This window comes from Pseudoxanthomonas beigongshangi, assembly GCF_016820515.1.
Taxonomy (GTDB): domain Bacteria; phylum Pseudomonadota; class Gammaproteobacteria; order Xanthomonadales; family Xanthomonadaceae; genus Pseudoxanthomonas_A; species Pseudoxanthomonas_A beigongshangi.
Map to the genome: position 1 here is coordinate 168844 of NZ_JADHDV010000004.1, position 54517 is coordinate 223360.

Genomic DNA, 54517 nt, shown 5'->3' on the forward strand with positions numbered 1-54517 from the left:
ACGCTGGATCTGGACATGCCGCGGGCGATGGATCTCAACCGCATCTTCGCCGCGCTCAACGAAGCCGGCATCCGGGTGCGCTCGATGCGCACCAAGAGCAACCGACTGGAGGAACTGTTCGTGCGCATGACCGGCAACGGCAAGGAGCAGGCGGCATGAGCAATCCCAACCTGATCGCCTTCGGCACCATCGTCCGCCGCGAAGTGGCGCGGATCCTGCGCATCTGGGGCCAGACCCTGGTGCCGCCGGCCATCACCATGACCCTGTACTTCCTGATCTTCGGCGGCCTGATCGGCTCGCAGATCCGGGACATGGGCGGATACAGCTACATGGAGTTCATCGTGCCGGGTCTGGTGATGATGAGCGTCATCCAGAACAGCTACGGCAACATCTCCTCCAGTTTCTTCGGCGCCAAGTTCGGACGCCACATCGAGGAGTTGCTGGTCAGCCCGATGCCGAACTGGGTGATCCTGTGGGGCTACGTGGCCGGCGCGGTGCTGCGTGGCCTGATGGTCGGCATCATCGTGCTGATCATCGCCACCTTCTTCACCCCCGTGCGCATGCCGCATCCGCTGGTCACCCTGAGCACGGTCCTGCTGGGCGCGACGATTTTCTCGCTGGCCGGTTTCATCAATGCGGTCTACGCCAAGAAGTTCGACGACGTGGCGATCGTGCCCACCTTCATCCTGACCCCGCTGACCTACCTGGGCGGCGTGTTCTATTCGGTGAAACTGCTACCGTCCTGGGCCGAGGCGCTGACCCACGCCAACCCGATCTTCTACATGGTCAACGCGTTCCGCTACGGCCTGCTGGGCAGCAGCGACGTGCCGCTGTGGGTGGCCTACGCGCTGATGCTGGGATTCGTGCTGGCGCTCAGTTCGCTGGCGCTGTGGTTGCTCAAGCGCGGCGTCGGCCTGCGCAGTTGAACTTGCGCCGGCACGGTCCGGCGCGATGCAGGGAGTGGTGCGGATGCGAATCCTGATCCTGGGCGCCGGTGGCACCGGCGGATATTTCGGCGGCCGCCTGGCGCAGTCCGGCGCCGACGTCACCTTCCTGGTCCGCGCGCCGCGCGCGGCGGATCTGGCGCGCGAGGGCCTGCGCATCCGCAGTCCGCTCGGCGACGCCGACCTGCCGGTGGCGACGGTGACCGCCGAAGCCCTGCCGGCACTGATTGCGTCGCGTCCCTTCGATCTGGTCCTGCTCAGCTGCAAGGCCTACGACCTGGACAGTTCGATCGAAGCGATCGCACCCGCGGTCGAGGCCGGCGCCGACGTACTGCCGGTGCTCAACGGCCTGCTGCACTACGCGCGGCTGGATGAGCGGTTCGGCCGCGATCACGTGGTCGGCGGCCTGTGCTTCATCAGCGCCACCAAGGGACCGCAGGGCGAAATCCTGCATCTGGGCAAGCCCGCTTCGGTCACCTTTGGAGAACGCGATGGCGCCGCGCCGCGCGCGCGCCTGTCGGCCTTCGCCGAGGCCTGCGCGCAGGCCGGCGTCGATCACCTGCTGTCGCCGGACATCGCCCGCGAACAGTGGATCAAGTACAGCTTCCTCACCGCGCTGGCCGCCGGTACCTGCCTGATGCGCGCGCCAATCGGGCGGATCGTGGCGGGCGAGGGCGGCGAGGCGTTCATGACCGCGCTGTACGCCGAATGCATCGCGGTGGCCGCGGCATCCGGACAACCGATTCCGCAGGCTGCGCAGGACACCGCGCTGGCGACGCTGCGGCAATCGGGGTCGGACATCAAGGCCTCGATGCTGCGCGACCTGGAAGCCGGCCAGCGCGTGGAGGGCCGGCAGATCGTCGGCGACATGGTGCATCGCGCGCAGGGCTTCGGACTGCCGGCGTCCCTGCTGTCCACCGCCTGGTGCCATCTGCAGGCCTACGAGGCGTCGCTGCCGGCACGTTGATCGCGCGGAGCGGAGAATCGGCGCCATTCGGAATGCTCCGATGGCCGCCGGCGATCGCCGTTCGTACGGTGGGGACACCGCCATGAACCCTCCCGGAGTCCTTCAACTGATGCATACACGCCATCTGCGACGCCTTTTGCCGCTGTCCGCGAGCCTGCTGCTGTTGACTGGCTGTTTCCCGCATGGGCAGCAGATCGTCCCGGCAATCGAAGGAATGCTGGTGCGAGGGCAGGTTCCCGTTGCGGGTGCGCGGATCCACGTGTTGCCGAGCATGTTCAAGGCCGACTGCGGACCCTCCCGGTATACGGCAGTCACCGACGCGACGGGCCGGTTCACGATCCGCGGCGCCAGCGAGATCGGGATGATGTTGCCGATGGGCGATCGCATCAACACGTGGGGCGTCTGCATCGAGGACGACGGACGCTGGGTCGAAGGATTCAAGGAAGGCGACATCGGATGGCCGCCCCGCCGTATCGACATGCACTGCGATCTGGCGCGGGTGCGGGACGTTTGCGAATGGAAGGCGCGGGATCGCTAGAGAAGAGTCGCCTCCGCATCCACGGATTCACTGGCACCGGTAACGGCGTGCGTCGCGCCGGCATTGCGCCGGCAGGCCATGCTTGTCCCAGTACGCGGCGATGCCGCTGCGGTGCAGGTAGTCCTGGAACGCCGGATCCTCGCGCAGATACGCCAGGTCGCGGGTCCACAGCAGCAGATCCCAGGATGAATACGAACGCCTTCGCACCTGATCCAGCCCGTCGATCACGGCGGCGGTGTCGCGTTGCGGATCCAGCACGCTGAGGAAGTTCATCAACCCGGTGCGCTGTTCGAACTCCTTCATCGCGATGCGCGTCCGCGGCCAGGCGGAAGGATCCACCACGGCCCGGCTGGCCAGCAGGTAGGACTGGCGAAGCAGCGGGCCATACTGCCGGCTGCTGGTGTCCTCGGGTCCGCCGATGCCGGCGGCGATCACCGGCAAGGCCGCGTGATCGCCGCGCCACACCGCGTTGAACCAGCGGCCATAGCGCCCGAAGCGGCCGGCGCGCTGCAATTCGACCAGGGCCTCGCGGTGCCGGCCCAGGGTGTCGAGGATGCGGCCATGACCGAAATGCCAGCCCTGGTTGAGCGGATCGCGGCGGGCGCCGCGCCGCATCACCTGCTCGGCCTGGTCCAGGTAGCCCAGCGACGCCAGCGCCATGGCGTACTGGAACTGCGCGCGCATCTCGCTGGGCGCCAGGTCGGTGGCATGGCGGTACAGCGAGAGGCATAGCTCCCATTGGTTGCCGCGACAGGCGGCGCTGGCCTGCACCAGGTAGGGCTCGGGCAAGGCGGGATCCAGACGCTGCGCCAATGCGGCGTGGTGCGCCGCATCCTGGCGCAGCTCGATGGCCAGTTCCGGCCGCAGGTAGGCGCGCCCGTCCAGCGCCGCGGCGAGGGCGGCGTGCGAAGGCGCGTGCCGGGGTTGTTCGGCGACCAGTTGGCGCAGGCGCGTTTCGGCCAGCTCGACCCGCTCGGGCGGTACCGGTGGCGGCGCACGCAGCAAGGCCTGCACCGCCAGGTAGCGACGGTAGAAATCCGCGTCGCCGCCGCGCGTTGCCGCGGCCGGATGTGCCAGCCCCAGGTTGAGCGCGAGTGCGCCGGCGACGGCCTGGGCGATGTCGCGTTCAAGCGCCAGCACGTCGGCCACGTCGCGATCGTAGTCCTGGGTCCACAAGGTGCGTCCGGTCGCCGCATCCACCAGCCGCAGGTGCACCCGCAGGCGCTCCCCGGCTTGGCGGGCGCTGCCTTCGAGCGCATGGCTGACGCCGAGCCGGCGGACCAGCCGCGACAGGTCGGCGCCGTCGGCCGTGGCCAGGCGGGTCGAATCGCGTGCGATCACACGCAGCCCCCGGATGCGCGAGAGCGTGCTGATCAGCTCCTCGCTGAGGCCGAAGGCGATGTCGCGATCTCCTTCGCCCACCGCGACCAGCGGCATCACGATCAGGGTGCGCGGCTCGGCCCGGGCCGATGCCGGCGCCGTGTCGTAAGCACGCGGGACGAATACCGCGGCGGCCAGCAACAGCAGGCCCAGCAAGGAGGCGATGGCCCAGGCCGGCGCACGCGGAGGGCCTGGGTGCGCCGTGGCGACCAAAGGATCGGTTGCGGGAGCGGAGGCCGCACCGGGCGGTGCCGGTTCCTCGTTGAAGCGGTAGCCGATGCCGTGCAGGGTGTGCAGCCGGCGCGGATGATGGGCGTCCTCGCCCAGCGCCTGTCGCAGCAGGGTGATCACCCGGTTGAGCACGCCCGGGGTGACGTGGCGGTGGCCCCACACCGCGTCGAGGATCTCGTCGCGGCTGAACGCGCGGCCCGGTTCCGACGCCAGCAGCGCCAGCACGTCGAACGCCTTGGGCTCCAGCGGACGCACTTCGCCGTCGCGCAGCAACTGGCGTCCGGCTAGGTCGATGACCACGCCGTCGAGCACGATGCGGGCGGAAGCGGATGACGGCATGGCGATCGGCGCAGGAAGGTTCCGGCGGAACACGTACATCCTAGGGATACGCGGAAGCGCGGCCGTGCCGGCCTAAGCATTTCCCAAGCTTCCCAAGCCGTCCATCGGGGTTTCCCGCCAGCCTCCTCAAGACCCGGACGCGGCGGCGGCGCGAGGCTGGCGACCCGGCCATCGAAGGAACAAACCCCATGAACGCCATTCCCGCCACCGTGCTGTCCGCCCTGCTGCTGGCAGCGGTCCCGTCGCCGCCCGCCCGTGCCGGCGCCGCGACGCCGCCGACCGACCTGCGGGTGGATTGCGCGCAACCACGCCTGCCGTCCCAGTACGAGACCGGTCGCTGGCTGGGCCAGCCCAACGCCGGCCAGGCCTATGCCTCGCGCCAGCGGCTGATGGCCGAGATCCAGCGCGCCTGCCGGAAGCCCGGCATCCGCACGGTCGTGTTGCAGTTTCCGCGTCCGGCCGATGCGCCGGAGCGTGGGTTGGCCGGACGACCCTAGGTACCTGCTAGGTACCCGGTTCGCGCGACGGCAGGCGGAAGAACGCGCGCGCGGTCGCGGTGGTCGCGGCGGCGGTGGCCTCCACCGATTCGCCGCGATCACGTGCCAGCTCGTCGACGATGTGGGCCAGGTACATCGGCTCGTTGCGGCGATGCGAGGGCTGCGGCCGGACGGTGCGGGGCAGCAGATAGGGCGAGTCGGTCTCGATCATCAGCCGTTCGGCGGGGATGTGCCGGACCAGTTCGCGCAGGTGCTGGCCGCGGCGTTCGTCGCACAACCAGCCGGTGATGCCGATGTGCCAGTCCTGGTCCAGGTAGTCGAACAATTCCTCGCGGTTGCCGGTGAAGCAGTGCACCACCGCCGGGCCCAGCCGGCCGTCGAAGTTCTTCATCATCGCCACGAAGTCCGCATGCGCGTCGCGCTGGTGCAGGAACAGCGGCTTGCCGTTCTCCGCCGCGATCTGCAGCTGGCGCTCGAAGGCGCGCCGCTGCGCCGGCCGTGGCGAGAAATCACGGAAGTAGTCCAGCCCGCATTCGCCCACCGCGACCACTTCCGGATGCGCGTGCAGCGCGCGCATCTCGGCGTCGCACTCGTCGGTGTACTCGACCGCGTGATGCGGATGCACGCCGGCGGTGGCGAACAGTTCACCCGGATGCGCCTGGGCCAGCGCGAGCGCCTGCGGCGAATGCTCGCGGCTGGCGCCGGTCACCACCATCTGCACCACGCCGTGCGCGCGGGCGCGTTGCATCACCGCGTCGAAATCGTGGCCGAAGCTTTCGTGGGTCAGGTTGGCGCCGATGTCGATCAGGTGCATGGAGCGGAAGTCGTGGAGCGGAGGGCGCGCCATTGTAGTCGGCCCGGCGCGCGGAGCCGGTATCCTAGCGGGCCATGCCGTCGCCCGTGCCGTCACCGGAATTCCCCATCACCCCGCTGCTGCCGGAGATCCGGCGGAGCCTGTCGGCGCATCCGCGGCTGGTGCTGGAAGCGCCGCCCGGCGCGGGCAAGACCACCCAGGTGCCGCTGGCGCTGCTCGACGAGCCGTGGGTGCAGGGGCGCCGCATCCTGATGCTGGAACCGCGCCGGGTGGCCGCGCGCGCGGCCGCCGGCTTCATGGCGAAGCAGCGCGGCGAGGCGGTCGGCGAAACCGTCGGCTACCGCATCCGCTTCGAGAACAAGGTGTCGGCGCGCACCCGCATCGAGGTCGTCACCGAGGGCATCCTGACCCGGATGATCCAGGACGATCCGATGCTTGAATCGGTCGCGGCGATCCTGTTCGACGAATTCCACGAACGCCATCTGTCGGCCGATCTCGGCCTGGCGCTGGCGCTCGATGTGCAGGCGCAGCTGCGCGAGGACCTGCGCATCGTGGCGATGTCGGCCACCCTGGATGGCGAACGCCTGGCGCGTTTCCTCGATGCCCCGCGCCTGGCCAGCGAAGGGCGGAGCTTCCCGGTGACGGTGGCGCATTTCCCCGCGCGCCGCGACGAACCCGCCGAGGTGCAGGCGCGCCGCGCGATCGAGCAGGCGCTGGCGTCGCATCCGGGCGACGTGCTGGTGTTCCTGCCCGGCCAGCGCGAAATCGCGCGGCTGCAATCGCTGCTCGATGGCTTGCCGCGCGATGTCGCGGTGCTGCCGCTGCACGGCGAGCTGCCCGTGGAGCGCCAGGCCGAAGTGCTGCAACCGGATCCGCACGGCCATCGCCGGGTGGTGCTGGCGACCAACGTGGCCGAATCCTCGGTGACCCTGCCGGGCGTGCGCGTGGTGATCGACGCCGGGCTGGCGCGCGAGCCGCGCTACGATCCCAACAGCGGTTTCGCGCGACTGGAAGTCGTTGCCATCTCGCAGGCTTCCGCCGACCAGCGCGCCGGTCGCGCCGGTCGCGTCGCCGAAGGATGGGCATACCGGTTGTGGCCGCAATCGCAGCGGCTGGAACCACAGCGCCGCCCGGAAATCGCCCAGGTCGAACTGGCCGCGCTGGCGCTGGAACTGGCGGCGTGGGGCAGCGACCAACTCCGCTTCGTGGATCCGCCGCCGGCCGGCGCCCTCGGCGCGGCGCGCGAGTTGTTGCAGCGGCTGGGCGCGCTCGGCGACAGCGGCGGCGTCACCGCGCTGGGCCAGCGGATGCTGGCGCTGGGCACGCATCCCAGGCTGGCGGCGATGCTGCTATCGGCGCCGGCGGGTGCGACCCGCGCATTGGCCTGCGATCTGGCGGCGCTGATCGAAGCGCGGGATCCGCTGCGTGGCGGCGGTGATGCCCTGGCCGCGCGTTGGCGCGCGCTGGCGGCATTCCGCCAGGGCAGGGCGCCGGCGGACGCGCATCGTTCCGCGCTCGCCGCCATCGACGCGGCGTCCAAGCAGTGGCGTCGGCGCCTGCGCGAAGACGCGCCGCCGCCATCGACCGTCGAGGCGCACCTGCTGGGTGATCGCCTGAGCCATGCCTATCCCGATCGCATCGGCTACCAGCATCCGCAGGACCCGCGCCGCTATGCGCTGGCGAACGGACGCATGGCGCGCCTGTTCGACGACAGCGCGCTGTTCGGCGAACCCTGGATTGTCGCCAGCGAACTGCGTTACGAAGCCAAGGACGCATTGATCCAGCGCGGTGCGCCGGTCGATGAAGGGTTTCTGCGCGCCGAGTTTCCGGACCGCTTCGTCACCGCGGACGCGCTGCGCTGGGATGCCGGCAAGCGCGCGCTGAGCGCGCAGCGCGAAACCCGCTTCGATCGCATCGTGCTGGAAGCGCGTTCAACCGGCCGTGTCGATCCCGCATTGGCGGCGCAAGCGCTCACCGACGCGGTGCGCGAACTGGGCATCGATGCCTTGCCATGGACCGAATCACTGGGCCAATGGCGCGAACGCGTGCGCTGCCTGCGCGAATGGATGCCCGAGCTTGGCCTGCCGGATTTGTCCGACGAGGCCCTGCTGGCGGATCTGGATCGCTGGCTGCGGCCCGCCTTCGCCGGCAAGAGCCGGCTGGATGCGCTCGGCGAATCCGAACTGGCCGAGGCGCTCAAGTCGCCGCTGGACTGGTCGCTGCGCCAGCGTGTCGATGCGCTCGCCCCGACCCGCATCATCGTGCCGTCGGGCATGGAACGGCGCATCGAATACGCGCACGGGCAACCGCCGGTGCTGGCGGTGAAGCTGCAGGAACTGTTCGGCCTGGCCGAAACGCCGCGTATCGCCGACGGTCGCGTCCCGCTGACCCTGCACCTGCTTTCGCCGGGCGGACGCCCCTTGCAGGTGACCCAGGACCTGCGCGGCTTCTGGGAACGCACCTACCCGGAAGTGAAGAAGGAAATGAAGGGCCGCTACCCCAAGCACCCCTGGCCCGACGATCCCTGGACCGCCCAGGCCACCCACCGCGCCAAGCCGCGCGGGACCTGAGATCAGGTTTCTTCCCTTGTGGGAGCGACGTCAGTCGCGATGGACGCCTGCGGGAAAGCCCCTTCGCGACTGACGTCGCTCCCACAGGGCCACAAGAACGGGGCCGCAGCCGTTCAGCCAACGGTCGGCGCGGGCGTGGTCCGCTAACGGGCCGTGAACATCCCCCGATGGACACTGGACCCGTCATCTCCCACAGGACAACGACGATGAGCAAGCTCACCATCATTACCGACCGCGCATTGGAGCTGGTCAGCCAGGCCGGCAGCAACCTCAAGCAGGCGATGCCGAAGAACGCCGACAAGCTGCTGCAGACCGGCGTGGTGCTGGGCGCGGCGAAGACCGGCGCCAAGACCGCGGGCAAGTTCATCCGCCGCAACCCGGTGGTGGCCGTCGCCGCGGCCGCCGGCATTGGCCTGCTGGCCTATGCGGCCTACCGCAAGCGCAAGCGCGACGCCGCCGACGCGCCGATCGAAGGCAAGTCGCGTCGCATCGAAGCGCGCAAGGTCAACGGCACCGGCCGCGCCGGCCGCCGCGCCGCGGCCTCCCGCTCCACCTCGCCCAACCCCTGACGTAGAGCGGAGCTTGCTCCGCTTCATATGGCATTTCCGTCCCGATGACCCAAGCCGGGCAAGCCCGGCTCTACACAAAGCTGTAGAGCGGAGCTTGCTCCGCTGCGCGCGGTGTTTCCTTCCCGATGACCCCCAAGCCGGGCAAGCTCGGCTCTACGTGCGGATTTCCCGCCATTGGCCGGGAGCGAGCTCGCCCAGGGAGACTTCACCCATCGCCACGCGCACCAGTCGCAGGGTCGGCAAGCCGACGGCGGCGGTCATCCGCCGCACCTGCCGGTTGCGGCCTTCGGTGATGCGCACTTCCAGCCAGGCGTCCGGTACGGTCTTGCGGAAGCGCACCGGCGGATCGCGCGGCCACAGCACCGGCGGCGGATCCAGCCGGCGCACCTCCGCCGGCCGGGTCGGTCCATCGCTCAACACCACCCCGCGCCGCAACGCGTCCAGCTGCGCCTCGTCCGGCGCGCCTTCCACCTGCACCCGGTAGGTCTTGGCCTGCTTGTGGCGGGGATCCGTCAGGCGATGCGCCAGTCCGCCGTCGTCGGTCAGCAACAGCAAGCCTTCGCTGTCGTGGTCCAGGCGGCCGGCCGCGTATACCCGCGGCGGCAGGCCGAATTCCGCCAGCGTCCGCCGGGGCGGAACGCTGCGGTCGGTGAACTGGCACAGCACGTTGAAGGGTTTGTTGAACGCGATCAGCACGGAACAACCGCTTGAATCAGGGCTTCACGAAGCGCAGCGTCATCCGGTCGCTTTCGCCGATGGCCTGGTACTTCGCCGCATCCTTGGCATCGTGGTTGTTGGTCGGCGGCAGCGTCCACACGCCATTGGGATGGTCCTTGGTGTCGCGCGGATTGGCATTGACCTCGCTCTTGCCGTCCAGGCGGAATCCCGCCGCCTCGGCCAGCGCGATCACCTGCGCCTCGCCGACATAGCCGCTGTTGTCGTCCGCCGGCACGTCGCGCTTGGCGCGATGCTCGACCACGCCCAGCACGCCGCCGGACTTGAGCACGTCGAAGAAGCCCTTGAACATGCCTTCGGCCTGGCCCGCCGAGCGCCAGTTGTGGACGTTGCGGAAGGTCAGCACCAGATCCGCCGAGCCCGGCGCGCCGAACACCGGCGCCGACGGCGAATAGGCCGTCACCCGGACCTTGTCGTACTGGGCGGGGGAGGCGGCGAGCTTCTTTTCCAGTCCGTCCTTGCTGCGCTGCTGGTAATCGCGCCCGCGGCCTTCGGCCACCGCCATCGGATCCACCACCGCCGCCACGTACTGGCCGCGTTCGCGCAGGTACGGCGCCAGGATCTCGGAGTACCAGCCGCCACCGGGCGTGATCTCGACCACGGTCTGGTCCGGTTTCAGCCCGAAGAACGTCAGGGTTTCCAGCGGATGGCGGGCATCGTCGCGGGCCACGTTGGCTGGCGCGCGCCAGTTGCCCTTGAGCATCGTGTCGATGCCGGAAGCGGCGTCGGCGGCGGTTGCCGCGGCATCCTGCGCCTGCGCGATCACGGGTGCGCCCAGGGCCAGCAGCACGGCGAGGCAAATCGAATGCGACTTCATCGGGTGTCCTCCGGGGGAAAAGTGCCGCGAGCCTACCATGCGGTCGCGCTGCGGCATGGCTGAATCCATGCCATCGGCGTCGGCGCGCTTATGTGGAATTTACGCAGGACGCCCGTGTCCGGAATGGCCCGTTTACGCCACCGCCGCCTAGGCTGACCGGACTGCGCGCAAGCGCGTCCGGAAGCCAGGCATGAACCTGCTGATCATCGAAGGCCCGCACGCATCATCGGCTGGCCACGCGCCGATGCTGGCGCCGCGGGCCGTGCGCGGCCTGCAATCCCAGGCGCGCGCCCGCGGCCACACCGTGTTCCATTGCCATTGCCCCAGCGTGGACGCGCTGCTGACCGGACTGCGTGCCGGCACCAGCCTGGACGCGCGCATGCTGTTGCTGGATTCCGGTGACATCGCCGCCAACGACCCCGGCCTGCCGGCGTTGCGCGAAACCCTGGATCACCTGTCGATGCCCTACATCGAGGTGCACGACGACAGCGCGCAGGTGCTGGAGACCTATCTGGATCTGCGACACGCACCGCTGGCGACGGTCGTGTTCAACCGGGATCGTCCCGGCGGTCACGCACTGGCGCTGTCCATCGCCCTGCGCCGGCTGGCCATGCCGGCGAGCGGCGTCTGACCACTTTCCATTCCTCCCTCCCGACGGAGTTCTCCCATGTCGTTACTGCTCATCCGCGGCCCGGAGCGCCGCGCCCATCACAGCGAACCTCCGCCCCCGTTGCCGCCGCAGATCCTGCGCGGACTGGCCGAGCGCGCGGCCGTCGCCGGCAAGACCCTGGCGGTGCGCGTGTGCGCCAACGAAGCCGAGTACCTGCATGCACTGGACAGCGCGCGACGGGCGCACACCGAGCTGTTGCTGCTGGATCCCGGCAGCGCCGCCGGCAGCGCGCGCCTGCATGAGGCGGTGGACCACACCGGGATTCCCTACATCGAAGTGCACGACGACGCCTGCGACGCGCCCGAACCGCGCTTGCCACCCTCGCCGGCCTGCCTCGCGGTCGCCCAGGGCTATCGCGCGCAGAGTTATACGCTGGCGCTGGAAATGGCGCTGGAGCACCTGGGCTGCGCCGAATGCGAGTCCGAACGCCATGTCGGTACCTGAGCGGGCAGCGGCCGGAAGCGGCTACTTCGCCGACTACGAGGTCTACGTGATGGGCGAAGCGGTCGCCTGGGGCCAGATCACCCTGGGCTGCGCCACCGAAGCCGCCAACCGCGACCCCGCGGGGTTGATCCGGCGGCTGCGCCAGGCGGCCGCCGACCAGCATGGCGTGGATCCGGGCGAGGTGCGCCTGCGCCAGGTCTTCCGGCTCTAGCCGGCGCCGTCCTCGGTGCGTCCGTCGATGGGCAGTTCCACGTCCATCAGGGTCGGCTCGTCGGGATCGGCGCGGATGCGGAAGCCCAGCTGCTCGCACATCGCCAGCATGGTGCGGTTGTCGCGCAGCACCTGGCCTTCCACCAGCGCCAGCCCCAGCCAGCGCGCGTATTCGATCATGATCCGCATCAGCCGCCAGCCGATGCCGTGGCCCTTGAGATCCGAGCGCACCAGGATGCCGTACTCGCCACGTTCGTAATTGGCGTCGGCGTGCAGGCGCACCGCGCCCAGCATCTGTCCGCTGGCCGGATCCAGCGCCACCAGCGCCATCGAGCGCGCGTAGTCGATCTGGGTCAGGCGGGCGATGAACTCGTGGCTGAAATGGCGTACCGACTGGAAGAAGCGCAGGCGCAGGTCCTCGTCGGTGACGTGGGTGAAGAACTCGCGGAACATCGCGTCGTCCTCCGGCCGCACCGGCCGCACGAAGGCGTCGCTGCCGTCGGCCAGGGTGATCGTGCGCTCCCATTCCTTCGGATAGGGGAAGATCGCGAAGCGCGGATGGCCGCGGCCCTTGTGCAGCTTGCGGCCCGGCGCCACCGCGATGCGCGCATCCACCGCGATCACGCCGTCGCGATCGGCCAGCAGCGGATTGATGTCCAGCTGGCGGATTTCCGGGATGTCGGCGGCCAGCTGGGCGAGCTTGACCAGCACCAGCGCGATCGCGCGCTCGTCGGCGGCCGGCACGTCGCGATACGCCTTGAGCACCCGCGAGACCCGGGTGCGGCCGATCAGCTCGTGCGCCAGGCGCAGATCCAGCGGCGGCAGCGCCAGCGCCTTGTCGTCGATCACGTCCACCGCGGTGCCGCCGCGACCGAATACGATCACCGGGCCGAACACCTCGTCGTCGGCGATGCCGGCGATCAGCTCGCGTGCCTTCGGCCGCAACAGGGTCGGCTGCACCAGCACACCGCCGATGCGCGCGTCCGGGCGCGCCGCGCGCGCGCGCTGGAGGATGCCGGCGGCCGCCTCGCGCACCGCGTCGGCGCTGACCAGGTTCAGGCGCACGCCGTCGACATCGGATTTGTGCGGGATGTCCGGCGAAAGAATCTTCACCGCCACCGCCAGGCCCTGCGCGAGCAGCGGCTCGGCCACCCGCGCCGCGTCGTCCGGATCGCGCGCGCGCTGCAACGGCGCGACCGGAATGCCGTAGGCCGCCAGCACGTGCGCGGTCGCCAGCGGATCCAGCCAGTGCTGGCCATCCCTCAATGCCTGCTCCACCAGCGCGCGCGCCGCATCGGTGTCGACCACGAAATCCTCGGGCAGGCTGGGCGGCGTCTCCATCAGCGCCGCCTGCGCTTCGCGGTAGCGGACCAGGTGCATGAAGCCGCCGACCGCGTCGGACTCGGTCGGGTAGTTGGGAATGCGCGCCGCATCGAGCACTTCGGCGGCGGCCGGATCGTGGCCCAGCCAGACCGCGAACACCGGCTTGTGCGGGCCGTGCGCGGGGCGCGCCCGCAGCAGGCGGGTCATCGCTTCGGCGGTCTCCACCGCCGAGGACAACACGGTGGGTACGTTGACCGCCAGCAGGGCGTCGTTCTCCGGATCGTCCAGCAGTGCGGCGATGGTGGCGGCGTAGCGTTCGGCGTCGATGTCGGTCAGCAGATCCACCGGATTGCTGCGCGACCAGCCCGCCGGCAGCATCGCGTCCAGGCGGTCGCGGGTGCCGTCGGACAGCGCGGCCAGGGTGCCGCCCAGTTCGTGCAGGCGGTCCACCGACAGCGCGCCCACGCCGCCACCGTTGGTCAGGATCGCCAACCGCCGACCCGGAAACGCGCGCAGGCGTCCCAGGGTTTCGGCGGCGGAAAACAGTTCGTCCAGCGAACGCACCTGCAACAGGCCGGCGCGTCGGAACGCGGCGTCATACACCGCGCGCGGATGCGCCAGGTGCTGCACGTGGGTGCTGTCGGCGGCCGCGCGGCCGCCCGCTGCGGAGGGCAGGCCCGATTTCACCACCACCACCGGCTTGGTGCGCGCCGCCGCGCGCGCGGCCGACATGAACTTGCGCGCGTCTTTGATCGCCTCGACGTAGAGCAGGATGGCACGGGTGCGGTGATCGGTGGCGAAGTAGTCGAGCAGATCGGCGAAATCCACGTCCAGCGCATCGCCCAGCGACACCACCGCGGAGAATCCGACCGAGCGGCCGACGCTCCATTCCACCAGCCCGCCGGAAATCGCGCCCGATTGCGAAATCAGCGCCAGATCGCCCGCGCTCGGCAGGCGCCCGGCGAGGCTGGCATTGAGGCGCACGTGCGGGGCGATCACGCCCAGGCAGTTCGGTCCCAGCACGCGCAGGCCCTTCTCGCGCGCGATGGCATCCAGTTGCGCCGCCGGTGAGTCCGGACCCGAACCCATCGCCGCGGTCAGCACCGCGACCGCGCCGGCGCCGCACTCGGCCGCCTCGCGGGCGATGCCCGGCACCGTGGCCGGCGGGGTGGCGATCACCACCAGATCCGGCTTCCACGGCAGGTCCCGCAGGCGCCGGGCGGTGGTCACGCCGTCGATGGTGGCCGGATGCAGGTTGACCAGGCCGATCGGTCCGCCGAAACCGGCTTCCAGCAGGTTGTTGATCACCGCGCGTCCGACCGAACGCGGCCGCGACCGGCTGCCGACCACCGCCACCGAGGTGGGCCGGAAGATGGATTGCAGGCGGTAGGTGCTCATCGCGGACCGGAAAGACGGGAGGCGCGACAAAGGTAACGCGCTGGCTGTCAGCGGGCCATGATCAGGTCGCTGGCGATCTTCGGAACTGGCGGGGACAATTGTCGCTTCGGGAAGCCCCGCCTCCCCGTGTCGATACCGTAACAAGGGGTCAGGGAGTGGCGAAGCACTCCGGTCCCCACTGGGTTTGGAGCAGCAGATGAAGCGTCTTGCAATGGCGGGTCATGTCCCGGGCATCCCGGAATGCCGACATCTGCTCGAGTTCGTCCGCCATCTCCTCCACCACCGGCAGCGCGTCGGGGGCGCGCCGGGTCATGCAGGCGCGATGCCGCGCGATCAGCACGTCGCAGATCGGGACGCCGGTGAGCGGTGGAACCTTCGCGACCTCGGTTTCCTCGTGCAGATCCGCGAACGGGACCATCGCCATCTGCAGCGCGTACAGGACGCTGATGAAATCGCGGTCAGGGTCGTACCAGGGACCATCGGCGGTCGCGGCGGATAGCGTGAAGGTGCCCTCGACCCGGCTGTTGCGAGGACCCTTCAGTGCGGCGATGTACGTATTGGCGAAGGCCTCCATCCGCTCCGGCGAGGGCTCGTTCATGGCGGCCTGGAAAGCTTCGTGCGTGCGGGAGACATCCGGAACAAGACAGGTGTAGGCGAAGGTCGCGACCTTTCCCTCGGCAGGCTCGCCGGGACTGGTGATGGTGACGTCCCCGACCGTGCAGGCCACGCTGGTGAAAGTATCGTACAGAGGGGCGGATATCAGCTGCATGGACTGCATGATCTTCTTTTCCACCGGATCCTCGCCGCTTCCCGCGACCTCGGCCTGGGTCGGGAATCCGGGTACGCCGCCGGAGCGAACCAGTGCCGCCATCGCGGCGACGTCTTCCGGTTTGGGGACGATACCGGCGCCATACCGGGGTTCGATTGCGTCCTGGAGCGTTCTGGCGGCTTCCGTGTCGAAACGGAGGAAGGTGCGGATATAGAGCTGGAAGGTTTCCGCTGGCGATGGCGGTACCGCGTCCTCGGCCGCAAGCGGCCATGCGGCGACCATCAGAATGGAAAGCAGGATTCGGGGAATGAGTCGCACGATGCCGTTACCGGTGAAGGAACCGGAGACGTTAGGCGGCCCGGGCGGGATCTCCCATAGGACGTGTCCGAATGTCGAGCCGCACCGCCGCAGGGAAATGGACGCGATCGTGGAAGCCCGCGCGTAGCGGCTCAGGCGAAGCTCAGGCCAGTTTCAACGCGTCCGGATACGGCGGCGTGTCCGGATAGTCGCCGGCGGCCAGCCGCGCCTGCAGATCGCGCCACCAGCCGGCGCGGAACAGATCGCCATGCGCCGCGCGCAATGCGCTCGCCTGCGGCGCGGGCAGGCCGAGGAACTGCGGGAAGCGTTCCGGAAACACGTCGCCAGGACCAACGTAGAACCACGGCCCGTCGGCCATTTCCTCCTCATAACAGGTGGGTTGCGGCCAGTCGCGGAAGTGGCAGTCGGTGACCAGGCACAGCTCGTCGTAGTCGTAGAACACCGCGCGGCCGTGCCGCGACACGCCGAAATTCTTCAGCAGCATGTCGCCGGGGAAGATGTTGTTGCGCGCCATGTCCTTGACCGCCTGGCCGTAGTCGATGGCGGCGGCGAGCGCGGCCTCGGGCTTCTGCTCGCGCAGGTACAGGTTGAGCGGGCGCAACCGCCGTTGCACGTAGCACAGGTGGATGATCAGGTCGTCGCCGTCCTCGGTGATGCCGTGACCGCAGGTGGACCGCAGTTCCTCCAGCAGGGCAGGCGCGAAACGCGCGCGCGGGAAGCGCAGGAAACGGTAGGGCTGGGTGTCCAGCAGGCGACCGACGCGATCCAGGTGGAACACCAGGTTGTAGCGGTCCTCCACGTCCTTGCGGCTGACTTCCTTGGGATAGGCGAAACGGTCGCGGATGATCTTGAACACCAGCGGATAGCTGGGCAGGGTGAACACCGCCATCACCATGCCCGGGGTGCCCTCGGCCTGCACCAGCTGCTCGCCGGCCTGGGTGTCGAAGTGATGGAAGAAGGTGCGGAAGCGTTCGGTCTTGCCCTGCTTGGCCCGGCCCAGCACCGTGTAGATCTCGTCGATCGGCTTGCCCGGCAGCAGCGAGCGCAGGAACACCACCGCGTCGCCGACGGTGGACAGGTCCGCATGGAAATAGCTGCGCGAGGTGCCGAACAGGTGCGCGACGTCGCCACGCCGGGTCAGCACCGCCTCGGCCTTCAGCTTGCCGCCGTCGTTGACCAGCGCGATCACGCAGGGCGAGAAGCGGTGCTCGCCGAACACCCGGCCGATCAGGTAGGCGCGGCGCTCGCGGTAGAACACCGTGTCCAGCAGTTCGATCCCGCGCACCGGGTTCTCGCCCCAGTGCGCCAGATCGTCCTGCAGGCGGATGGCAATCGAGGCCGCGCAGCGGGTGCGGTGTGCGTAGGGAATATCGAAGCGATAATCGCCCAGCACCCGCACGAAGGTGTCGGTGGGGCGCTGCTCGGACACCGCGTAGCTGTGCCGCGCGACCGGATGGGTGATGGCGTCGGTCGGTTCGACGTCCATCGCGATGAACTCGATCGACGGATCCACGCCGCGGGTCTTGAAGAAGCGCCGGGTCAGGGTGTTGTAGAAGGTCTTGTACAGCTCGCGGTCGATCAGATCCGCGATCAGCCGGTCGTAGCCGTCGCGCACCGCCGACCACAGGGTACGGTCATGCGCGTGATCCAGCAGCGCCGCCTGCAGGCGCAGCGCGCATTCGGCGATGCATTCGTCGTACAGCTCGATGCGCTCGACCGCATCGGCGCGCGCGCCGGCCCAGTCCATGGTCTCGAACCGATGCCGCGCGCGCTGGGTGATCTCGGCGAAGCGCGCGTGATAGTCGGCGAACGCATCGTGGATGAGCGTGGCGATGACGGTCGGCTGGATCATGCGTCCACCCGCGCCTGGTCCAGCACCCATTTGCGCACGGTCTGGAAATCCGGATGCGCCAGGCTGCGCTCCGGATAGACCAGGTAGTGGGCGAAATCGGCCTGCAGGCATTTGCCGGTCAGCGGTACCAGCCGGCCCGCCTTGATCAGCGGTTCGGCGAGGGTGAGCCGCGCCAATGCCACCCCCATGCCCTGCGCGGCGGCCTGGTGCAGGGTCTCGGTGTCGTCGAACTGGGCCACGAACCGGCGCGGCACCTCGCCGCCGAACTCGGCGAACCATTCCTTCCAGCGATCGGAGGGATCGCCCAGCAGCGGCAGGCTGCCGATGCGCGTGAGCGCGGGCTTGCCGTGGCGCTTGAGGAAGGCCGGGCTGGCGACCGGTTGGATCCATTCGTGGAACAGCAGTTCCGAGCGGACGCCGGGCCAGCGCCCGCCGCCCAGCCGCAGCGCCACGTCCACCGGTTCGCGATCGAAATCCACCACGTGGGTGCTCGATTGCAGGTTCAGGCCGAGCTCCGGATTGGCGGCCAGGAAATCGGGCAGGCGCGGCACCAGCCAGGCGGTGGCCATCGACGGGATCAGGCTCAGGGTGATGACGTGGTCGTTGCGCGCCGACATCCGTTGCAGCGCGTGGCCGATCGCATCCAGCGGCGTGGCCACCGCGTCGAACAGGCGCTGGCCCTCCGGAGTCAGTTCGACCCCGCGCGGTCCGCGCGCCAGCAGCTTGTGGCCGACCCGCTCTTCCAGCAATCGCATACGGTGGCTGAGCGCGCTCACCGTCAGGTGCATGGCCTCGGCCGCGCGGGTCAGGTTCTTCAACCGCGCGGCGGTGACGAAGGCGTCGATCTGGTCCAGCGGCAAACGGCTCATGCGGATTGGTCCATGTTGAACCCGGCTCAAGGCTGGCTTGCGGAGGTTTCGCTTTTTCTGCAATCAGGATGAGCCTAGCTTGGCTCCTGTTCAAGCCGGACGTCCCGGCGGCAGGAGAATCCCATGCGTACCGAAACGAAGCATTCGTGGTGGCGTGAACTGGGCGCCGTCAGCCAGGGCATGCTGTTCCTCGATGGTCACATCGCCAGTACCGAAGCGCTCCGCGCGGGCGACGGCGAGCAGCGCCCGGCGCGGCGGCCGGTCCCGCCCGAACGCCACGAGCGTGCCCTGCGGGTACTGCACGCACGTCGGCGACGCGAGATGACCGCGCTGTCGCTGTTCCGGTGAGCCCGCGGCGTCGGCTCGGGAGCGCACTTCTCCACCTCCTGTTTGATCAGCCATTTGGCTGTTGAAAGCCAAAGGGGAACCAGGGCCGATTTGCCTTTGGCGCGAAGAGCCAATCCCCCGTCGCCTTCGGCGCCCGCCCCCTTTTTCAAAGGGGGCATACGAGCAACCCCGACGCTCGGAAACCGGCTTTGCCTCCCCCTTTGAAAAAGGGGGACCGAGGGGAATTTGCTTTTGGCGCGAAGAGCCAATCCCCCGTCGCCTTCGGCGCCCGCCCCCTTTTTCAAAGGGGGCATACGAGCAACCCCGACGCTCGGAAACCGGCTTTGCCTCCCCCTTTGAAAAAGGGGGACCGAGGGGAATTTGCTTTTGGCGCGAAGAGCCAATCCCCCGTCGCCTTCGGCGCCCGCCCCCTTTTTCAAAGGGGGCATACGAGCAACCCCGACGCTCGGAAACCGGCTTTGCCTCCCCCTTTGAAAAAGGGGGACCGAGGGGAATTTGCTTTTGGCGCGAAGAGCCAATCCCCCGTCGCCTTCGGCGCCCGCCCCCTTTTTCAAAGGGGGCATACGAGCAACCCCGACGCTCGGAAACCGGCTTTGCCTCCCCCTTTGAAAAAGGGGGACCGAGGGGAATTTGCTTTTGGCGCGAAGAGCCAATCCCCCGTCGCCTTCGGCGCCCGCCCCCTTTTTCAAAGGGGGCATACGAGCAACCCCGACGCTCGGAAACCGGCTTTGCCTCCCCCTTTGAAAAAGGGGGACCGAGGGGGATTTGCTTTTGGCGCGGAGTTGCGGGAATCGCCCCCCAAAAAGAAGACGCCCGGCGCAAGGCCGGGCGTCTGCGACATCAACCGCGGATCACCACCCTCACAGGTGCTTGATGATCTCGTCGGCGAACTCGCTGCACTTCACTTCGGTGGCGCCGTCCATCAGGCGGGCGAAGTCGTAGGTCACGCGCTTGCTGGCGATGGCCTTGTTGACGCCGTCGATGATCTTGTCGGCGGCTTCGGTCCAGCCCATGTAGCGCAGCATCATCTCGCCGGACAGGATCACCGAACCCGGGTTCACCTTGTCCAGATCGGCGTACTTGGGCGCGGTGCCGTGGGTCGCCTCGAACACCGCGTGGCCGGTCACGTAGTTGATGTTGGCGCCCGGCGCGATGCCGATGCCGCCGACCTGCGCGGCCAGCGCGTCGGACAGGTAGTCACCGTTGAGGTTGAGCGTGGCGGACACGTCGTACTCGCGCGGACGCAGCAGGATCTGCTGCAGGAACGCGTCGGCGATGGCGTCCTTGATGACGATGCCCGCGCCCGGCTTGCCTTCCGGAATCACGTGCCACGGACCGCCGTCCAGCTCCACCGCGCCGAAGTAGTCGCGCGCCACCTGGTAGCCCCAGTCACGGAAGCCACCTTCGGTGAACTTCATGATGTTGCCCTTGTGCACCAGCGTGACCGACTTGCGGCCGTTGTCGATGGCGTACTGGATGGCGCTGTGGACCAGGCGCTCGGTGCCCAGGCGGCTGACCGGCTTGATGCCCAGGCCGACGTCCACGCCCACCTCGCGGTGCGGGGCGCCGATGCCTTCCAGCGCCTGCTGCCACTCGTTGGCCTTTTCCTGGGTGCCGAAGCGGATCTTGCCGAACGCCTGCGGGAATTCCTTGGCCAGGAAGTCCAGCACCTTCTGCGACTCGGCGCTGCCGCCGGCCCATTCGATGCCGGCGTAGATGTCCTCGGTGTTCTCGCGGAAGATCACCATGTCGACGTCGCCCGGCTTCTTGACCGGCGAGGGCACGCCCTCGAACCAGCGCACCGGGCGCAGGCAGACGTACAGGTCCAGCATCTGGCGCAGCGCCACGTTGAGCGAGCGGATGCCGCCGCCGACCGGCGTGGTCAGCGGGCCCTTGATCGAGACCAGGTAGTCGCGGCAGGCCTGCACGGTCGAATCCGGCAGCCAGGTGCCGAACTGGTTGTTAGATTTCTCGCCGGCGAACACTTCCAGCCAATGGATCTTCTTGGCGCCGCCGTAGGCTTTTTCCACCGCCGCGTCGAGCACGCGGACGCTGGCGCGCCAGATGTCCGGACCGGTGCCGTCACCCTCGATGAAGGGAATGATCGGATGGTTGGGGACATTGAGCTTGCCGCCGGAGATGGTGATCTTCTCACCGCCGGGGGGCGGGGTGAGGACAGGTTCTGCCATGGAACTGCTCCCGGTTGAGATGGCACGCGGCGGACCGCGCGCGGGGGTGAACAAAAAGGGTCCAGCAAAGGTGTGGGGTACGACGGGGTGAAGCGGACCCCCATTGTCGCGGTTTATGCAGCCATGGGCAAAACCCGGATCACCGTGGCCCGGCGTATGGCCCGCGGCATGGTGGGAGGCTGCAAAAAAAAGCGGGCGCGATTCGCATCGCGCCCGAGCTTGCCCACCAGGGTGGGAGAGAGGGTGGGATTACTTGACTTCGATTTCCTGGGTCATGCCGACGGCCTGCCCGTCCAAGGTCACGTCGACCTTGTACTTGCCGGCGGGCCAGGGATTGGCATTGGTGAATTCGATGTTCGTGGTGCCAGCATCCTCGGCCTTGATGGCTTGAGTCTTCTGGCCGGCAACCTGCCCGTCCTGGTAGGTCAACTTGGCATCGATATTGGCATTGGCCGGCGTGTTCGCATCGGTCTTCACCGAAACGATGATCTTGTCCTTCGGGGTGAAGGTGGAAACGGCGGCCACCGACTTGTCGGCGGCTGCGGTGTTGCCCACGGTCACGCTGGTGGCGCTCACCGGAGCGGGAGCGGGTTCGGCCGGAGCGGGCGCGGGTGCCGGAGCCGGTTCGGTCGCGGCCGGCGGCGGGGCTACCGGTTCTTCCTTCTTCTTGCAGGCGGCCAAGGCCACGGTGCCGGCCAGCGCGATCATCAGGGCATAGGAAATGCGGTTCTGCTTCATGGTGTCAGTCCTTGTGTCAGCCGTTGAATGGTCGGTAGGGTGAGCGCGCGGTCAGGCGATGCTGTCCTTGGGAGGCAGCTTGATCACCTGGCCCGGGAAGATCCGATCCGGATCCTCGATGACGTCGCGATTGGCCTCGAAGATATGCTTCCAGGCGTTGGCATTGCCGTAGTGTTCCTTGGCGATCTTGGAGAGCGTGTCGCCCTTCTCGATCGTGTAGCTCTGTTCGCCGACCAGTTCCTCGGTGCTGTCCACGCGTGCGGTGACACCGGAGAAGTCAGCCTTCTCCACGAGTTGCTCGGTGGAATCCACCTTCGCGGTGACGCCCGAAAAATCCGCTTTCTTCTCGTTGCTCATACACAACCGTCCTTCCGTGCAGGATGTTGGGACGAGCTAGCCTTGCATGCGCCCTGTTAAGAAATCATGGCATTGGCGTGAAGACCGGCGTGGCCTTCAGCCAGCGGCTATTGACGCGGTTCACGTTGCGCCGGAAGCGCGGTTACGCCGGGGGTGGCGCGCCAGGGATTGATATCCAGGCCCCCGCGGCGGGTATAGCGCGCTTCCACCGACAGCCATTGCGGCGAGCAATGCGTCATCAAATCGCAATGAATGCGTTCGACGCATTGCTCGTGGAACTCGGCGTGATCACGGAAGCCGACCAGATAGCGCAGCAGCTCGGCGCGATCGATGCGCGGCCCCGCGTAGCGGATGACCACGGTGGCCCAGTCGGGCTGGCCGGTGACCGGGCAGTTGGACTTGAGCAGCGCCGACACCAGGGTTTCCTCCACCAGCACGGTGCCGTCGATCAGCAGTCCCTCCGGACGCGGCGGACCGTAGTGATCAATCTCCACGTCCAGGTCGTCCAGCGACTCGCCCTCGATCGTTTCGATCATCGGCGGCAACCCGAACGCCACCGTCACGTCGGCGCCGGCGCGCGCCGACAGATCCGTGCGGATGCACTCGAGCACCGCGGCATCGCTGTTGAAGCGGGTGGCGTTGAGCGAATTGAGGAACAGCTTGAGCGACTTGGATTCGATCAGGTTCGGCGAATCGCACGGCACGGTGAAGGTCGCGGTGGCGACCCGCGGCTTGCCGCGCGCGTCCAGCCAGCTCAGCTCGTAGGCGTGCCAGCGGTCGTGTCCGGCGAAGGGCAGGGTGTCGTCGGCGATGCCAATCTCGGCGCGCGCCTGGCGGCGTGGAATCGGGAACAGCAGGCTGGGATCGTAGTGATCCGGATAGGCGACCTCGCGCCCCAGCAGGGAATCTTCGGGCTTGCTCATGGTGTTAGTTTAGTCCCGTCCGCCTGTACGCCAGGCTGTCCTGGAGAACGCCATGGAAAGCAACGGAGCGCATCGCGGCATCGTCGTCGCCACGTTGGCCGGCCTGCTGGCCGCCTGCGCACAGCCACCGGCGACTTCTCCGTCGCCTTCCGCGGGGGCCACACCGGCCACGCCGGCCGGCGAGACCAGCACCGAGGCGCGGGAACTGGCGGTGGGCGGCTTCCTCGACCTCGCCTTGCCGGCCAACGCCAGCACCGGCTATGGCTGGGAACTCATCGAGACCGGCGCGCCGGTATTGCGCCGGGTCGACCCGCCTCCCGTTGCCGAGGCCGCGCCCGCGTCGCCGCCGATGCCCGGCGCCGGCGGCGTGTCGCGCTGGCGCTTCGTCGCCGAACGCGCGGGCACCGCGCAGCTGCGGCTGGTCTATCGGCGTTCGTGGGAAAAGGAGGTGCCGCCGGCGCGCGAGGCGCGCTACCGGGTGACGGTCACGGCGGCCGTGGATGGAGCCGACGGGGACTGAACCCCGCCGGGAAAGGCAGGCCTAGCCGGCAGTGGCCGGGGCGGGTGCCGGCGCACCGTTCAGATAATCCAGGGTGACCTGCAGCAGCGCGCGGAAACCCACGTCCAGCGCGCCTTCGTCGAGCAGGAACTTCGGCGAATGGTTGCTCGGCGCGGTGGCCGGATCCACGTCCTTGCCGGTCGCGCCGACGAAGAAGAACATCGCTGGCGCCTTCTGCCCGTACAGCGAGAAGTCCTCCGAACCCATCTGCAGCGGCGGCTCGAACACGTTGTCCACGCCGGCCACCGCGCGCAGGCTCGGCAGCATGCGCGCGGTCAGGGCGGGATCGTTGATGGTCGCGGGATTGCCGTCGTGGCTTTCGATGTTCACTTCCGCGCGTGCGCCGTGCGCGGCGCCGACATGCTCGGACACGTTGGTCAGGTCGGCGAAGATCTTCTGCCGCATGCCCTCGTCGAAGGTGCGGATGGTGCCCAGCACCTCGACGTCGTCGGGAATGATGTTGTAGCGGATGCCGCCCTTGATCGCGCCGAAGGTCACCACCGCCGGCAACCGCGAGATGTCGGTGCGGCGGCTGACGATCGTCTGCGCGCTGCCGATCAGATCCGCCATCGCCACGATCGGATCGACACCGCCCCATGGCCGCGAGCCATGGGTCTGGCGGCCGATCATGCGGATGCTGAAGCGATCCGAGGCCGCCATCATCGGACCCTGGCGCACCGCGATGCGTCCCACCGGGATATTGGCGAACACGTGCAGGCCGAACACCGCGTCCGGCTTGAAGCCATCGAACAGGCCCTGCTTGAGCATCAGCGAGGCACCGCCTTCCTCGCCGCTGGGCGGGCCTTCCTCGGCCGGCTGGAACACCAGCAGCACCTCGCCCGGCAGATCCTTGCGCATCGCCACCAAGGCCTCGGCCACGCCCATCAGGATGCTGGTGTGCGCGTCGTGGCCGCAGGCGTGCATCACGCCCACGGTCTCGCCGCGGTAGGTCGATGTGGCCTTGGAGGCGAACGGCAGGCCGGTCTGTTCGGTCACCGGCAACGCGTCCATGTCCGCCCGCAGCGCCACGCGCGGGCCCGGCTTGCCGCCCTTGATCACCGCGGTGACGCCATGGAACGCGACGCCGGTCTTCGGTTGCAGGCCCAGCTTGCGCAGGTGCGCGGCCACCTGCGCGGCGGTGCGTTCCTCGCGGTTGGACAGTTCCGGATGCTGGTGGAAGTCGCGCCGCCAGGCGAGCACCTTGTCCTGCAAATCGCGCGCGGCCGCGGCTACCTCGGGACGTTGCGCGGTGTCGGAAGCCCACGCCTGGGCGGGGCACAGCAGGAATGCGGACAGCAGCGGAAGGATGGGCAGGGCGACGCGCATCATCGAACTCCGTATCGGGGACGGTCCGATGCTAGCCGTTTCCCGTCGCGCAGTGCGCATCGCGATTATCATTGTCACACGCGTCCCACAAGGTCCGAGCGGCCGGAGGAGCCGCCGCCGTCCTTTCCCCAGAAACACCCATGCCCGAGATCGCCCTGCAGGTCCTGCTGCTGCTGTTCCTTGCCGGCCTGCTGGCCGGATTCATCGATTCCATCGCCGGTGGCGGCGGCATGATCACCATACCGGCGATGCTGCTGGCCGGCATTCCGCCGTTGCAGACGCTGGGCACCAACAAGCTGCAATCGCTGTTCGGATCCGCGTCGGCCAGCTGGAGCTACGCGCGCCATGGCCACGTGGACCTGCGCATGCAATGGCCGATGGCGCTGATGGCGGCGTTGGGCGCGGTGGGCGGCGCGTTGCTGGCGACGGTGGTGCCGGGGGACTGGCTGAAGATGGCGCTGCCGTTCCTGCTGATCGCCATCGCGGTGTATTTCGGCCTCAAGCCCAACATCGGCGACGTGGACAAGCATCGCCGCATGGGCGTGACCGCGTTCGGTTTCGGCTTCGTTCCGGTGGTGGGTTTCTATGACGGCGTGTTCGGTCCGGGCACCGGCTCGTTCCTGATGCTGGGCTTCGTCAGCCTGGCCGGCTACGGCATCCTCAAGGCCACCGCGCACACCAAGTTCCTCAACTTCGGCTCCAACGTCGGTGGCTTCGCGGTGTTCCTCGCCACCGGCGCGGTGCTGTGGAAGGTCGGCCTGGCGATGGGCGCCGGGCAGTTCATCGGCGCGCAATTGGGCTCGCGTTTCGCGATGAAGCAGGGCGCGAAAATCATCAAGCCGCTGCTGGTGACCGTGTCCATCGCGCTGGCGATCCGCCTGCTGGCGGATCCGGCGCATCCGCTGCGCCAGTGGCTGGGCCTGTGACGGAAACCTGCCACCACGCGCCCGGCGATGGCCGGACGCGTGGCGGGATCCGCCGATCCTCAGCGGCTGCTCCTCAGCGGCTGACCATCGCCATGCCGGCGGCGGTGTAGCGATCGCCGGCCACCGCTTCCAGCGGGAACGCGGCTTCGATGCCGGCCAGTTCATCCGGTGCCAGCACCACGTCCAGCGCGTCCAGGTTCTCCTCCAGATAGCGCAGGCGCTTGGTGCCGGGAATCGGCACCAGGTCATCGCCCTGCGCCAGCACCCAGGCCAGCGCGAGCTGGCCGGCGGTCACGCCCTTGTCCGCGGCCAGCGCGTGCACCCGGTCCACCAGCGCCAGGTTGCGGGCGAAGTTCTCGCCCTGGAAGCGCGGCGAATGACGGCGGTAGTCGTCGGCGTCGAAATCCTCCAGCGAACGGATCGCGCCGGTCAGGAAGCCGCGTCCCAGCGGCGAATAGGGCACGAAGCCGATGCCCAACTCGCGCACCGTATCCAGCACGTGGTTGCTCTCGGGCTCGCGCGACCACAGTGAGTACTCGGTCTGCACCGCGGTGATCGGATGCACCGCGTGGGCGCGGCGGATGGTGTCCGGCGCGGCCTCGGACAGGCCGAGGAAACGCACCTTGCCCTGTTCGACCAGGCGCGACATCGCGCCCACGGTGTCCTCGATCGGCACCTGCGGATCGACCCGGTGCTGGTAGTACAGATCGATGTGATCCACGCCGAGCCGCTCGAGGCTGCCCTCGCAGGCGGCCTGCACGTATTCGGGTCGGCCGTCGACGCCACGCGCGTGCGGGTCGGCCGGGTCCATGCGGATGCCGAACTTGGTGGCCAGGAACACCTGATCGCGACGATCGGCGATGGCCTTGCCGACCAGCACTTCGTTGGTGTGCGGGCCGTACATGTCGGCGGTGTCCAGCAGGGTCAGGCCACGCTCCAGCGCGCGGTGGATCACGGCGATGGATTCGCCTTCTTCGCCACGGCCGCCGTAGAAGGCGCTCATGCCCATGCAGCCCAGGCCCAGGGCGGAGACGGTCGGGCCATTGCGGCCCAGCGTGCGGGTTTTCATCGGGAACTCCTTGCGGATGGGGGAGGCACGCCGGCACGGCGATGCCGGGCCGACGCGACCCGGGCACGATAGAACTGGCGATTGCGTCGATAAAGGCGCAATATCAGAATCCTGTTTGAAGCAAGACTTCACAATGGCGTCCCATCCGTTGCCGGCCGTACTCGCCTTCGCGCGGGTGGCCCACCACGCCAGCTTCACCCGCGCCGCGCTGGAGCTGGAGGTCAGTCCCTCGGCGCTGTCGCAGACGGTGCGCGCGCTGGAACGCCAGCTCGGCGTGCGCCTGTTCAACCGCACCACCCGCCGGGTCGCGCTGACCGAACACGGCCAGCGCTTCCTGCAGCAGGTCGCGCCGGGCCTGCGCCAGATCGACGAGGCCTTCCGCGACATGGACTTCCTGCGTGACCGGCCCGCCGGTCATCTGCGCATCAACCTGCCCGGGGTGGTGGCCGAGCGCATGATCGCGCCGCACCTGCCCGGCTTCATGGCGCGCTGGCCCGAGGTGGAGGTGGAACTGTTCGTCGATCCGGCGCTGGCGGATCTGGTCGGTGGCGGTTTCGACGCCGGCATCCGCCTGGGCGAATCGCTGGCCCGGGAAATGATCGCGCTGCCGATCGGGCCGATGCAGCGGCAGGCGATCGTCGCCACCCCCGACTACTTCCGCCGCCATCCCGCGCCCGCCGAACCGGCGGACCTGGTGCACCACGCCTGCGTGCGCTACCGGCGCAGCAACGGCCGCATCATGGCATGGGAGTTCACCCGCGAGGGTTGCGATTTCGAGGTGGAGGTGGGTGGCCGGTTGATCGTCAACGACAGTGATCTCGGCCTGGTGCTGGTGCGGCAGGGCCTGGGCATGGCGCAGGTGTTCGAGTCCCAGGTCGAAGCGGAACTGCGCAGCGGGGCGCTGGTACGGGTGCTGGAAGCCTGGCAGGCGCCGTTCGCCGGTTTCCACATCTACTACCCGGCGCGCGAACACCTGCCGCCCAAGTTGCGGGTGTTCATCGACTACCTGCGCGAAGTGCTGCCGCCGCCCTGAGCGCCGTTCCGGTTTCCGCGCGCGTCAGCGGAACACCACCGTGCGATGCCCGTTGAGCAGGATGCGGTGCTCCACGTGCCGGCGCACCGCGCGCGCCAGCACCAGCGATTCGGTGTCGCTGCCCAGCCGGACCAGATCGCGCGGCGTCATCGCGTGATCCACCCGTGCGATGTCCTGCTCGATGATCGGTCCTTCATCGAGATCGCGGGTCACGTAGTGCGCGGTGGCGCCGATGATCTTGACCCCGCGCCGGTGCGCCTGGTGGTACGGATGCGCGCCCTTGAAGCTGGGCAGGAAGCTGTGGTGGATGTTGATCGCGCGCCCGGACAGCGCGTCGCACAGCTCCGGCGACAGGATCTGCATGTAGCGCGCCAGCACCACCAGATCCACCTGCCCGGATTCGACCAGATCCAGGATCCGCCGCTCCTGCGCGGGACGATTGCCCGCATCCACCGGCAGATGGTGGAACGGCACGCCATAGGAGGCGGCGAGCGGGCCGAAGTCCGCGTGGTTGGACGCCACCGCCGCGATCTCCACCGGCAACTGCCGGCTGTGCGCGCGGAACAGCAGATCGTTGAGGCAATGTCCCTGCTTGCTGACCAGTACCAGCAGGCGCGCCTTGCGGCGCGCATCGTGGATTCGCCATTCCATGCCGAACGCTTCGGCCAGCGTCTCGAAGCGCGCTTCCAGTGCCGGCAGGGTCGCCGCGGACGGCACGTCGAAATGCACGCGCAGGAAGAAGCGCCCGGATTCCTCGTCGCCGAACTGCTGCGCGTCGATGATGTTGCAGTCCGACTCGAACAGCAGCCCGGTGACCCGGTAGACGATGCCGGTGCGATCGGGACAGGACAGGGTCAGGATGTGATCGTGGCGCATGGAGCCGGGCACGGGTGGGCGGGCCAGTGTAGGCCGCGCGCGGTGTCGCCGCACCGCGCGGACCCGGCGCGGTCCGCCTCAGTCCGCCGCCATGCCCTGGCCCAGCTTGCGCAGCAGTCCCGCCAGTGTCGCCTGTTCGCCGGCGTCCAGTCCGGCCACGGCCAGGCGCGCCTGTTCGAAACGCAGCGCGATGGCGCGCTCCGCCAGCTTGACGCCCTTGGCGGTCAGCACCGCGAACAGGGAACGGCCGTCGCGCGGATCCGCCTCGCGCCGAAGCAGGCCGCGCCGCTGCAGTCGGTTGAGGCAGGCGGTCATCGCGCCGGAGGTCAGCAGCACCGAACGGCGAAGGTCGGTCGGCGACAGCCGGTAGGGCGCGCCGGAGCGGCGCAGCGTCGCCAGCAGGTCCAGCTCCGTGTAGCTCAGTTCCAGCGCCTTCAGGCATTCGTCGGCCTGTGCCTCCAGCAGGCGGCCCAGATGCAGGACGCGGCCCGCCACCGCCATCGCGGACGCATCCAGATCGGGCCGTTCGCGGCGCCAGTCCGCCAGCAGCTGGTCGATCAGGTCGGGAGCGGGGGAGGGCGGGGAATCGGTCGGTGGGGTCGTCATGAAAAATATCTTGACATAAAGATATCTGTGGAGCGAGGCTACGCCCACCCCATCGTCGGGAATCCGCCCATGAAGCGCAGGCTCTGGTTGTCGGCTGTCGTGATGATGTTTGGTTCCATCGCTTCCGGCGCCTTCGCGCAGGCGCGCCGCGCCGGCGACATCGTGGTCACCGCGGCGACGGTCCGCGCCGCGGATGGTACGACGGTGCCCTACGAAATCGGCACGCTGTACGTGCCGGAAAACCGCCGTGCCACCGGCAGCCGCCTGATCGGGGTGGGCTTCGCCCGCATCCGCGCACGCGTGCCCACCGGTGCGCCGCCCGTCTTCTGGCTGCCCGGTGGCCCGGGCCTGGCGGTGCTGGAGGCATTCGACGGCGATACCGAGACCGCGCGCAATCGGCTCGGATCCTGGCTGACCTACCGGGACACCGCGGACCTGGTCATCATCGAACAGCGCGGTTACAGCGAGCGCGGTGAGAAACTGACCGCGATGTCGCCGGCGTGGCCGCGCGACCGCGAATACACCGCGCGGGATGACATCGACGACGCGCTTCGTCGCGCCGCCTCGGCCATCGCCGCGCATCCGGACAAGGATCTGGCGGGCTACACCATCGACGCCTGCGCCGACGACGTCGACGATCTGCGTCGCGCGCTGGGCTACCCGCGCATCAGCCTGTTCGGCGGCAGCTTTGGATCGCAATGGAGCTTCGCGGTGATGCGCTCGCATCCGGACATCGTCGCGCGCGCCGTGCTGTCGTCGGTGGAGCCGCTGGATTTCGGCTACGACATGCCATCGCCGCTGCTGGCGACGATGCAGCGCATCGCCTTCGATGCCGATCGGGATCCCGGCCTGGCGCCGTATCTGCCGACGGGCGGACTGATGGCCGCCATCGACGCGCTGCGCGAACGCTTCGCGCTGCAGCCGATCACGGTCGATCCGCAGGATGGCGGTGGACCGGTGGTGATCGGGTTGGTCGACCTGCAGGCTTCGCTGCTGGCCGAGGCCAGCGTGCCGCACACCTGGCCCGCGTTCGTGCTGTCGCTGTACCACGGCCGCTACACGGACTGGGCCCGCGAAGTGGCCAGGGGCCGGCAGGCGCAGGAATACAAGCTGATTGGACCGCTGATCGACACCAGCCTGGGCATCACGCCGTCTCACGAGTTCCGTCTGCGCCACGATCCGGCCAGCGCCTATCTCGGCGAGGGCGGCTTCGCGCCCTATCTGGCGGCCGCGTCGACATGGCCGACACCGGATCTGGGCGACGACTACCGCCAGCTGCGGCCGATCGATACGCCGGTGCTGCTGGTGCACGGCGACTGGGATACCTCCACGCCCATCGACAACGCGCTGGCGCAACTGCCCTACCTGCGCAATGGCCACGCCATCGTGATCCATCGCGGTGGTCACGACGGCACGTTCTATCAGTTGCGCAACGAGCCGGCGGCCCGGGAAGCGGTCCACCGTTTCCTGCGCACGGGAGAGCTTCGCGATCTGCCGACGGAAGTGACCCTGTCTTCCCCGACCTTCACCGTGCCGGCTTTTGCCGCGCCCGCCACGGTGGCGGGCCGTATCCCGCGAGGAAGGCCGCTTGACGCTGCGGTTGCATCGCCGTAACGTGCCCGGGCCAGGGTTTCCATCTCTTCATGCGAATGAAGAGATGGAATTAATAGGGAAGCCGGTGCGGGCCGAAAAGCCCCATTCCGGCGCTGCCCCGCAGCGGTATTTGGAAACGACCCCCGTCATCGGCACTGGCCCCCAAGGGCCGGGAAGCGGCGGACAGTAGGCCGGCCCCGATCCCCGGATCGGGCCGACGTCCATGAGCCCGAAGACCTGCCTTGGCCGGAAGACCCGAAGTCTTCCGCATGACCTGGAACTTCCGAGGGGAGGTGCCCGGAACTGCCGCGGACGCGTCGCGTCCGCGCGCAAGTCCGTGCGCCTCCCTTCGCCGTTCCGGTTCGCCCGAGGGGGCGAAGGTCGCTGGCGTTGTCCGCCATCGCCATCGGCGATGAAGGCGGCGCGGTCCTTCGTTCCTCATCCGACCACGAATGAGGACATGCATCATGACGACTGTTGGCAATCTCGGTTTCCCGCGCATCGGCGTGCGCCGGGAACTCAAGCGGGCACTGGAAGCCCATTGGCGCGGCGACGCCACCGGCGAAGAACTGCACGCCGCCGCGCGCGCGCTTCGTCTCCGCCATTGGCACCTGCAGGTAGACGCGGGCGTCGATGTCGTGCCGTGCAACGACTTTTCGCTGTACGACCACGTGCTCGACACTGCCTTCCTGTTCGACGCCATCCCCGAACCCTATCGCGTGCTGGCGGACGTGGATCCGCTGGCGGCCTATTTCGCCCTCGCGCGGGGGCGGCAACAGGACGGCGTGGACCTGCGCGCGCTGGAAATGACCAAGTGGTTCGACACCAACTACCACTACCTGGTGCCGGAACTGCATCGCGAGCAAACGTTCCGCCTGCGTGGCGACAAGCCGTTGAGCGAGTTCAACGAGGCCCATGCGGCCGGTTTCAATGCGCGGCCGGTGCTGCTGGGACCGGTGAGCTTCCTGCGCCTGTCCAAGGCAAGCGATGGCGGCGATCCGCTGGCGCTGCTCGAACGCCTGCTGCCACCCTATGCGGAACTGCTGTCGCGGCTGGCCGCCGCCGGCGCCGAATGGGTGCAGATCGATGAGCCTTGCCTGGTGCTGGACGCCGACCCGGCGTTGCAACAGGCCTACCGGCACGCCTACACCGCCCTCGCGCAAGCGACGCGCCCGAAGCTGCTGCTGACCACCTATTTCGGCGACCTGGGGGGGAACCTGCCGCTGGTGGCGGCCCTGCCGGTCGATGGCCTGCATGTGGATCTGGTGCGCGGGCTGGATCAACTCGACGCCGTGCTGAAAGCCATGCCGGAGGGACGGACGCTGTCGCTCGGGCTGATCGACGGCCGCAACATCTGGCGCGCCAACCTCGACAACGCGTTGGTGCTCGCGCGTTACGCGCAGGGCCATGTCGGTGCCGACCGGCTGTGGCTGGCGCCTTCCTGCTCCCTGCTGCACGTGCCGGTGGACGCGGAAGGCGAAACCGGGCTGGATGCCGAACTGCGTGGCTGGCTGGCGTTCGCGCGGCAGAAGCTGGAGGAACTGCGCCTGCTGGCGACCGCCCTGGACGATGCGCCCGTGGCCGGGCCGGCGCTGGCCATCGCCCGCGAGCGCCACGAAAGCCGTCGCCGTTCCGCGCGCGTGCATCGGAAAGAGGTGGCCGAGCGCCTGGCCGCGCTGACGCCCGCGGCCGCCCATCGTTCCTCGCCCTATCCCACGCGCCGCGCGCGCCAGCAGGCCGGCCTGCGCCTGCCACCCTATCCGACCACGACCATCGGTTCCTTTCCGCAGACGCCGGAAGTACGCCAGGCCCGTGCGCTCAACCGCGCCGGGAAACTGCCCGATGCGGAATACGACGCCTTCCTGGCGACCGAGATCGCGCGCTGCGTGCGCGTGCAGGAGGAACTCGGCATCGACGTGCTGGTGCACGGCGAGTTCGAGCGCAACGACATGGTCGAGTACTTCGGCGAGCAGCTCGACGGTTTCGCCTTCACCCGCAACGGCTGGGTCCAGAGCTACGGCTCCCGCTGCGTGAAGCCGCCGATCATCTTCGGCGATGTGGTGCGGCCGGCGCCGATGACGGTGCGCTGGTCGCGGCACGCGCAATCACTCACATCCCGGCCGATGAAGGGCATGCTGACCGGACCGGTGACGGTGCTGCAGTGGTCCTTTGTCCGCGACGATCAGCCGCGCGCGCGGACCTGCCGGCAGATCGCGCTGGCATTGCGCGACGAGGTCCGCGACCTGGAAGCCGCCGGCATCGGCGTGATCCAGATCGACGAACCGGCGCTGCGCGAGGGGCTGCCGCTGCGCAGGGTCGATTGGCCACGCTACCTCGATTGGGCGGTGGAGTGTTTCCGCATCACCGCCGCGGTGGCGGCCGACGAAACCCAGATCCACACCCACATGTGCTACTCCGAGTTCAACGACATCATCGAAGCCGTGGCGGCGATGGACGCCGACGTGATCTCCATCGAAACCTCGCGCTCGCGGATGGAACTGCTGGACGCATTCGTGAAGTTCCGCTATCCGAACCAGATCGGGCCGGGCGTTTACGACATCCATTCGCCGCGGGTTCCGGACAGCGGCGAGATGCACGCCCTGCTGGACAAGGCGCGGGAGGTACTGGCACCGGAGCAGATCTGGGTCAATCCGGACTGCGGGCTGAAGACGCGTGGCTGGCCGGAGACCCGCGCGGCGCTGGAGGCGATGGTGGAGGCGGCGAAGAGGATGCGGGCCGCGGCGTGATGCGGCCGGGCCGTGGCGCGCGCAGCTTCGTGCGCGCCACGGCATCCGCGGTCAGCGGAGGGGGACGGACCTCAGCCTTGCACGACCGGTGGCGGCAGCGGCGGAGCCTGGGTGGGCCGGCCCAGCGGATCCAGCGCGATCATCACGAAGTGGCCGCGCGTGCATAGCTTGCGCTCGCCGCTCAGCAGATCCTCGGTGATGACTTCGACATCGACGTTCATCGAACTGCGCCCGACCTTGACGATGCGGGCGATGACCTCGACCAGATCGCCCTTGTGGATCGGCTGGTTGAAATCGACCTGTTCCGACCTTGCGGTGACCACGGTGGTGCGCGCGTAGCGCGAGGCGGCGATGAAGGCGGACATGTCCATCCACGCCAGCGCCTGGCCGCCGAACAGCGTGCCCAGGTGGTTGGTGTGGTCCGGGAAGACCATGTGCAGCAGGCGCGCCTCGGTCGGGCGCAGGTCGGACAGGGGATGTTCGGGCATGGGGTTGCTCCGTGGTGCCAGTGCCTCCCGGCTGCATCCTAGCGCAGGAAACGGATTCCGGAATGAATCCCTGTGGGAGCGACGTCAGTCGCGAAAGCTCCTGATCCGGCCGAAGAGCATCGCGACTGACGTCGCTCCCACAAGGTGGTTTACAGGAAACGGTCAGAACGCGTGGTCGAAGCCGACTTCGCCCTGCACGCCGACCTGGTAGGCCGAGACGCGGCGTTCGAAGAAGTTGGTCAGCTCCTGCACGTCCTGCAGTTCCATGAACGGCAGTGGGTTGCGCACGTTGTACTTCTTCTCCATGCCCAGCTTGACGAAGTGCTGGTCGGCGCAATGCTGCAGGTACTGGCGCATGTCGCGGGTGGAGATGCCGGCCACGCCGCCGGACAGCACGTCCTCGGCGAACTGCACCTCGCACTCGATGGCCTCGGCCAGCATGTCGTAGACCTGCTGGCGCATGGTGTCGTCGAACAGGTCCGGCTCCTCCTCGCGCACCGTGCGCACCGACTCGAACGCGAACTCCATGTGGCAGCTCTCGTCGCGGAACACCCAGTTGGTGCCCGAGGCCAGCCCCGGCAGCAGGCCGCGCGAGCGGAAGTAGTACACGTAGGCGAACGCGGCGAAGAAGAACAGGCCCTCGATGCAGGCGGCGAAGCAGATCTGGTTGAGCAGGAACTGCCGCCGCTGTTCGCGGGTTTCGATCCGGCGCAGGCCCTGGATCGAGTCGATCCACTTGAAGCAGAACTCGGCCTTCTTGCGGATGGAGGGGATGTTCTCCACCGCCGCGAACGCCTTCACCCGTTCGGCCGGATCCGGCAGGTAGTTGTCCAGCAGGGTCAGGTAGAACTGCACATGCAGCGCTTCCTCGTACAGCTGGCGCGACAGGTACATGCGCGCTTCCGGCGCGTTGAGGTGCTGGTAGAGGTTGAGCACCAGGTTGTTGGACACGATCGAATCGCCGGTGGCGAAGAACGCGACCAGCCGGTGGATCAGGTGACGATCGGCCGGGGTCATCTTGTCGTGCAGATCGCTGATGTCGATCTGGAAATTGATCTCCTCCACCGTCCAGGTGTTCTTGATCGCGTCGCGGTACATCTCGTAGAACTGCGGATAGCGCATCGGGCGCAGGGTCAGTTCAAAGCCGGGGTCCAGCAGCATCTGGCGGGGTTGGGAGGACATGTCGCATTTTTCCTGTTTCAGCGCCTTCCCCCGCAAGCGGGGGAAGGCCGGGATGGAGGCAAACGGAGCGGGATGCATCCGTTCGCGAATTTCCGCCCCTTCCCCCGCTGGCGGGGGAAGGTTGGGATGGGGGCGAACGAAGTGGAGGCGTATCCGTCTGCGAAAAAAACGTGATGAAGCGGGGTGACTCTTCGATGGGCGTTCCGGCCGTTTGTGTTCAATGGCTTCGGCCTTGCCCCCACCCTGACCCTCCCCGCGAGCGGGGGAGGGGACTGTCCAGCGGGTATTGGCGCATCCCTTCGCCCGGAACGTCCTGTTCCTTTCTTCCCTATGTGCATCCTGCGTGGGGATTTCGGAGGGTGATCTTTCGACCACGCATGAATTCGCTACTGGCACGCCTCACACGCTTCCGGGTTCTCCAGCGAGCACGACACCGCTTCCACCGCCGTATAGGCCGGCTTCGGCGCCTCGCTGCCCACGCTGCTGACCGTGGTCTTGGCGATGCGGGTGGCCGGGCGCGAGCGCAGGTAGTACGTGGTCTTGATGCCCTGCTTCCACGCGTACATGTACATGGACGACAGCGCGCCGATGTTCGGGCTTTCCATGAACAGGTTGAGCGAGGCCGACTGATCGATGTAGGCGCCGCGCTCGGCGGCCATGTCGATCAGCGAGCGCATCGGCAGTTCCCAGGCGGTGCGGTAGATCTGGCGCAGCGGCTCGGGAATCTGCGCGATGCCCTGGATCGAACCCTCGGCCAGTTTGATCGCGTCGCGCATCTCCGGCGTCCACAGGCCCAGCTGCTTCAGTTCGGCCACCAGATAGCGGTTGACCTGCAGGAAGTCGCCGGACAGGGTCTCGCGCTTGAACAGGTTGGAGATCTGCGGCTCCACGCATTCGTAGCAGCCGGCGATCGAGGCGATCGTCGCGGTCGGGGCGATGGCGATCAGCAGCGAGTTGCGCAGGCCGTGCTCGCGGATGCGCGCGCGCAGCGCGTCCCAGCGCGCGCCGTCCTGCGGCGCCACGTTCCAGGCGTCGAACTGCAGTTCACCGGAGGCCGCGCGGGTGTCGGCGAAGGACGGATGGCGGCCGCGTTCCTCGGCCAGCTCGCACGAGGTTTCCAGCGCGTGGAAATAGATGGTCTCGGCGATCTTCTGCGACAGCGCGCGCGCCTCGGTGCTGTCGAACGCCAGCCGCTTGCGGAAGAAAACGTCCTGCAGGCCCATGCAGCCCAGGCCGACCGGACGCCAGCGCAGGTTGCCGCGGCGCGCCGATTCGATCGGGTAGAAGTTCAGATCAATCACCCGATCCAGCTGGCGCACCGCCAGCCGGACGGTTTCGGCCAGGCGTTCGAAATCGAAGTCGCCGTACTCGTCGAAATGGCGGGCGAGGTTGATCGAGCCCAGGTTGCAGACCGCGGTCTCCTCGGCCGAGGTGATCTCCAGGATCTCGGTGCACAGGTTGGACAGGTGGATGACGTTGTTCGCGCGCAGGGTCTGGTTGCTGGCGCGGTTGCACTTGTCCTTGAAGGTCATCCAGCCGTTGCCGGTCTCGGCCAGCGTGCGCATCATCCGCGCGTACAGCTTGCGCGCCGGCACCGCCTTGGCGGCCTTGCCCTGGGTCTCGGCCTGCAGGTAGGCCTGCTCGAACGCCTCGCCGTACAGATCCGTCAGCTCCGGCACCACGCGCGGATCGAACAGCGACCATTGCTGATCGGCCTCCACCCGCTTCATGAACAGATCCGGCACCCAGTTGGCCAGGTTGAGGTTGTGGGTGCGGCGCGATTCGTCGCCGGTGTTGTCGCGCAGTTCCAGGAAATCCTCGACGTCGGCGTGCCAGGTTTCCAGGTACACGCAGGCCGCGCCCTTGCGCTTGCCGCCCTGGTTGACCGCAGCGACCGAGGAGTCCAGCGTCTTCAGCCACGGCACGATGCCGTTGGAATGGCCGTTGGTCGACTTGATCAGCGAGCCGCGCGAACGCACCCGCGTGTAGCTGACGCCGATGCCGCCGCTGAACTTGGACAGCTGGGCGATATCGCCGTACTTCTGGTAGATCGATTCCAGCGAATCCTGCGGCGAGTCCAGCAGGAAGCACGAGGACAGCTGTTCGTGGGTGGTGCCGGAGTTGAACAGGGTCGGCGAACTGGGCAGGTAGTCCAGGTTGCCCATCCGGCGGTACAGCGCCAGCGCTTCGGACACGTCCTCGCTGAGCGCGCAGGCGATGCGCAGGAAGAACTGCTGCGGGGTCTCGATGACCTTGCGGGTGTGCGGATGGCGCAGCAGGTAGCGGTCGTACAGGGTGCGCAGGCCGAAGTAATCGAAATGCAGATCCAGCGAGGCGTCCAGCGCGTCGTTGAGCTTGCGCGCGTTGGTCTGCACGAAGTTCAGCAGGCGATCGTTGATGAGTCCCACCTCGTGGCCGCGCGTCACCGACTGCGAGAACGCGTGGATTTCCTGCCCGGTCACTTCCTTGGCGATGTAGCTGGCCAGCAGGCGCGCGGCCAGCCGGCTGTATTCGGGTTCCTCGGCGGTCAGCAGCGCGGCGGTGCGGATGGACAGTTCGTCCAGTTCGCGCGTGCTGGCGCCGTCGTACAGGCCGGAGATGGTGCGGGTGGCCACGCGCATCGGATCGATGGCGTGCAGGCCCTCGCAGCTGCGCTGCACCGCGCGGACGATCTTGTTCAGATCCACCGGCTCGCGGCTGCCGTTGCGCTTGGTCACGCTCATCGCGGTGGCGGTGGGCGGCGAGGTCAACAGGAATGCGTCCTTCTGGGACGGGGAGACGTCGGTTTCGGCGACGGCGGTATCGGTCGGGGTCACGGGGCTTCCTCCATGCGTGATGCACGCGGCGACCTGTCCCTCGCAGGCAGCGGAAGGCCGGATGGAGCATCAGGGTGGGGAAGCGGCGTCGCAGGGACCGCGACCGTGGAACGGATGGCCGGCCTGCTTCACCAGCCATCTCCCCCCGGAGATTCCGCGGCCGGCACCGCGCGGTGTGCAACGCGCGGCTGTCGGCAGGTCTTCGGACTCGTGGACACGGAAGCCTTGCTTCCTCCTAGCCCGTCGCTTCCCAAGGCGAGGCGCCTCAGTGCCAATGACGGGTTCGTTTCCACCTACCGCTGCGGGGCAGCGCCGGCATTCGACCGGCTTCCCTTTTCATCCCCCGGCTTGCGGCCGGAGGAACCGACGGCCACAAGATAGTGGGGGCATATGGGAGCGTCAACACCAAATATGGTGCCGACGCTGTTGTGAAACCCGACACCTTGCAGTGGCGGGCGTTCCACGCGATGACTACTTCACGAAGCGGATCGCCGCCAGCGCTTCGTGCAGGCGCGCCTGCGCGACGGCCCCGTCGAACGGCGGCGTGCGCGGCGGGTCGTAGACCTCCGGACGGGTGCCGACCACCAGCAGGTCGATGGCGTAGCAGCGTTGCTGGCGCACCGCGCGGTAGGCGTCCACGGTCAGGTAGTGGCTCATCGCCGCGTCGCTGGCGCGGAAATGCCGGAACGGCTGGCCATCGATGCGGACTTCGTCGCGCGGCGTGGGCAGCGCCGAATCGGAAACCTCCAGGCAGCGGGCCACGCTGTCCGCGTCATCGCTGACGCCCACGCGAAGCTCCGCCGCCGTCACCTCGTTGGAGCCGTCCAGCACCAGCGCGGCCACCGCTTTGCCGCGGCTGTCGGTCTGGGCGAAGGCCTTCCAGTCATCGGTGGCCAGATAGCTGCGGCGGAAGTCGCGGCGCAGGGTGAAACCCGGCCACGGCAGGATCGCCACGCCCAGCGCTTCGTCCACGAATTGCGCCTGCAAGGCGATGCGCGAGGCCTGCGCATCGGGCACCGGCGGCGGAGCCGGTGCGGTCGCGACCGCGCGCGTGGCGGACGTGGCGTTGGCGGTATCGACGGGATGTTCCGATTGGCAGGCCGACAACAGGCTCAGCAGACAGACCGCACCCAGGCGTTGATTCATCGATCTTCCTTTCTCGTTCGCTTCAGCGCGGGCGAGTCTGGCAAAGCGAGGATGAACGTACCCAAGGCACCGCCGCGAACGGTTCAGGCTCGCGACTTCAGCAATGTGGAGAGCAGTTAACGCCGGCCAATCACCCGGCGCGATCAGCGCGAATGCGGATCACGCATCGCGCGGCGTACGCGAATCGTCGCTGTCGGGTTTCGGCGCAACCCATTGCGCGGCCAGGATGCCGGCTTCGTACAGCAGGCACATCGGAATCGCCAGCATCAGCTGGGAGACCACGTCCGGCGGCGTGATCACCGCGGCCAGGATGAAGATGCCGACCACCGCGTAGCCACGCCCCTGGCGCAACTGCTGCGGCGTCACCCAGCCCATCACCGCCATGATCACCAGCGCCACCGGCAGCTCGAAGCTGACCCCGAAGGCCAGGAAGATCACCAGCACGAAATCGAGATACTTGCCCGGATCCGGCGCGATGGTGACGATGTCCGGAGTGAACATCATCAATGCGTGGAAGACGCCCGGCAGCACCAGGAAGTAGGCGAACGCGCAGCCGGCGTAGAACAGCGTGATCGCCGAGACCAGCAGTGGCAGCGCCAGCCGCTTCTCGTGTTTGTAGAGACCCGGCGCGACGAAACCCCAGGCCTGGTACAGCAGCCACGGCGCGGTCGCGAACAGGGCGGCGAAGAACGCCAGCTTGATCGGCGCGAAGAAGCCGGAGGTCGGATCGTTGGCGATCATCTGCGCGGCCTGGCTTTTCGGCAACTGGCTCAGCATGGGCAGGGCCAGCTGGCTGTACAGCGTCTTCACGAACGGCAGCAGCGCCACCAGCACGATCACCACGCCCAGCAGCGCCCGCATCAACCGCGTGCGCAGCTCCAGCAGGTGGCCCATCAGGCTGCTTTCGGCCTGATCCTCAGGTGCGTCGTGGTTCATCGCTGGCGTCGTGGGGCGTGGTCGCGGCGTCGTCGGCCGGCGGGGCGGGTTCCGGTTCGGCGCCCGGGGCGGGGGCCGGCGTGCTTTCCACCGAGGCGCGCAGGTCCTCGAATTCGCGTTCGGTCTGCGCCGCGCCCTCGCGCACCTTGCGTTCGGTCTCGCGCAGTGCTTCTTCGGTGTCGCGCAGGCTGCGCTTGAGTTCCTCGGCCGCCAGTTCGCGTTCGAACTCGTCCTTCACCGAATGCCATTGCGCGCGCGCGCGGCGTACCCACAGGCCGGCGAAACGCGCCGCCTTGGGCAGCCGTTCCGGGCCCAGGACGACCAGCGCGACGATGGCAATGATCAGCAGTTCGCTGAAGCCGATATCGAACATGGCGGCAGGCCGGCCGCGCGGTCAGTTGGCGTCGCGGTCGCGCTCTTTCGACGCGCTGGATTCGGCGTTGCGGGACTGCGACTGATCGTCAAGCCGTTCGACCGGCTTGTCCTCGTCCTGCTGCATGCCCTTCTTGAAGCCCTTGACCGCTTCGCCCAGATCCTGGCCGACGTTGCGCAAGCGCTTGGTGCCGAAGATCAGCAGAACGACCACCAGAACGATGATCCAATGCCAGATGCTGAAACCGCCCATGGTCTTCTCGTGCGTTGAGTAATGAAATTCAGGCGATCAGCATAGCGCAGGCACGCCCGGAGATCCCGGGCGCGGTGCGATGTTTTCGCTTTTCCTAGGGCGTACTGTTGAGCGGTTCAGTGCGGACTTCACCCTCGGCCACCGGCTGGAAACCGGACTGGGCGGGTGGGGTGGCGGGCGCCTGACCCAGCGGGGCGGTTTCGGCCGCCGGCGCGGTCGAAGCGGCCGCTGCCGGGGCCGCTGCGGTCACGGTCGCGGCCGGTGCGGGCGTCGACTTGCCGGCACGTGCGGCGCGCGCGGCCGCGGTCACTTCCTCCAGTTGATCCCGGAAGCCGACCACGGCGCCGGACGGATGGCCGGCGCGGCCTTCGAAAATGGCGCGCGGCGTGCTGCCGCCACCGTAGACCGCGGTGTTGGCGTCGTCATCGATCTGCAACACGGCGCCATCCAGTGCCACGCCCGCGAACAGGCCGCGGGCGCGCGACCACGACCAGATCTCGGCCTTGAGCTGGCCATCGGTGGCGGCGGCGGCGTTGCGGCCCACCGGACCGGCGGCCACGCCGGCATCGGCGCCCAGGGTGATCTTGCCGTTGACGATGTTGTCCAGGTTGCGGTCGTTGCGGAACACCAGGACGATGTCCGAGGACTGCACGCCGGCCTGGAAGCCGATGCTGCCGCCGGTCAGCTTGACGAACACCGGCTGCGACCAGGTGCCGTCCGGATTCTTGACCGACATCAGGCCATGGCCGCGGCGGCCGCCGAACACCAGGCCGGCCTTGAGGGTGTCGGGAATGACGACGATGGCGCGCCCTTCGTCCAGCAGCTTGTCGGGGATGCCTTCCTCGGGGATGCGGCGGATTTCGTCCAGCACGCGCACCGCGTTGGTGGCGCGCTCGTCCTCCTTGGGACCGGCGAGGGCCTGGCCGGCGAACAGGGCGGTGGCCAGCAGGGTCGCGGCCGGCAGCATCAGCAGGCGGGAATGGCGGCGTTTCATGGGCGCTCCGAAGGTGGATTCGCAGAAATTTACTGCAACCGCTTGAAAATAGGTAAATGCGAATGAATCGGCGCTGAGGATTCCGGCCTTCGGCCGCCGTCCATCGATTCGATCGAAGAAGGCCATTGATAAGGAGAAGCGGCTCGCAAGAGTGCGCTCTGCCACAATAGGCGGATGCCCGACGCACCCGATACCGCGCTGATCGCGGTCAATCTAGGCACGCCCGAGGCGCCCACGGCTCCCGCCGTCCGGCGCTATCTGGGCGAGTTCCTGCTCGATCCACGCGTGGTCCAGCTCAGTCGCTGGATCTGGTACCCGCTGCTGTTCGGCCTGATCCTGCCGCTGCGCGGTCCGCGCGCGGCCCACAAGTACGCCCAGATCTGGTTGCCGGAAGGCTCGCCGCTGGCCGTGCATACCCGCCGCCTGGCCGAGGCGATCCAGCAACGCCTGCCGCGTTGGCGGGTGGTCGATGCCATGCGCTACGGCCAGCCGGCCCTGCCGGAGCGGCTGCGCGAGCTGCGCCAGGCCGGGATTCGCCGGCTGATCGTGCTGCCGCTGTACCCGCAGTACTCCAGCACCACCACCGAGTCGGTCAAGGACGTGCTGGCGCGCGAGGCCAAGGGCTTCGACCTGACCGTGATCGATGACTACTCGGTCGATGCCGGCTGGGTGGGCGCGGTCGCCGATTCGATCCGCGACTGGCGCGCGCGCAACGGCGCCGGCGAGCACCTGCTGTTCTCGTTCCACGGCCTGCCGCAGCGCCTGGCGCGCGAGGGCGATCCCTACCCGCAGCGCTGCGAGGCCAGCAGCCGCGCCATTGCCACCGCGCTGGGGCTGGGCGAGGGCGAATGGACCCTGACCTACCAGTCGCGCTTCGGCAAGGAGCGTTGGCTGGAACCGGCCACCGACGCCACCCTCGACGCGATGGCCACGCGCGGCCTGCGCAAGGTCGACGTGGTCTGCCCCGGTTTCGCCGTGGACTGCCTGGAGACCCTGGAGGAAGTGGCGATCGGTTTCGTCCAGCGTTTCGCCGAACGCGGCGGCGAGCTGCGCTACATCCCCTGCCTCAACGCGTCGCCGGCGCACGCCGACGCGCTGGCGGCGCTGGCCCGCCAGGTGGCCGGGGAGCCGGCATGAGGCTGGAGGAGTTTTCCGCCGACATCGCGATGGGACGGATCGGCGGCCTGCGCGGCGGCGCGCCCGGCGGCACGCGGGTGCTGGCGCTGCACGGCTGGCTCGACAACGCGGCCAGCTTCGTGCCGCTGGCCGCGCATCTGTCCGGCGTCGAACTGGTCATTCCGGACCTGCCCGGGCATGGCCACAGCGTGCATATCGGTCCGGGTGCCGAGTACACCAGCGGGGTGGCGGTCAACGCGGTCCTGGATCTGGCCGACGCGCTGGGCTGGGACGAGTTCTGCCTGCTTGGCCACTCGATGGGCGCCGGCATCGCCAGCCTGCTGGCCGCTTCCTCGCCACGGCGGGTGCGCCGGCTGCTGGTGATCGAAGCCCTCGGCGGCCTGTCCGAGACCGTGGATCGCACCGCCGCGCGCTGGCAGGAGGCGATCGCCGCCGCGCGCGCGCTGCCGGGCAAGCGCCTGCGCGTGTTCACCGACACGGCCACGCCGATCCGCGCGCGCATGCAGGCCAACCAGTTGAGCGAGGCCAATGCGCGGCTGCTGGTGGAACGCGGCATCCGCGCGGTGGACGGCGGCCATGTCTGGAGCAGCGACCAGCGCCTGACCCTGCCGACCCCGCAGCGCCTGGACGAGGCGCAGATCGCCGCGCTGGTCGCCGACATCCGCTGCCCGACCCGGGTGATCTTCGCCGAGCCGGCGCAGCCCTACTTCCCCGAACCGCTGCGCAGCCAGCGCGCGGCGCTGTTGCCGAACGGCGAGTTGATCGTCATGGCCGGCACCCATCACCTGCACATGGAAGATCCGGTCGGCGTGGCGCGCGCGATCGGTGATTTCTTCACCGCCCCCTGAGCTTGGGGGTAGGAGCGCCATCCCGGCGCGAGCTTTTCCGGGGCGTGCGGGAAGGAGCTCGCGGCCGGAGGCCGCTCCTACCGGGGGTTCTCAATGCGCAATCGGTCTGGAGCGGGGTAGGAGCGCCGTCCCGGCGCGAGCTTTCCGAGGTGTGTGGCGAGGAAGCGGACGGCGGAAAAAAAGCGGCCCGAAGGCCGCTTTTTTTCCGGGATCCGCGCCTGCCCGAAACCTTCGGTCACGGGTGCTGCCGGCACGACGGTGATTACTGCGCGGCGGTTTCCGCGTCCATCACCTGCAGGCCGATCGAGACCGGCTCGCCCGCGCCTTCGCCGTTGAACGAGACCGTGGCCTTGCGGCCTTCCTTCTCGTAGGCCAGCAGGCCGTCGTTGGCGCTGCCCTGCATCGCCATGGTCTGCTTCCAGCCTTCCTTTTCCATCGCCGTGCGCGCGTCCGCGTACAGCTTGGCAACCTCGCCCGGCGCCTTCAGCGCGATCAGCTGGGTCTTGTTCACTTCCATCACGCTTTCCACCGCGTAATTGGGCGGCAGGTAGACGTCCTTGGGGAAGGTCGCGGGCAGCTTGGCGTTGTCGCCGCCGCTGATCTTCATTTCCCCCTCTTCGGTCTTGATGGTGACCGTCTCACCGTCCTTGTCGAGATCGACCTTATGGCCGGTCGCCTTTTCCAGCGCCGCCTCGGCCAGGGTTTCCTCGGCCGATTGCTTGCAGCCCGCCAGGGCCAGCGCCACGCAGCACACCAACAGCATTCCACGCATTCCGCATTTCTCCTTGTCATCGATGATCACCGGAACCGGCATCCACGCCGGTCCGTCACCGGATCGAACGATAGCGGAAACCTCAGCCGGCCAGCAGTGCGCGCAGGCCCGCCTTGAGGCGGCGGCCATGCTCATGGAAGTAGGCGCGCTCGTCGCGCCAGGCCGGGAACCGCGCTTCCACTTCGCGCCAGAACGCGCGCGAATGATTGGCGTGGATCAGATGGCACAGCTCGTGGACCAGGACATACTCGAACGCCGACGGCCGCGCGACGACCAGCGACAGATCCAGCGTCATCGCACCGTCCGGGCTCAGCGAGCCCCACAGCGAGGACATCATCTTCAGCCGGATCGGCGAGGGCGTGCGCGGCAGCGCCGCCAGGTAGCGCGGCAGCCAGCGGTTGATGTCCGCACGCGCCTCGGTTTCGTAGAACGCGCGCAGGTGCCGGCGCAGTCCGGCGTCGCCCAGCCGGGCCGGCAGCTGGATGCGGATGCGTCCGTCTTCGTGCCGGATGGCCGCGTAGCGCCCTTCCTGCCAGTCCACCGGCACATCCTCGCCGCGCAGCGGCAGGGTGGCGGTGGTGAACGGCACCAGCGAAGGTAGTGCCTCGCCGCCGAGCTGGCGAGCCAGCTGCGCCTGCAGCCAGGCGCGGTGTTCGTGCAGGAAACGTTCGCCCGAGACCAGGCTGGCGCGCATCGGCAGGGTCAGCCGCGCGCCGCGTTCGTCCACGCTCAGCTTGAGCCGGCGCGCGCGCGGATCGCGGACCCGCTGCACCTCGATCGTGCGGCCGTCCTCCAGCGCCAGCGGGACGACGTCGCGCTCGACGCTGCGGGGCGTCTTGGCGATCAGGCGTTGCAACCGGAAGGGCATGGACAAAAGCATCGCATGGAATACCCGGCTGCTGGCTGTCCGGGAGTGCGCAGGGGAGCGATGTTGATTGCCCCCTTTGCAAAAAAGGGGGGCGGAAGCCCGCGAAGCGGGTGACGGGGGATTTGGCTTTTGGCGCCAAGAGCCAAATCCCCCTCAGTCCCCCTTTTTCAAAGGGGGAGGCAAAGCGGAGGCTTTCGCGAGATCGAGGTGCTGAGTAAGCCCCCTTTGCAAACGGGGACGAACGCTTCAGTAGCCCCCTTTGCAAAAGGGGGCGGGCACCCGCGAAGCGGGTGACGGGGGATTTGGCTCTTGGCGCCAAAAGCTAAATCCCCCTCAATCCCCCTTTTGCAAAGGGGGAGGCAAATGCAGGGCTCTTACGAATCCCGACTCCCGACTCCCGAATCCCAGTGCCTCAAGCCTCCGCCTTGCTCAGCTTCAGCGCATGCTCCAGCACGATGAACAGGCGCTTCACCTCGCCGGCCATCAAGGCGAAGCGGGCGTCCAGTTCGGCGCGCAAATCCTCGCGCTCGGAGTTTTCCAGCTGATCCACCACGCCGTCGAGGAACTTCAGCTTGCGGATGATCAGGTCCTCGCCGAGGACGAAGGAGACGTGATCGTCCAGCGTCAGCGCCAGCCGGGTGACCTGTTTGCCGGCTTCCAGGTGCTTGGCGATTTCGTCGCTCTGCAGTTCCTGGTGCTGGCACTTGACCACCGCGCCGCCGTCCATCGCGTCCTTGAGTTCGCACTCCTCGCCCAGGCTCAGGCCTTCGGGCAGCGGTTCGCCGGCGATCCAGCCGGTCATCACCGAACGCGGCGCCACTTCGGCATTGAGCGGCAGGGCCGGGAAGCTGCCCATCGCGCGGCGGATTTCCGACACCGTGTTCTCGCCGCTCTTGCGCGAGGAACTGTCCACGGCGACGAAGCCGTGCTCCAGATCCAGCAGCGCGTCGGTGCGCGAAGGCTTGACGAAGGCGCGCGGCAGCAGCTCCATCAGCAGGTCGTCCTTCAGCCGCTTGCGGGTGCGCCCGCTCGGCTTGCGGCCTTCCTTCTCCTCGATTTCCTCCAGCTTGCGCGCCAGCAGGTCGTTGACCACCGCGCCGGGCAGGATCTTGTCCTCGCCGCCCACGCTCAGCCAGATCGAATCCTGGATGCGGTGCGACAGCGCTTCCTCACCCCGCCCGAACGGCGAGATGAAGCCGCGCGAGGACAGCTCCAGCGGGCCGACCGGCTTGAGCCGGGCCTCGGGAAGCAGTTCATCGAGCTGGGAGAAATCGAGCGAGGGATTGAAACGGAACAGCGTCAGGTTGCGGAAGAACATTCAGGGGCCGGGATTGGGGATTCGGGAGTGGGGATTCGGTCGGACGGAAGAGATGGGGATGGTGTTACGAATCCCCAATCTCCAATTCCGAATCCCGTGCCTCGCCCGCCAGCCACGCATGCGCGTCGGCTTGCTGCGCGCCTTCGCGGTGGCCGAGGGAAAGGAAGTCGAACAGTTTCGGATCGCTGAGCTGCGAGGGCCGGATGTCGCCGAGCGCGCGCGAGATCGTCTCGATGCGGCCGGGGGACTCGCGTTCCCAGGCATCCATCATCTTCTTGACCTGCTTGCGCTGCAGGTTTTCCTGGCTGCCGCACAGGTTGCACGGGATGATCGGAAATCCCTTCGCCTCGGCGTAGGTTTCGATGTCCGACTCACGCACGTAGGCCAGCGGCCGGATCACCACGTGCTTGCCGTCGTCCGACAGCAGCTTGGGCGGCATGCCGGACAGCTTGGCGTGGAAGAACAGGTTGAGGAAGAAGGTCGCCACCAGATCGTCGCGGTGGTGGCCCAGCGCGATCTTGGTGAAGCCCTGTTCCTCGGCGTACGAGTACAGCGCGCCGCGGCGCAGGCGCGAGCACAGCGAGCACATCGTCTTGCCTTCCGGCACCACCCGCGACACCACCGAATAGGTGTCCTGCTCCAGGATCCGGTAGGGCACCCCGATCGATTCGAGGTACTCCGGCAGGATGTGTTCGGGAAAGCCGGGCTGCTTCTGGTCCAGGTTGACGGCGACCAGCTCGAAATCGACCGGCGCCTTCTTCCGCAGCTGCAGCAGGATGTCCAGCATCGTATAGCTGTCCTTGCCTCCGGACAGGCACACCATGACCTTGTCGCCATCCTCGATCATCCCGTAGTCGGCGATCGCCTGGCCGACCTGGCGGCGCAGGCGCTTGGCCAGCTTGCCCTGTTCGCGGGCGTGGCGGCGGGGATCCGCGCCACGCGGCGCGGGATCGGCGAGGACCTGGGGCAGGGGATGGATGGCGTTCATGCGAACGACCATTGTACCGGCCGCGTTGCGATGACGACGAAACCCCGGCGGTGTACGCTCGGTGCGTGGACAGCCAGAACCCCGCCGACATCGCCCAGCGCATCGCCGAGCTCCGGCGCGAGCACCGCGAGCTGGACGACGCGATCGCGCAGCGGGTGTCCACCAGCCTGGAAGACGACGAAATCGCCATCAAGCGCATGAAGAAGCGCAAGCTCTGGCTGAAGGACTGCATTGCCCGGCTGGAAAGCGCACTGATCCCGGACGAGCCGGCCTGACCGGCCTTCGCCCGCCGCCCCCGGCGTCCCATCCGGCCCGAAGCTGACGCGTCGCGTCACCTCCCATCCGTTCGGCGGCGGCGCCGTGGTCCGCCGGAATGCCGCCCAGCCCCTTCCGCGCGGGGCATCCGGGGCTGGCCCGGAGTTGGCCCGATGCTTGCTTCATTTCTGTGAACAGTTGCCCATTTCGGGCGGGCAGGACGTGGCCGGGAGCCGCATGAACCAGGAAAAAGAACCCATCGGGAGCTTGTCCCCGCCGCGCGATCCGGGCGCGGGCATGGCCCCGCTGCGGGTCCGCCGCATCGCTCCCGGCGAAGCGCTGGGCGATGTCCAGCGCCTGCGCCGCGAGGTGTACTTCCTGGAACGGGGCCGGCCGGACGGGCGTGGCAAACGCATCGCCGACGGCCTGGACGGCTGCGGCACCACCGTCGTGGTCGAGGTCGGGCCACAGGCGGTGGCGACCCTGCGCCTGCACGACTTCGGCTCGCCGGCGGTGCAGGTGGAATACGGCAGCCTGTTCCAGGTCGATCGCTTCGCCCGCGCCTGGCCGCCGCGGAGCATCGCGGTGGGCACCCGCTTCGCGGTGCAGGCCGACCAGCGCGCCAAACCGGTGGTGGATCGGCTGATGGAAGGCACCTACCGCTGGGCGCAGGACAACGGCATCCGCTTCTGGCTGGTGGCCTGCGAACCGTTCCTGATCGATGCGTTCGAGCACTACGGCTTCCGCGAATACCTGCCGCCGGTGATCCTGGCCGGCGGCGCGGAACTGCTGCGGATGGCGCTGGTGATCGATGATGCCCAGCACCTGGGCGAATGCGGATCGCCGCTGCGTCCGCTGGTGGAGGATCCGGCCTCCGGCGCCATGGCCAAGGCCTGGCTCACCCGCAGCTTCGGCCACGTCAACTGAAAACGTGCGCGGCGCCCGGGGGGGGCGCCGCGATTCCGTCACCGCGCTTATTCCACCGGCGCGGGAGGCGGTTCCGGCGCGGCCGCTTCCGGGCTGACCCGCTCGATGGTGTGGCGCAGTTCGCGGCCCAGGATCACCTTGGCGTCCTTGGCCCACGCGTCCAGCCGCTCGTCGAACATCAGCTTGCTGTTCTCGTCCGGCCACACCAGCTTCATTTCGCGCATCTTCTGGATGAAGCTGCGGAACAGGGTCTTGTCGAAGAATTCCGGCGCGGCCGGCGCGTACAGCAGGCTCAGGCGCTGCGCGGCCTGCTGGCACAGGCTTTCCAGTTCGGCCGTGCCCAGCTTGCCCGGGCCGTTCTTCACCAGCACCGAGATCGCGATGTAGTAGCGCTCGAACGCCTGCTGCAGCGAGTGGCCGATCGCGCGCAGGCGGAACACCTCGTCGGTCTGGCCGGCGCTGCGCGCCAGGATGCCGCCATCCTCCTCGTTGACCTGCTGCAGAAGGCCCTCGCGGATGAACACATCGACGGTGCGATCCATGCGCTCGACGAACTCGTCCTCGCTCCAAGGCAGGAACAGCTCCTCCTGCAGGAACGGATACAGCCCGCGGCCCAGGCGCAGCACGCCGGCCCGGCTCATCCGCCGGTTGTTCTGGAAGCAGCAGGCGATCCACGACGAGGCGGTGAACAGGTGCAGCACGTTGTTGCGGTAGTAGCTCATCAGCACCGCGGTATCGTCGCTGTCGAAGCTCAGCACGTCGCCCAGCGGATGCTTGATGCGGCGGAGCACGCCGATCTCCTCGCCGTGGGCGATGATCCGCTCCGGCGAATGCGGGGTCACCGTCACCCGATCCGAATACGGCAGGTCCGCCAGCACCGACTTGGACAGTTCGATCTGCGCGATCAGATCCACTTCGCCCATCGCGTGCTTGGGCGTGGACAGCAGCGCCAGCGCCAGCAGGTTGATCGGGTTCACGTCCGCGGCGCGGTTGATATTGATCTGGATGCGCTCGGCCAGGGTGTCGATGGTGTCGGACAGCCAGGCCGGCTTCTCGTCGTCGGAGACCGGCTTGCCGTCCCATTCCGGCGCGTGTTCGGCCAGCACGTCGCCCAGCGGAATCGGTTCGCCGAAGTTCACCACCACCTGGCCGTAGTTCTGCTTGAGCACCTTGGGGATGTTCCACAGCAGCACCCAGATGGATTCCTTTTCCTTCGGGCGACCGCTGAGTTCGTCCAGGTAGCTGTTGCCTTCCAGCAGCTTTTCGTAGCCGATGTAGACCGGCTGGAACAGCACCGGCTTGCGCGGCTGGCGCAGGAACGCGCGCACGGTCATCGAGATCATGCCGCCCTTGGGGGGCAGCAGCCGGCCGGTGCGCGAGCGCCCGCCCTCGATGAAGTACTCCAGCGAATAGCCGCCGGAGACCAGCTGTGCCACGTACTCGGTGAACACCGCCGAGTACAGCGGGTTGCCGCGGAAGCTGCGGCGCATGAAGAACGCGCCGCCCTTGCGCAGGATGGTCCCCACCACCGGCAGGTTGAGGTTGATGCCGGCGGCGATGTGCGGCGGCACGATGCCGCGTTCGTACAGCAGGTACGACAGCAGCAGGTAGTCCATGTGGCTGCGGTGGCAGGGCACGTAGACCACTTCGTGGCCGGGCGCGGCCTCCTTGAACTTGTCCAGGTGGTGGACCAGCACGCCGTCGTAGATCTGGTTCCACACGTGCGAGAGCAGGAAGCTGGCCGAGCGCACCACCGGGTTGGAATAGTCGGCGGCGATTTCCCAGGCGTAGGCGTGCGCCTTCTTCCAGGCGTCCTCGGGCTTGCTCTTGTCGCGCCGGGCCTGCTCGGTGATCGCTTCGCGCACCGGCTCGGCCGCCAGCACCTGGTCCACCAGCAGGCGCCGGGTCGACAGGTCGGGTCCGATGATGGCTTCGCGGATGCGGTGGAAGTGCGTGCGCAGTACCCGCGAGAGCTTGCGCACCGTGCGTTCCGGGTCCAGCCCCTCGGCCACGGTGTCGCGCAGCGAGACCGGCGCGGCGAAGCGGACGATGGTGCCGCGGCCGTTGAGCAGGATCGCCAGCAGGCGGCGGAAGCGGCCGACGATGGCCCAGTTTTCCGAGAACAGCACCGAGAACCAGCCGCTCTGCTTGTCCGGTGCCCGGCCGACGAAGATCGACACCGGCACCAGCTGCACATCCAGGTCCGGGTTCACGCGGTGGGCGTCGAGCAGCTTGGCCAGCGAGCCGGAATGGGTCTTGGCACTGATCTGGTCGGGAATCAGGGTGCTGGCGTTGCGCCGCGACAGCGCCACGTAGGCGCGCTTGCGACCCAGCGGGTCGCCGCCGACCGGCAGCGGTTCCAGCGGCGAGGGCAGGCCGGCGTCGCGGCAGGCCCGGTCCAGGATCAGCGCATTGGACAGGCCGTAGTCCTCCAGCACGTAGCAGATCGGGCGTCCGTCCACGACTTCCCGCGGCGACTCCGGATCGATGCGCAGGGACAGCCAGGGGTCGGCCAGGCGACCCAGCAGGCGGGCCCACAGCGGCCGCCGCGAGGCGCGCGCGGGCGGTGCCGGCACGGGCGGGCGCGCCGGGGGAGGGGATTCGGACGCCGGTTCGCGCGGCGCTTCCGGTTTCTTGTCCGGCGGCGTCGGGGCGGGGGCTTCCGGGAACGGCAGGGGGTTCTGTTCTGGCATCGGCGGCATTATGGCGCACGGGCCTGTCCGGCAGAAAAGCGCCTACCCGCACCCCGGGGGTAGGAGCGGCCTCCGGCCGCGAGCTTCTGTGCGCGGTCTCGCATGTGAGTGGTTCCCGGAGCCGGACGGATAGGGCTCGCGCCGGGACGGCGCTCCTGCCGGTGGGGCGTGCGTGCGTTGGGCCGGCAGGTCCCAAGGTAGGAGCGGCCTCCGGCCGCGAGCTTTTATGGATGGTCTCGCATGTGCGTGATTCCCAGGGACGGGCCGAAGGGCTCGCGCCGGGGACGGCGCTCCTACCTGGCGGCGGTGGTCGGCGGTGCCGAGGTCGGGGGTTCGGGCTCGGCGGGCGGCTCGGCCGGTGGCGGGGGCGGCCGGGCACGTTCGGCCGCCCGCAGGTAATCGCTCAGGTACCAGCGACCGTCGCGGCGCTCCAGGCTGACCTGGCTGTCGATCTCGCGGTTGCCCAGCGGATAGTGGATGCGCACGGTGGCGCGGTCGCCCTTTTGCTCGACCAGGCCGGTGCGCAGGTCCGCGAGGGTGGTCTCCAGCGGCAGCCCGTAGCGCGTGAAGGTCGCCTTGGTCTCGGCGAGCACCGGCGCCAGCCGGCGCAGGCTGCCGTCCATGCCGGCGGCACGCAGATCGGCTTCGCTGGACAGACCCGCCTTGCGGGCGGCGGCGGCCATCCGGTTGATGGTGTTGCGGGCCAGCGCGGGGTCGGCCAGCGGTGCGTCCTGGGCCCAGGCGCTCAGCGCCTGGACCACCTGGGTGTAGTGGACGCGCTGGGTCGGCGAGTACTCGCCTTCCTTCTTCAGGTACTGCACGCCGAACAGGCCCAGCGAGCGCGCGGCATCGCGCAGATCGCGATCCTGGCGGGCAAACTGGCGGTTGAAGTCGCGCATCAGCGCCTGTTCCGAACCCGGCGCCGAGAACGTGGCCAGCATCGGCACCAGTTGCTGGCTCAGTGGCAACTCGGTCAGCGGCCAGCGGCTGCGGTCCTCGCGCCAGGCGGTTTCCAGGACGGCATGGTCCGCCGGCGGCACCGCGGCACGGGCAAAGCCGGCCAGGTCGTCGCGGCGCAGGTGGTCCACCAGCTCGCGCACGGTCGCGGCCGGTTCGCTGGTCGCGCCGGCGAGCTCCTCCGGTTCGCGCTTGCAGGCGACCAGCAGTGTCGCCAGCAACAGCGGTACCAGGACGGGCAGTACGCGGCGTGCGCGCGGAACGATAGGCATCGGCAGACTTCCCCAAGTCGGGCCGCATCTTGGCCGGTCCGGCGCGATCGGGGCAAGGGACGCCGGTCCCTGTTTCCTTCCTTGCTAAAGCAAATCCCCCTCAATCCCCCTTTTGCAAGGGGGGAGGCAACCGCCGGTCCAGTGCCGCTGAAAGATGGCCGTATTAATAGCCCCCTTTGAAAAAGGGGGCGGGCGCCGAAGGCGACGGGGGATTTGCTCTTGGTCCAATAAAAAAGGAGGCGGCGATCCCGGATGGGAACCGCCAGCCTCCTGAAGCCGGCCGAAGCCGGAGGACTATGTGTTGTGGCACATGTCCGGCCGAAGCCGGATGGCGCACAGCCTAGCGCTCGGCCAAACTTAAAGCAATACCTGAGTAAATGGCGTGTAACTTAATGATTTATATGAGTGATTCGGCGATCTCACGCTGAATCGCCTCCGCCGCCGCGCGCGGATCCGCGGCCTGGCGGACCGGCCGGCCCACCACGATGGCGTCCGCGCCCAGGCGGAAGGCCTCGGCCACGCCCACCGTGCGCTTCTGGTCATCGCCCACCGGGCCGCCCGGGCGGATGCCGGGGCAGACGATGTCGAAACCCGGACCGGTGGCGGCGCGGATGACGCCGGCCTCCTGGCCCGAGGCGATCACGCCGTCGATGCCGGCGGCCTGCGCCGCAAGCGCACGTTGGACGACGATGTCGGCAGGTTCGCCGTCGATGCCCATCGCCTTGAGATCCTTGCCATCCATCGACGTCAGCACGGTGACCGCCAGCAGGCGCAGGTCGCCGCTGCGCGCGGCGGCGGCGGCCTCCATCATCCCGGCATGCCAGCCGTGGAGGGTGCAGTAGCTCACCGGCCAGCGGGACAGGCCCTTGATGACGCCGGCGATGGTGGCGGGGATGTCGAAGAACTTCAGGTCGACGAAGATCTTCTTCTCGCGCCGCGCCAGTTCGTCCAGCACCCGGAAGTAGTCGCCCGAGGCCAGCAGCTCCATGCCGATCTTGTAGAACTGCACCGCATCGCCCAGCCGCTCCACCCAGGCCAGCGCTTCGTCGCCGGTGGGTTCGTCGAGCGCGACGATCAGCCGCTCGCGCGGACCGAGTTGCAGCGGCCGGCCGCTCATCGGGCCACGTCCAGCGCGGCGCGCTTGGCCTGGCTGCGGGCCTCGGCCGGCTGCGCCCAGTCGTTGTTGAACAGCGCCGGCTCCCAGGAACCGTAGGTCGGGTTGGGCAACATCCACCAGCGTTCGCCGAACCAGTCCTCGTATTCGTCATACAGCTTCTGCCGGCCTTCGGGGGTGTTGACCTCGACCTGCACGAAGTCGCCGATCTGGTCGCCGAACTGCATCAGCACGCGGTACTTCTGCCCGGCTAGGCGGCGGCGGCAGTTCTTCTCCGAACCGTTCTGCTCGCAGCCTTCCACCACCGTGCCCAGGCCCAGGAACACGCTGTCGTCGGCGACCGGCAGGCCGACCGCGCGCAGGTTGGCCAGGGTGGCCTCCTTCAAATGCACCGCGCGGTTGGAGATGTACAGCACGGTCACGCCCTTGGCATTGGCGGCCTTGGCGAAATCGACCACGCCCGGCACCGGCTTGGCCTTCTTCTCGGCCACCCACTGGTCCCAGCTGACTTCGTCGTATTCCTTGCCGTCGCGGATCAGGCGCGCCTGGTAGGGCGAGTTGTCCAGGACCGTCTCGTCCACGTCCATCACCACCGCCGGCTTCAGGCCGGTGGCCGCGTTGCCGCGCTCGTCCGGCA

General features: G+C 68.4%; 52 protein-coding genes and 2 riboswitches (2 of these 54 running past the window's edge). Of the genes, 20 read left to right on the forward strand and 32 right to left on the reverse strand.

Annotation, left to right across the window (positions count from 1 at the left end; all coding sequences use genetic code 11):
• The 4 genes in view from IQ458_RS04590 to IQ458_RS04605 are tightly spaced (at most 43 nt apart) and all read left to right on the forward strand, a layout consistent with a single transcriptional unit that may run on beyond the window.
• On the forward strand, positions 1-159 hold the 3' end of the coding sequence (locus tag IQ458_RS04590; RefSeq protein ID WP_318289411.1) for an ABC transporter ATP-binding protein. Its footprint begins 786 nt before the window's first position; only the last 159 of its 945 coding nucleotides appear in the window; its start codon lies beyond the left edge, outside the window; its stop codon occupies positions 157-159.
• Positions 156-926, forward strand: coding sequence for an ABC transporter permease (locus IQ458_RS04595; protein ID WP_141454962.1), 771 nt, complete (start codon positions 156-158; stop codon positions 924-926). Before IQ458_RS04590 ends, IQ458_RS04595 begins: the two co-directional genes overlap by 4 nt.
• A gap of 43 nt (positions 927-969) precedes the next feature.
• The gene (gene panE / locus IQ458_RS04600) at positions 970-1911 is read left to right on the forward strand and encodes a 2-dehydropantoate 2-reductase (protein WP_203322063.1); all 942 of its coding nucleotides are present in this window, start codon (positions 970-972) and stop codon (positions 1909-1911) included.
• Positions 1912-1951: 40 nt separating this feature from the next.
• Positions 1952-2449, forward strand: a complete 498-nt coding sequence (locus IQ458_RS04605; protein WP_183639818.1) for a carboxypeptidase-like regulatory domain-containing protein — start codon at positions 1952-1954, stop codon at positions 2447-2449.
• Positions 2450-2476: 27 nt separating this feature from the next.
• Here the strand turns inward: IQ458_RS04605 and IQ458_RS04610 are convergent, their stop codons facing one another.
• On the reverse strand, positions 2477-4399 hold the full coding sequence (locus IQ458_RS04610; RefSeq protein WP_203322064.1) for a winged helix-turn-helix domain-containing protein: 1923 nt from the start codon (positions 4397-4399) through the stop codon (positions 2477-2479).
• A 188-nt stretch (positions 4400-4587) separates the two neighbouring features.
• Between IQ458_RS04610 and IQ458_RS04615 the strand changes: the two genes are divergently transcribed.
• Positions 4588-4896 carry a hypothetical protein gene (locus IQ458_RS04615; protein WP_203322065.1) on the forward strand — a complete coding sequence of 103 codons (309 nt, stop codon included), beginning with the start codon at positions 4588-4590 and terminating at the stop codon, positions 4894-4896.
• A gap of 7 nt (positions 4897-4903) precedes the next feature.
• Here IQ458_RS04615 and IQ458_RS04620 read toward each other — a convergent pair whose 3' ends face one another.
• Positions 4904-5710 carry a TatD family hydrolase gene (locus tag IQ458_RS04620; protein ID WP_183639811.1) on the reverse strand — a complete coding sequence of 269 codons (807 nt, stop codon included), beginning with the start codon at positions 5708-5710 and terminating at the stop codon, positions 4904-4906.
• A gap of 86 nt (positions 5711-5796) precedes the next feature.
• On the opposite strand from IQ458_RS04620, the gene hrpB reads away from it, so the two are divergent.
• Together hrpB and IQ458_RS04630 are read left to right on the forward strand one after the other, a co-directional pair.
• Positions 5797-8280 (forward strand): ATP-dependent helicase HrpB, encoded by a 2484-nt coding sequence (gene hrpB, locus IQ458_RS04625; protein ID WP_203322103.1) that lies wholly within the window; start codon positions 5797-5799, stop codon positions 8278-8280.
• Positions 8281-8486: 206 nt separating this feature from the next.
• Positions 8487-8849: a hypothetical protein gene (locus IQ458_RS04630; RefSeq protein WP_225562375.1), complete on the forward strand. Its 363-nt coding sequence runs from the start codon at positions 8487-8489 to the stop codon at positions 8847-8849.
• 153 nt (positions 8850-9002) lie between these two features.
• Here the strand turns inward: IQ458_RS04630 and IQ458_RS04635 are convergent, their stop codons facing one another.
• Together IQ458_RS04635 and IQ458_RS04640 are read right to left on the reverse strand one after the other, a co-directional pair.
• Positions 9003-9545, reverse strand: coding sequence for a pseudouridine synthase (locus IQ458_RS04635; protein ID WP_203322066.1), 543 nt, complete (start codon positions 9543-9545; stop codon positions 9003-9005).
• A 16-nt stretch (positions 9546-9561) separates the two neighbouring features.
• Positions 9562-10401 carry a class I SAM-dependent methyltransferase gene (locus IQ458_RS04640; protein ID WP_425504632.1) on the reverse strand — a complete coding sequence of 280 codons (840 nt, stop codon included), beginning with the start codon at positions 10399-10401 and terminating at the stop codon, positions 9562-9564.
• Between the two features lie 190 nt (positions 10402-10591).
• Here IQ458_RS04640 and IQ458_RS04645 point away from each other — a divergent pair, with 190 nt between their 5' ends.
• Genes IQ458_RS04645 through IQ458_RS04655 form a run of 3 tightly spaced genes read left to right on the forward strand, consistent with a single transcriptional unit; the run spans position 10592 to position 11726 of the window.
• Positions 10592-11032, forward strand: a complete 441-nt coding sequence (locus tag IQ458_RS04645; RefSeq protein WP_203322067.1) for a hypothetical protein — start codon at positions 10592-10594, stop codon at positions 11030-11032.
• Positions 11033-11068: 36 nt separating this feature from the next.
• Complete coding sequence (locus IQ458_RS04650; RefSeq protein WP_183639805.1) at positions 11069-11515, forward strand: type II 3-dehydroquinate dehydratase; 447 nt, start codon at positions 11069-11071, stop codon at positions 11513-11515.
• The gene (locus tag IQ458_RS04655) at positions 11502-11726 is read left to right on the forward strand and encodes a hypothetical protein (RefSeq protein WP_203322068.1); all 225 of its coding nucleotides are present in this window, start codon (positions 11502-11504) and stop codon (positions 11724-11726) included. Before IQ458_RS04650 ends, IQ458_RS04655 begins: the two co-directional genes overlap by 14 nt.
• On the opposite strand, the gene IQ458_RS04660 is transcribed toward IQ458_RS04655, so the two are convergent.
• The 4 genes from IQ458_RS04660 to IQ458_RS04675 form a co-directional block, all read right to left on the reverse strand.
• Entirely contained in the window at positions 11723-14446 is a 2724-nt protein-coding gene (locus IQ458_RS04660) for a bifunctional acetate--CoA ligase family protein/GNAT family N-acetyltransferase (protein WP_203322069.1), read from the reverse strand. The two genes, IQ458_RS04655 and IQ458_RS04660, sit on opposite strands and share 4 nt — an antisense overlap.
• Positions 14447-14594: 148 nt before the next feature.
• Complete coding sequence (locus tag IQ458_RS04665) at positions 14595-15533, reverse strand: hypothetical protein (RefSeq protein ID WP_192198289.1); 939 nt, start codon at positions 15531-15533, stop codon at positions 14595-14597.
• Between the two features lie 142 nt (positions 15534-15675).
• Positions 15676-17496: a bifunctional isocitrate dehydrogenase kinase/phosphatase gene (aceK, locus tag IQ458_RS04670; protein WP_425504633.1), complete on the reverse strand. Its 1821-nt coding sequence runs from the start codon at positions 17494-17496 to the stop codon at positions 15676-15678.
• Complete coding sequence (locus IQ458_RS04675) at positions 17382-18254, reverse strand: LysR substrate-binding domain-containing protein (protein WP_183639795.1); 873 nt, start codon at positions 18252-18254, stop codon at positions 17382-17384. Before IQ458_RS04675 ends, aceK begins: the two co-directional genes overlap by 115 nt.
• Positions 18255-18377: 123 nt before the next feature.
• On the opposite strand from IQ458_RS04675, the gene IQ458_RS04680 reads away from it, so the two are divergent.
• On the forward strand, positions 18378-18602 hold the full coding sequence (locus tag IQ458_RS04680) for a hypothetical protein (protein ID WP_203322071.1): 225 nt from the start codon (positions 18378-18380) through the stop codon (positions 18600-18602).
• 860 nt (positions 18603-19462) lie between these two features.
• On the opposite strand, the gene icd is transcribed toward IQ458_RS04680, so the two are convergent.
• The 4 genes from icd to queF all read right to left on the reverse strand — a co-directional run bounded on the left by icd (position 19463) and on the right by queF (position 22809).
• On the reverse strand, positions 19463-20791 hold the full coding sequence (gene icd / locus IQ458_RS04685) for an isocitrate dehydrogenase (NADP(+)) (RefSeq protein WP_183639791.1): 1329 nt from the start codon (positions 20789-20791) through the stop codon (positions 19463-19465).
• Between the two features lie 249 nt (positions 20792-21040).
• Positions 21041-21529 carry a hypothetical protein gene (locus tag IQ458_RS04690; RefSeq protein ID WP_183639790.1) on the reverse strand — a complete coding sequence of 163 codons (489 nt, stop codon included), beginning with the start codon at positions 21527-21529 and terminating at the stop codon, positions 21041-21043.
• 51 nt (positions 21530-21580) lie between these two features.
• Positions 21581-21886: a LysM peptidoglycan-binding domain-containing protein gene (locus IQ458_RS04695; RefSeq protein WP_183639788.1), complete on the reverse strand. Its 306-nt coding sequence runs from the start codon at positions 21884-21886 to the stop codon at positions 21581-21583.
• Positions 21887-21993: 107 nt separating this feature from the next.
• Entirely contained in the window at positions 21994-22809 is an 816-nt protein-coding gene (gene queF, locus IQ458_RS04700) for an NADPH-dependent 7-cyano-7-deazaguanine reductase QueF (protein WP_203322072.1), read from the reverse strand.
• Positions 22810-22861: 52 nt separating this feature from the next.
• Here queF and IQ458_RS04705 point away from each other — a divergent pair, with 52 nt between their 5' ends.
• Positions 22862-23329, forward strand: coding sequence for a protease inhibitor I42 family protein (locus tag IQ458_RS04705; RefSeq protein WP_203322073.1), 468 nt, complete (start codon positions 22862-22864; stop codon positions 23327-23329).
• 21 nt (positions 23330-23350) lie between these two features.
• Here IQ458_RS04705 and IQ458_RS04710 read toward each other — a convergent pair whose 3' ends face one another.
• The gene (locus IQ458_RS04710; RefSeq protein WP_183639781.1) at positions 23351-24694 is read right to left on the reverse strand and encodes a M20 family metallopeptidase; all 1344 of its coding nucleotides are present in this window, start codon (positions 24692-24694) and stop codon (positions 23351-23353) included.
• Between the two features lie 140 nt (positions 24695-24834).
• Here IQ458_RS04710 and IQ458_RS04715 point away from each other — a divergent pair, with 140 nt between their 5' ends.
• Complete coding sequence (locus IQ458_RS04715) at positions 24835-25620, forward strand: TSUP family transporter (RefSeq protein ID WP_183639779.1); 786 nt, start codon at positions 24835-24837, stop codon at positions 25618-25620.
• 73 nt (positions 25621-25693) lie between these two features.
• On the opposite strand, the gene IQ458_RS04720 is transcribed toward IQ458_RS04715, so the two are convergent.
• Positions 25694-26689 carry an aldo/keto reductase gene (locus tag IQ458_RS04720; protein ID WP_203322074.1) on the reverse strand — a complete coding sequence of 332 codons (996 nt, stop codon included), beginning with the start codon at positions 26687-26689 and terminating at the stop codon, positions 25694-25696.
• Between the two features lie 133 nt (positions 26690-26822).
• Between IQ458_RS04720 and IQ458_RS04725 the strand changes: the two genes are divergently transcribed.
• Positions 26823-27722, forward strand: coding sequence for a LysR family transcriptional regulator (locus tag IQ458_RS04725; RefSeq protein WP_183639776.1), 900 nt, complete (start codon positions 26823-26825; stop codon positions 27720-27722).
• Positions 27723-27746: 24 nt separating this feature from the next.
• Here IQ458_RS04725 and purU read toward each other — a convergent pair whose 3' ends face one another.
• Positions 27747-28598: a formyltetrahydrofolate deformylase gene (gene purU, locus IQ458_RS04730; RefSeq protein WP_183639773.1), complete on the reverse strand. Its 852-nt coding sequence runs from the start codon at positions 28596-28598 to the stop codon at positions 27747-27749.
• Between the two features lie 78 nt (positions 28599-28676).
• Entirely contained in the window at positions 28677-29204 is a 528-nt protein-coding gene (locus IQ458_RS04735; RefSeq protein ID WP_203322075.1) for a MarR family winged helix-turn-helix transcriptional regulator, read from the reverse strand.
• A 69-nt stretch (positions 29205-29273) separates the two neighbouring features.
• On the opposite strand from IQ458_RS04735, the gene IQ458_RS04740 reads away from it, so the two are divergent.
• Both IQ458_RS04740 and metE read left to right on the forward strand, forming a co-directional pair.
• Positions 29274-30818 (forward strand): alpha/beta hydrolase, encoded by a 1545-nt coding sequence (locus IQ458_RS04740; protein WP_203322076.1) that lies wholly within the window; start codon positions 29274-29276, stop codon positions 30816-30818.
• Positions 30815-31056, forward strand: a riboswitch (cobalamin riboswitch). It overlaps the preceding gene by 4 nt.
• Before the next feature lie 208 nt (positions 31057-31264).
• On the forward strand, positions 31265-33544 hold the full coding sequence (gene metE, locus IQ458_RS04745) for a 5-methyltetrahydropteroyltriglutamate--homocysteine S-methyltransferase (RefSeq protein WP_203322077.1): 2280 nt from the start codon (positions 31265-31267) through the stop codon (positions 33542-33544).
• Between the two features lie 71 nt (positions 33545-33615).
• On the opposite strand, the gene IQ458_RS04750 is transcribed toward metE, so the two are convergent.
• The 8 genes from IQ458_RS04750 to IQ458_RS04785 all read right to left on the reverse strand — a co-directional run bounded on the left by IQ458_RS04750 (position 33616) and on the right by IQ458_RS04785 (position 41704).
• Entirely contained in the window at positions 33616-34032 is a 417-nt protein-coding gene (locus tag IQ458_RS04750; RefSeq protein WP_203322078.1) for an acyl-CoA thioesterase, read from the reverse strand.
• 162 nt (positions 34033-34194) lie between these two features.
• On the reverse strand, positions 34195-35214 hold the full coding sequence (locus IQ458_RS04755) for a ribonucleotide-diphosphate reductase subunit beta (protein WP_203322079.1): 1020 nt from the start codon (positions 35212-35214) through the stop codon (positions 34195-34197).
• 386 nt (positions 35215-35600) lie between these two features.
• Positions 35601-37937, reverse strand: a complete 2337-nt coding sequence (locus IQ458_RS04760; RefSeq protein ID WP_225562391.1) for a ribonucleoside-diphosphate reductase subunit alpha — start codon at positions 37935-37937, stop codon at positions 35601-35603.
• Positions 37938-38206: 269 nt separating this feature from the next.
• Positions 38207-38413, reverse strand: a riboswitch (cobalamin riboswitch).
• A gap of 88 nt (positions 38414-38501) precedes the next feature.
• Positions 38502-39176 (reverse strand): hypothetical protein, encoded by a 675-nt coding sequence (locus tag IQ458_RS04765; protein WP_203322080.1) that lies wholly within the window; start codon positions 39174-39176, stop codon positions 38502-38504.
• 159 nt (positions 39177-39335) lie between these two features.
• Positions 39336-40112: a twin-arginine translocase subunit TatC gene (gene tatC / locus IQ458_RS04770; protein ID WP_192198295.1), complete on the reverse strand. Its 777-nt coding sequence runs from the start codon at positions 40110-40112 to the stop codon at positions 39336-39338.
• The gene (tatB, locus tag IQ458_RS04775) at positions 40093-40485 is read right to left on the reverse strand and encodes a Sec-independent protein translocase protein TatB (RefSeq protein ID WP_141454996.1); all 393 of its coding nucleotides are present in this window, start codon (positions 40483-40485) and stop codon (positions 40093-40095) included. Before tatB ends, tatC begins: the two co-directional genes overlap by 20 nt.
• A gap of 21 nt (positions 40486-40506) precedes the next feature.
• A complete protein-coding gene (gene tatA, locus IQ458_RS04780; protein ID WP_141454997.1) occupies positions 40507-40737 on the reverse strand; it encodes a Sec-independent protein translocase subunit TatA in 231 nt (76 codons plus the stop codon).
• Between the two features lie 94 nt (positions 40738-40831).
• Entirely contained in the window at positions 40832-41704 is an 873-nt protein-coding gene (locus tag IQ458_RS04785; RefSeq protein WP_203322104.1) for a lipid-binding SYLF domain-containing protein, read from the reverse strand.
• Positions 41705-41905: 201 nt separating this feature from the next.
• Between IQ458_RS04785 and hemH the strand changes: the two genes are divergently transcribed.
• Entirely contained in the window at positions 41906-42868 is a 963-nt protein-coding gene (gene hemH, locus IQ458_RS04790; RefSeq protein WP_203322081.1) for a ferrochelatase, read from the forward strand.
• Positions 42865-43716 carry an alpha/beta fold hydrolase gene (locus IQ458_RS04795; RefSeq protein ID WP_203322082.1) on the forward strand — a complete coding sequence of 284 codons (852 nt, stop codon included), beginning with the start codon at positions 42865-42867 and terminating at the stop codon, positions 43714-43716. Before hemH ends, IQ458_RS04795 begins: the two co-directional genes overlap by 4 nt.
• 262 nt (positions 43717-43978) lie before the next feature.
• On the opposite strand, the gene IQ458_RS04800 is transcribed toward IQ458_RS04795, so the two are convergent.
• The 4 genes from IQ458_RS04800 to ttcA form a co-directional block, all read right to left on the reverse strand.
• On the reverse strand, positions 43979-44488 hold the full coding sequence (locus tag IQ458_RS04800) for a hypothetical protein (RefSeq protein ID WP_183639750.1): 510 nt from the start codon (positions 44486-44488) through the stop codon (positions 43979-43981).
• Between the two features lie 82 nt (positions 44489-44570).
• Entirely contained in the window at positions 44571-45356 is a 786-nt protein-coding gene (locus tag IQ458_RS04805) for a M48 family metallopeptidase (RefSeq protein ID WP_203322083.1), read from the reverse strand.
• A gap of 412 nt (positions 45357-45768) precedes the next feature.
• Positions 45769-46674, reverse strand: a complete 906-nt coding sequence (locus tag IQ458_RS04810) for a recombination-associated protein RdgC (RefSeq protein WP_192198298.1) — start codon at positions 46672-46674, stop codon at positions 45769-45771.
• A gap of 64 nt (positions 46675-46738) precedes the next feature.
• Positions 46739-47662 carry a tRNA 2-thiocytidine(32) synthetase TtcA gene (ttcA, locus tag IQ458_RS04815; RefSeq protein ID WP_192198299.1) on the reverse strand — a complete coding sequence of 308 codons (924 nt, stop codon included), beginning with the start codon at positions 47660-47662 and terminating at the stop codon, positions 46739-46741.
• A gap of 65 nt (positions 47663-47727) precedes the next feature.
• Between ttcA and IQ458_RS04820 the strand changes: the two genes are divergently transcribed.
• Together IQ458_RS04820 and IQ458_RS04825 are read left to right on the forward strand one after the other, a co-directional pair.
• Positions 47728-47937 carry a YdcH family protein gene (locus tag IQ458_RS04820; RefSeq protein ID WP_183639742.1) on the forward strand — a complete coding sequence of 70 codons (210 nt, stop codon included), beginning with the start codon at positions 47728-47730 and terminating at the stop codon, positions 47935-47937.
• Between the two features lie 217 nt (positions 47938-48154).
• Complete coding sequence (locus IQ458_RS04825) at positions 48155-48844, forward strand: N-acyl amino acid synthase FeeM domain-containing protein (protein ID WP_183639739.1); 690 nt, start codon at positions 48155-48157, stop codon at positions 48842-48844.
• 47 nt (positions 48845-48891) lie between these two features.
• Here the strand turns inward: IQ458_RS04825 and plsB are convergent, their stop codons facing one another.
• The 4 genes from plsB to IQ458_RS04845 all read right to left on the reverse strand — a co-directional run.
• Positions 48892-51546, reverse strand: coding sequence for a glycerol-3-phosphate 1-O-acyltransferase PlsB (gene plsB / locus IQ458_RS04830; RefSeq protein ID WP_192198301.1), 2655 nt, complete (start codon positions 51544-51546; stop codon positions 48892-48894).
• Positions 51547-51830: 284 nt separating this feature from the next.
• On the reverse strand, positions 51831-52766 hold the full coding sequence (locus tag IQ458_RS04835) for a hypothetical protein (RefSeq protein ID WP_192198302.1): 936 nt from the start codon (positions 52764-52766) through the stop codon (positions 51831-51833).
• Between the two features lie 397 nt (positions 52767-53163).
• Complete coding sequence (gene pyrF, locus IQ458_RS04840) at positions 53164-53883, reverse strand: orotidine-5'-phosphate decarboxylase (protein ID WP_203322084.1); 720 nt, start codon at positions 53881-53883, stop codon at positions 53164-53166.
• Positions 53880-54517, reverse strand: the 3' portion of a protein-coding gene (locus IQ458_RS04845; RefSeq protein ID WP_183639731.1) for a 5'-nucleotidase, lipoprotein e(P4) family. It continues 271 nt past the right edge of the window; the window shows 638 of its 909 coding nt (coding positions 272-909); the start codon falls outside the window, past its right edge — the gene reads right to left on this strand; the stop codon is at positions 53880-53882. The genes pyrF and IQ458_RS04845 overlap by 4 nt, the downstream gene beginning before the upstream one ends.

Excerpts from the sequence above, each read along its gene's own strand:
- IQ458_RS04595 (WP_141454962.1), top strand. The coding sequence starts at position 156 with ATGAGCAATCCCAACCTGATCGCCTTCGGCACCATCGTCCGCCGCGAA.
- panE (WP_203322063.1), top strand. The coding sequence starts at position 970 with ATGCGAATCCTGATCCTGGGCGCCGGTGGCACCGGCGGATATTTCGGC.
- IQ458_RS04605 (WP_183639818.1), top strand. The coding sequence starts at position 1,952 with ATGGCCGCCGGCGATCGCCGTTCGTACGGTGGGGACACCGCCATGAAC.
- IQ458_RS04610 (WP_203322064.1), bottom strand. The coding sequence starts at position 4,399 with ATGCCGTCATCCGCTTCCGCCCGCATCGTGCTCGACGGCGTGGTCATC.
- IQ458_RS04615 (WP_203322065.1), top strand. The coding sequence starts at position 4,588 with ATGAACGCCATTCCCGCCACCGTGCTGTCCGCCCTGCTGCTGGCAGCG.
- IQ458_RS04620 (WP_183639811.1), bottom strand. The coding sequence starts at position 5,710 with ATGCACCTGATCGACATCGGCGCCAACCTGACCCACGAAAGCTTCGGC.
- IQ458_RS04630 (WP_225562375.1), top strand. The coding sequence starts at position 8,487 with ATGAGCAAGCTCACCATCATTACCGACCGCGCATTGGAGCTGGTCAGC.
- IQ458_RS04640 (WP_425504632.1), bottom strand. The coding sequence starts at position 10,401 with ATGAAGTCGCATTCGATTTGCCTCGCCGTGCTGCTGGCCCTGGGCGCA.
- IQ458_RS04645 (WP_203322067.1), top strand. The coding sequence starts at position 10,592 with ATGAACCTGCTGATCATCGAAGGCCCGCACGCATCATCGGCTGGCCAC.
- IQ458_RS04650 (WP_183639805.1), top strand. The coding sequence starts at position 11,069 with ATGTCGTTACTGCTCATCCGCGGCCCGGAGCGCCGCGCCCATCACAGC.
- IQ458_RS04655 (WP_203322068.1), top strand. The coding sequence starts at position 11,502 with ATGTCGGTACCTGAGCGGGCAGCGGCCGGAAGCGGCTACTTCGCCGAC.
- IQ458_RS04660 (WP_203322069.1), bottom strand. The coding sequence starts at position 14,446 with ATGAGCACCTACCGCCTGCAATCCATCTTCCGGCCCACCTCGGTGGCG.
- aceK (WP_425504633.1), bottom strand. The coding sequence starts at position 17,496 with ATGCCTGCAGGCCGATTTCGCCCACTACCTGGTCTATCCGGAGCGCAG.
- IQ458_RS04675 (WP_183639795.1), bottom strand. The coding sequence starts at position 18,254 with ATGAGCCGTTTGCCGCTGGACCAGATCGACGCCTTCGTCACCGCCGCG.
- IQ458_RS04680 (WP_203322071.1), top strand. The coding sequence starts at position 18,378 with ATGCGTACCGAAACGAAGCATTCGTGGTGGCGTGAACTGGGCGCCGTC.
- icd (WP_183639791.1), bottom strand. The coding sequence starts at position 20,791 with ATGGCAGAACCTGTCCTCACCCCGCCCCCCGGCGGTGAGAAGATCACC.
- IQ458_RS04690 (WP_183639790.1), bottom strand. The coding sequence starts at position 21,529 with ATGAAGCAGAACCGCATTTCCTATGCCCTGATGATCGCGCTGGCCGGC.
- IQ458_RS04695 (WP_183639788.1), bottom strand. The coding sequence starts at position 21,886 with ATGAGCAACGAGAAGAAAGCGGATTTTTCGGGCGTCACCGCGAAGGTG.
- queF (WP_203322072.1), bottom strand. The coding sequence starts at position 22,809 with ATGAGCAAGCCCGAAGATTCCCTGCTGGGGCGCGAGGTCGCCTATCCG.
- IQ458_RS04705 (WP_203322073.1), top strand. The coding sequence starts at position 22,862 with ATGGAAAGCAACGGAGCGCATCGCGGCATCGTCGTCGCCACGTTGGCC.
- IQ458_RS04710 (WP_183639781.1), bottom strand. The coding sequence starts at position 24,694 with ATGCGCGTCGCCCTGCCCATCCTTCCGCTGCTGTCCGCATTCCTGCTG.
- IQ458_RS04715 (WP_183639779.1), top strand. The coding sequence starts at position 24,835 with ATGCCCGAGATCGCCCTGCAGGTCCTGCTGCTGCTGTTCCTTGCCGGC.
- IQ458_RS04720 (WP_203322074.1), bottom strand. The coding sequence starts at position 26,689 with ATGAAAACCCGCACGCTGGGCCGCAATGGCCCGACCGTCTCCGCCCTG.
- IQ458_RS04725 (WP_183639776.1), top strand. The coding sequence starts at position 26,823 with ATGGCGTCCCATCCGTTGCCGGCCGTACTCGCCTTCGCGCGGGTGGCC.
- purU (WP_183639773.1), bottom strand. The coding sequence starts at position 28,598 with ATGCGCCACGATCACATCCTGACCCTGTCCTGTCCCGATCGCACCGGC.
- IQ458_RS04735 (WP_203322075.1), bottom strand. The coding sequence starts at position 29,204 with ATGACGACCCCACCGACCGATTCCCCGCCCTCCCCCGCTCCCGACCTG.
- IQ458_RS04740 (WP_203322076.1), top strand. The coding sequence starts at position 29,274 with ATGAAGCGCAGGCTCTGGTTGTCGGCTGTCGTGATGATGTTTGGTTCC.
- metE (WP_203322077.1), top strand. The coding sequence starts at position 31,265 with ATGACGACTGTTGGCAATCTCGGTTTCCCGCGCATCGGCGTGCGCCGG.
- IQ458_RS04750 (WP_203322078.1), bottom strand. The coding sequence starts at position 34,032 with ATGCCCGAACATCCCCTGTCCGACCTGCGCCCGACCGAGGCGCGCCTG.
- IQ458_RS04755 (WP_203322079.1), bottom strand. The coding sequence starts at position 35,214 with ATGTCCTCCCAACCCCGCCAGATGCTGCTGGACCCCGGCTTTGAACTG.
- IQ458_RS04760 (WP_225562391.1), bottom strand. The coding sequence starts at position 37,937 with ATGAGCGTGACCAAGCGCAACGGCAGCCGCGAGCCGGTGGATCTGAAC.
- IQ458_RS04765 (WP_203322080.1), bottom strand. The coding sequence starts at position 39,176 with ATGAATCAACGCCTGGGTGCGGTCTGTCTGCTGAGCCTGTTGTCGGCC.
- tatC (WP_192198295.1), bottom strand. The coding sequence starts at position 40,112 with ATGAACCACGACGCACCTGAGGATCAGGCCGAAAGCAGCCTGATGGGC.
- tatB (WP_141454996.1), bottom strand. The coding sequence starts at position 40,485 with ATGTTCGATATCGGCTTCAGCGAACTGCTGATCATTGCCATCGTCGCG.
- tatA (WP_141454997.1), bottom strand. The coding sequence starts at position 40,737 with ATGGGCGGTTTCAGCATCTGGCATTGGATCATCGTTCTGGTGGTCGTT.
- IQ458_RS04785 (WP_203322104.1), bottom strand. The coding sequence starts at position 41,704 with ATGCTGCCGGCCGCGACCCTGCTGGCCACCGCCCTGTTCGCCGGCCAG.
- hemH (WP_203322081.1), top strand. The coding sequence starts at position 41,906 with ATGCCCGACGCACCCGATACCGCGCTGATCGCGGTCAATCTAGGCACG.
- IQ458_RS04795 (WP_203322082.1), top strand. The coding sequence starts at position 42,865 with ATGAGGCTGGAGGAGTTTTCCGCCGACATCGCGATGGGACGGATCGGC.
- IQ458_RS04800 (WP_183639750.1), bottom strand. The coding sequence starts at position 44,488 with ATGCGTGGAATGCTGTTGGTGTGCTGCGTGGCGCTGGCCCTGGCGGGC.
- IQ458_RS04805 (WP_203322083.1), bottom strand. The coding sequence starts at position 45,356 with ATGCCCTTCCGGTTGCAACGCCTGATCGCCAAGACGCCCCGCAGCGTC.
- IQ458_RS04810 (WP_192198298.1), bottom strand. The coding sequence starts at position 46,674 with ATGTTCTTCCGCAACCTGACGCTGTTCCGTTTCAATCCCTCGCTCGAT.
- ttcA (WP_192198299.1), bottom strand. The coding sequence starts at position 47,662 with ATGAACGCCATCCATCCCCTGCCCCAGGTCCTCGCCGATCCCGCGCCG.
- IQ458_RS04825 (WP_183639739.1), top strand. The coding sequence starts at position 48,155 with ATGAACCAGGAAAAAGAACCCATCGGGAGCTTGTCCCCGCCGCGCGAT.
- plsB (WP_192198301.1), bottom strand. The coding sequence starts at position 51,546 with ATGCCGCCGATGCCAGAACAGAACCCCCTGCCGTTCCCGGAAGCCCCC.
- IQ458_RS04835 (WP_192198302.1), bottom strand. The coding sequence starts at position 52,766 with ATGCCTATCGTTCCGCGCGCACGCCGCGTACTGCCCGTCCTGGTACCG.
- pyrF (WP_203322084.1), bottom strand. The coding sequence starts at position 53,883 with ATGAGCGGCCGGCCGCTGCAACTCGGTCCGCGCGAGCGGCTGATCGTC.